The following is a 52,015-nucleotide window of genomic DNA, read 5'->3' as shown; positions in this document are numbered from 1 at the left end:
CAAGTTTCGTACGCCCACAGCAGATAGGGACCGACCTGTCTCACGACGGTCTGAACCCAGCTCACGTACCACTTTCATTGGCGAACAGCCAAACCCTTGGGAGCTTCTTCACCCCCAGGATGTGATGAGCCGACATCGAGGTGCCAAACCGCTTCGCCGCTATGGACGCTCGGAAGCGATAAGCCTGTTATCCCCAGAGTACCTTTTGTCTGATGAGCGATAACCCTTCCACACGGGATTACCGGATCACTAAGCCCTACTTTCGTATCTGCTCGACTTATAAGTCTCGCAGTTAAGCACCCTTCTACCTTTGCGCTCGAAGCCTGATTGCCAACCAGGCTGAGGGTACCTTTGGACTCCTCCGTTACTCTTTCGGAGGAGACCGCCCCAGTCAAACTGCCCAACTGAAACTGTTCCCCGCCCGGTTTCACGGGAATCGGGGTTAGAACTAAAACACCTCCAGGGTGGTATTTCAAGGATGGCTCCACGAGCACTGGCGTGCCCGCTTCAAAGCCTCCCACCTATCCTACACAAGAAATATCTCAGCCCAATATCAGCCTACAGTAAAGGTTCACGGGGTCTTTCCGTCTTACTGCGGGAACGTGGCATCTTCACCACGGCTACAATTTCACCGGGTCACTGGTTGAGACAGTGCTTCAGTCGTTACGCCATTCATGCAGGTCGGAACTTACCCGACAAGGAACTTCGCTACCTTAGGACCGTCATAGTTACGGCCGCCGTTTACCGGGGCTTCGGTTGAGAGCTTCGCCTTGCGGCTAACCCGCTTCCTTAACCTACCGGCACCGGGCAGGCGTCAGACTCTATACATCCTCTTGCGAGTTCGCAGAGTCCTGTGTTTTTGATAAACAGTCGCTGAAGCCGATTTACTGTGACCCCCAATGGCTCTAAACCTTCGGGGGCACCCCTTATCGCGAACTTACGGGGCCAATTTGCAGAGTTCCTTAACCAGTGTTCTCCCGAGCGCCTTAGACTTCTCGTCTCGCCTACCTGTGTCAGTTTTAGTACGGTCACTTGAGTTTCAACCCTTAGGAGCTTTTCTTGGACGTCCCGCTGATGACTTCCCGAACATAAATGCGGTCGAGACAATCCGCCGGCTTGTGGGGGCGGATTTACCTTTCCCCCACCGGCTGATAGGCTACGGACGTTTCTAATCGTACCGCTCACCTTTGAGACGCCGTCCCTCCATCGGTCCACTCAAGTGGCGCAGGAATGTTGACCTGCTATCCATCGTCTACGCCTTTCGGCCTCGACTAAGGTACCGGCTAACCCTGGGCGGATTTACCTTCCCCAGGAAACCTTAGGCTTTCGGCGAGCAGGATTCTCACCTGCTTTATCGTTACTCATTCCGGCATAATCACCTGTAGGCCCCGACACCGCTCCTTACGGTACGGCTCGTATCTGGCCTACAGCGCTCTCCTACCAATGCATAAACCCGAAGGTTTATGTATTCCACTGCTTCGGTGTAGAACTTACTCCCGATCATTATCGGCGCAGAATTGCTCGACTAGTAAGCTGTTACGCACTTTTTAAATGGTGGCTGCTTCTAAGCCAACATCCTAGCTGTCATTGCAACTCAACTTCCTTAGTGACTGAGTTCTACTTCGGGACCTTAGCAGATGGTCTGGGTTGTTTCCCTCTCGACCGCGAAGCTTATCCCTCGCGGACTGACTCCTGAGATAGTCGCAACGGTATTCGGAGTTTGGTTCAGCAGAGTAGTCTGGAAGGACCCTCAAGCCGATTCAGTATCTCTACCCCCGTTGCGTAGTGGCTCAAGGCTAGCCCTAAAGCTATTTCGGAGAGAACGAGCTATCTCTGCGCTTGATTAGACTTTCACTCCTCCCCACAAGTCATCCCCTCGGTTTTCAACCCAAGTGGGTTCGGTCCTCCACGCGGTATAACCCGCGGTTCAACCTGCTCATGGGTAGTTCGTGCAGTTTCGCGTCTACCACCAGCGACCAATTGTCGCCCTATTCAGACTCGGTTTCCCTCTGGCTTCGGTCCTTAAGACCTTAACCGAGCCGCTGACGGTAACTCGCCGGATCATTATGCAAAAGGCACGCCGTCACACATCCCCTTGCGGGTATAGTGCTCCGACCGCTTGTAGGCACATGGTTTCAGGTTCAGTATCCTCCCCTAACAGGGGTTCTTCCCATCTTTCAGTCGCCCTACTGAGTTCGCTATCGGTCGTCAGGTAGTATTTAGCCTTACGGGATGGTCCCCGTAGATTCAGTCGGGGTTCCACGTGACCCGACCTACTCAGGTACTCCTCGGGAGGCTGCTCGTTTTCGCGTACGGGACTGTCACCCGCTATGGTCCAACTTTCCAGATGGTTCCGCTAACAAGCCGCTTTGTAACTCCCATGTGAGAAGCCCTACAACCCCGCGAAGGAAAACCTTCGCGGTTTGGGCTATTTCCCGTTCGCTCGCCGCTACTGAGGAAATCGATTTTTCTTTCTTTTCCTGCGGTTACTGAGATGTTTCAGTTCGCCGCGTTGGCTGCGTACACCTATGAATTCAGTGCACGCCAGTTCGGGAATCCCGGGATCAACACTCGTTTGACAGTTTCCCCGGGCTTTTCGCAGTCTTCCACGCCCTTCAAAGCCTCCTGACGCCAAGACATCCCCCATGTGCCCTTAGTAGCTTGACCACATAGATCCAAAACTCTCCCCAACGCTCCAACGACCTGCCGAAGCAAGCCACCGATTCGAGAGGAAAAGCGTCAGATCGGTCAACTACATTGATCCACCAAACCGCTCCAAGCGCTGGAACGATTTGACGATCAGTAACGATTCGATCTTTTACGGCCAACTTCGTAATTCGACTGCGGGCAAGCCCGTCGCCGCATCACTCTGCAGGCCGTCTACTAAGTGCCGTGAGAACCAGCCGACGCGTCGTTAGACACGTTGGCTGACTCTTATTAAGAATGCCACTTTTCCACAACCAAATTGTCAAAGATCGCCGAAGCACAAAACCCGTCGTGCGATTAACGCACTTCAGGCCCCACACTTCGCTGTCGGTTGGACAGAGGCTCGCCCCGCTGGAAGCAAACAGAAATCTCTGCTGCGAATCCCCGGAACTGGCCTCTAGCCAGCCGCCCTTTGAGCCCCGTCGTCGCGTCGCGACAACTCTTGGCTCTCACCTCTCACCTCTCACTGTCTCCCCTTCACCCTCATGGGGAAAGGGCGAGTATACTGATTCATCTCCAGGGCATCAAGGCACCCTGGGAATAAGTTTTCGGAATTTCTTTCGGGCCGCGGAATCCTCGATCGCCATTCGACAGATGCTGCTCCGCACGCTCGAAAAACAGGTCTGATCGGACCATCCTTCCAAGCTACGACCGGCCCCGCTCGTTGGGACGCTTGGCGAACTCTCTTCTACGAGAAGGCGGACCTACGGTTCGCGCAGGCTCGCAAAAAACTCTTATCGGCATTCGCCAGCGCTCTCGATCAGTTTGCGTCGAAGCTGGTGCGGTGCGAGCGAGTTACCGTCAGGCGATCTGCCACAACGGATACGCCACCTGGCCTGGATGGTCGACACGCGCTTTCACCACGGTTTTTCCAGCCGTGATGTAAATCGTGCGACCGTCGGTACCGCCGAAGGCGAGATTCGTGATGACGTCTTCGTAGATCGGGATGCGTCCCAAGAGCTTTCCTTCAGGAGAAATGATGTAAACGCCAGGTAGCACATCTGAAGTTTCGTGCGGACCACGCGCCGCCATTACTCCGGCCGCGACATAGAGATTGCCCGCCATATCCAGGCGCATTCCGTCGCCGCCACGCCCGGGCGCGAAATCGTAGATCAGCCGTTGGTTGTGCGGGTTGCCCGCGCTATCGAGGTCGAAGCCCCAGACTTTGCGATTGCCCTGTTCGGTCGGGCAACTGTCGATGACGTACAGCCTTTTGCTGTCCTGTGTCACGGCAATCCCGTTCGGACGATCGATGGCCGGTTGCACAAGGATGCGCGTCACGCGACCGTCGTGGTCGATGCGGTACACCCCCTCTTCGCGCATCTCCATCAGCGAACGATCGGCGTAGCAGGGGTCCGTGAAATAAATTCGGCCCTGACCGTCAACGCAGACGTCATTCGGGGAGTTGTATCGCACACCGTCGTACTGATCGGTCAACACTTCGTATTGGCCGGATACCAGGTTCGTGCGCGTGACGCGGCGGCCGCCCCCCGGTCCGAATTCTGCCCCCTCGCAATGATAGAGCCTTCCTTGCTGGTCGAATGTCTGGCCATTGGTGCGATAGCTGGGCTCGCGAAAAACCGACAGCGTGCCATCGGCGGCCAGCTTCATGATGCGATTGTTGATAATGTCCGAGAAATAGACATTTTCGTCGGCGTCCACGGCTGGTCCCTCGGTGAAAGCCAGGCAAACGACCGTTTTCAGGTGCGATTCCGCAGCAGCCGCAGGGAGCGGGACTTCTTCGTACTTCATGGTGTGGTTTTTGAACTTTGTTCTCGGCGGGTTTCCCTAACTCAGTGCCCGCGTATTCTGCGCGACGTTCGTGCAATGAGCTAGCTCAGCGCTCATTTTCCTGGGGGGCATCCCGTCGGCCGGTCGGCACGCGGGAATCGTCTACAGAGAGCCACGCCACAACCGCATTGACGCTAGCAAACCGTTTCCCCTAGACTCCTCGCCGCGCGATTCACGATATAGCGCGCCGTGCGGCGCGAATCTCTCTATTGATTCAGGAGTCTGGGCGGTGATACGTCGACTCCCCATAGTCCTATGGGTGGCATTTTTCGCGATTTCGACGGCAGCCGTCTGCGCTGACGAACCGTCGAAGGACGACGACGCCACGATCGCGGCGCCGCCGGCCACGGCAAAGCCGCGCCCGGCTCCTGTCCGCGCCCCCCGTCCAACGGATAATGCAAAGAAAGCTGCGCCTCGAACGCCAGACGTCGAGGTGAAACGAGCTTCAGCCTCGCTGCCGACCGGTCGCCGCCCGGATCCGAAGCAGAATCTGATACCCACGCCGGCCGATCAGAAACATGCCGAGGCCGCGGTCCGCGCATTGGGGGCCGAAATCGATTTGGTGCAAACGCCGACCGGCAAACAACTGCGCGCCGTGCGCTGGCACGGCGGCGACGAAGGGCTCGAGCAATTGCAGAACCTGCCAGGGCTGTTATGGCTCGACCTGGAAGGAACCAAAGTCACGGACGCCGCGATGGCGAAGGTGGGATTGCTGACGCAACTCGAAGGGTTAAAGCTTGGCCACACGCGCATCACCGACCGTGGGGTCGCGTATCTACGCACGCTGCGTGTGCTCGAAGGTCTTTCCATTCCCGGCACGAAGATCACGGCCGCGGGGCTCGATCATTTGGCGACGCTCTCCCAATTGCGAATGCTAAACCTCGCGTCGACCAAGGTCGGCGACCGGGGGCTCGAGAAGCTGAAACGGCACCGGCACCTCGACGAATTGAATCTCAACGACGCAGGCATCACCAACGCCGGACTGGCGCATCTAAAAACGCTGGTTCGGCTGCGCACGCTGCAACTGGCGTCGAACGAGATCACCGACGAGGGATTGGCTCACCTCCGCAACACACCGCAAATCGAAAACCTGTGGCTCGGCGAAACGAAGATCGGGGACGCCGGGCTCAAGTATTTGCAACTGGTGCCTCGGCTCAAGCATTTGCACATCAATGGCACCGCGATCACGGACGCGGGCGTCAGTCAGTTGGTGGGAATCCGGGGTCTTGTATGGCTTGACGTTTCACACACGGCGATCAGCGATGAGGGGTTGGCGCAGATCGCCACCATGTCACGACTCGAGATGCTGGTCGTCAGCGGTACGAAAATCACCAACGTAGGCGCCAATCAGTTGGTGTCGCTCGAACATCTGGGCTTTCTTGCGCTGGCTGGCACGGAGATCGACGATACCGCGCTTCCGGCCGTGGCGCGTCTGAAGGGGCTGGAAGTCCTCGACCTGGACGGTACCGCGGTGAGCGATGCCGGGCTGCCTACTCTGGCCCAGATTCCCATGTTGCACTCGCTGAGCCTGCAAGAAACTGCCGTAACTCCGCAGGCCATCACGGCCACGTTTCGTTCTCGCCCCAAGCTGACAGTGATTCGCTAACGCTGGTTTCCGGCGAAGTTCGCGCATCGGCTGGCCAAGGCTCTCTTGGCGTCTCACGATGACTTCGCCTTGCATCGATGAGGGCGATCGGGCAGCATGAATGTGCCCGAACACCTTGCCCCCCTCCCCGCAACGAGCCCCGCCGTGCCTGATTCGTTACCCGTAAGCATCGCTCGTTCGCTGCTGGCAACTCCGCTGCGGCCTATTTGGTCGGTTGTCATCTCGTTGGGCATCGTTGCGACGGCTACTGGCGAGGACTGGCCGCAATTCCGCGGGCCCGACGGGCAGGGGCATTCCAACGAGCGCGGCTTGCCGATCGAGTGGAGCGAGACGCAAAACGTGGCCTGGAAGCAGCCGATCGAAGGACTTGGCTGGTCGTCGCCGACAATCGTGGCGGGACAAATCTGGCTGACGACGGCGAACACCGAACAGGGCACGCTGCAGGCCGTGCGTCTCGACGCGAAGAGCGGGCAAGAGATTTCCTATTTCGAAGTCTTTCGCAAAGACGACCTCGGCCCCATTCACAACAAGAACAGCCACGCGTCGCCGACGCCGATCATTGAAGGGGACCGGGTCTATGTGCATTTCGGCGCGCACGGCACCGCTTGTTTGTCGACCGCCGGCGAGGTCCTGTGGCGCAACGAAGACCTGAAATACGATCACCGGCACGGACCAGCCGGTTCGCCGGTGATCTTTGGCGAACTGTTGATAATCAGTTGCGACGGGACCGATAAGCAGTTCGTCGTGGCCCTGGACAAAAAAACTGGTCAGACGCGCTGGCAGACCGATCGCACCGGACGAATGGCTTACTCGACGCCGCTGGTGATCGATGTCGAAGGGCAGAAGCAACTCGTCAGCCCAGGCGGCGACCAGGTGGTGAGTTACGCTCCGGATACGGGCAAGGAAATCTGGCGCTTTCGCTACGACGGCTACTCGGTTGTGCCACGGCCGGTATTTGGACATGGCCTCGTGTTCGTCAGCTCGGCTTACGACTCGCCGGTGTTGTACGCGATTCGATTGCCGGGCACAGGGGACATCACCGAGACGGCAGCTGCCTGGTCGATGCGGCGTGGCGCGCCGAATAACCCGTCGCCCGTGCTCGTGGGAGACGAACTTTATATCGTCAGCGATCTCGGCATTGCCACGTGCGTCGACGCCGAGACCGGCGAACAGCATTGGCAGACTCGTTTGGGAGGCGGGTTCTCGGCGTCTCTACTCGAGGCCGAGGGGAACATCTACTTCACCAACGAAGAAGGCCTGACGACGGTCATGGCGGCGGACAAGTCGTCGAAGAAGCTGGCAACGAATCAGGTCGAAGGGCGCACGCTCGCTTCACTGGCCACGACCGACGGCGCTATCTTCTTGCGAACGGACAAGGCGCTCTATCGGATTCAGTCGCCGTAGTGCCGCGATCGGCCGCGGTTACTCGTGCGTTTCGTCATCTTCTAATCGCTCCTGCCGCGTGAGCGACTGCAAGGCCAGCAATACGGTCAGGGCCACGATCGCTAGCGCCCAAACGATGCCCAAGACCAGCCCCAGCCGCTCGAAGGCCACGGCTCCGGCGGCGTCTTCTAGAGCAGCCAACAGGCGCGCGACCGTTAAAATCAGCACGATCGCGATGGGCAGAAACAACGTGCCCGCCAGCAGCCAGAGTATGATGCGTCGCAAATCGGGTAGCAAACGAACTCTCCCGTGGGATGTGACGCAGTTTCTGCGATCTGACCGGCCGAGGGTTTACGCGGTTCGGCGAGCGCCAGGGGCGCTTTGAGGGTCATTCTGCGAGCCTGCCCCCCAGCCTGTCAATGCACCGGGGGGCCGAAAGGGGCATGGCCAATTGCATTGACTCATGCGTTGGGCAGGGGACAATTGGGGAAGTTCTGTGCTTGGCCGCTTGACGAGCAAAGGTCGACGGCAAGTTCGCGGCCGGAGTGCATTTGCGAGCCGTTCGCTCAAGGCATCGCGGTAACTCGCGGCAAGCGACGCTCCCTTCGCGAGCAGCACAATAAAACTTTCGGCGCAGTTAGGACCAGGAACAGAAGAGCCTGCGCATGACACGATCTACCCTTCTACGTAGTGGCGCTATCACTTTCTTTTGCTGCTCGATCGTAATGGCTTGCGCCAGCGCTGCGCATGCTGCGCGAATCGTCATGAAAGACGGGCGCATCATCGAAGGCAACCTGATCGAGCTGGCCAGCATCTCGAATAAACCCTTGAAGCCGAAGGCCGAGGGTGCCCCTTCCCCCAAGTTAATCGTGCTTTCCGACGATGGCCTGCGCCGCACGTATGTCTACCAGCACCAGATCGAGAGCGTGCTGGAGGGAAGCACCGGCGACCCGCCTGAGCGCTTTCTGTTGAAGGATCAGCGCGTTGTCCGCGAAGGGGGGCGGCGCATTCAGGCGCTGGGCCAAATGAAGCGCATTTCGCCGTTCGACGAATGGGGAAGGCGCACGATCGAAATGCTCACCGATAAGGGGAACGTAACGATCTTCCAGGGAATCAGCGAGATTACGCCCAACTGGACGCGTGTCGAAGGATTGAGTCTGCGGGATGCCACGCCCTATCAGTGGGATCAGCGCATCGCGACCACTTCACTGACGCCTGATTTGCTGGCCAAGATCCTGGCCCGGCAGATCAATCCGAAAGTCATCGACCAGCGTCTGAAGATCGTGCGATTGTACCTGCAGATGGATCGCTACCAGGAGGCGCAGGCCGAACTCGCGCAGATCATCAAGGATTTTCCGGAGCACGCCGAGCAATTCAAACGGACCGAGCGCGAGCTGACGCAACGCGCCGCGCAACGCATGCTGACCGAAATCCAGGTCCGTCGCGACGCCGGGCAGCATCAATTCGCCATCACCTGGTTGGGCAACTTCCCGCACGACGGCGTGGCCGGCGAGATTCTGCAAAAGGTCAAGCAGACCACCGAAGGCTATCAAAACGAGATTGCGCGCGGCAAACGCGTAGTGGCGAAGATCGAAGAGCTGCTGGCGCTGATCGCGGATACGAAGATGCGAGAGAAGATTCGTCCGATCTATGAAGAGATCGCGGCCGAGTTGAATCTGAACACGCTGGATCGCATGAGCGCTTTCGAGCAATCGATGGACGACGAGTCGATGGATGCCGAAGAAAAGCTGGCCCTGGCCTGCAGCGGATGGCTGATGGGGAGCAACGATTCGATACGCAAGTTGCCGGTCGCGGCGTCGCTGTTCTCCGTCCGCAAAAAAGTCCGCGAGTACCTGGAAGAGCCGCAAAAGCCGACACGGACCGAGATCCTAGACAGTCTGGCATCCGAGGAAGGGGCCACGGTCGAATATGTCACGCACCTGGTGGCCATCATGCTGCCGACGCGGAAAACGCCCGACCCCAACCCAAAAACGCCGGGCTTTCACGAGATCATGATCGACAGCATCGACGACGAGCCGCCGATTACGTATTACGTGCAACTTCCCCCCGAATACGATCCTCATCGGATCTATCCCACGATTCTGACGCTCAACGGCAGCGGCTCGACCCCCCAGGAGCAGATCGACTGGTGGGCCGGCGCGATGGATGCGGACGGCGGTCGCCTGGGACAAGCCGGAAGGTACGGATACATCGTCATTGCGCCGGCCTGGGCCAAAGAGCAACAAGGGAGCTACGGCTACACGCTGCACGAGCATTTGAGTGTGCTGCACACCCTTCGCGACGCCTGTCGACGGTTTGCCATCGACACGGATCGCGTCTTCCTGTCAGGGCATTCGATTGGCGGTGATGCGGCGTGGGACATCGGATTGGCTCATCCCGATCTGTGGGCCGGCGTGATTCCGATCGTGGCCGTGGCCGACAAGTATGTGAAACATTACTGGGACGAGTGCAAGTTCGTTCCGCTGTACGTGATCGAAGGCGAGATGGACGGCGATAAAATCGCCCGCATGGCCTCGATGTTTGATAAGTGGCTGACCACGGCGGGCATGAACTTCACCCTCGTCGAATTTCAGGGGCGCGGGCATGAGCACTTCTCGGACGAGGTGTTACGGCTGTTCGATTGGATGGGGCGATTGAAACGCGACTTCGCCCGCAAGAGCTTCACCGGTTACACGATGCGCCCGTGGGATAACTTCTTCTGGTGGGTCGAGGTGGGGGACTTGCCGCAAAAGACGTTGGTCGATCCCTCGGACTGGCCGCCGGCTTCCGGCACGCGCGCGGCGGAAACGACAGCCAAGGTCAACGCGAACAACGGAGTGCATGTCAAAACGGGCGCCGATCGAGTGACGGTTTGGCTCTCGCCCGAGGTGGTGGACTTCAAGCGCAAGATCACGGTTTCGATCGGTGGCCGGGCTGTGAAGTTGACGGGCGACTTGGAACCAAGCCTGAGCGTGTTGCTGGAGGACGTGCGCACGCGCGTCGCCCGGTTGCATCCCTTCTGGGCGAAGGTGGAAACGCCGGGCGGACGCGTGAACGTGGCGGGGCGCAAGTAGCGTTCAGTAACGGCCGCCACAGTATGCGGATTCGCTTAGCCGCGAATCCACTCCGCAATCTGGCAATTTCCCGCGGTACGAGCGGCCGTCATTCTTTTCGCGCCCGTTCCGCGCCGGGCAAGCACGCGGCTTGAGGAAATGTGAAAAGATTCCCCCTGTGCAGGTTCTCCGGCGAACCCCAATTACGGGCTGACGGGTATTTGGCGAAACGCCACCCGTGGGGGTAAATAATCCGTTATTTTCTCGCCGGAGAGCTATTTTGCGCGTACAAATTAGGAGATAGGAGCGGCGCGCGCAAACATCGGGAGGGTTGTTCGATGCGATCTCGACACATGATATGGTCTACGGCGCTGGCGAGCGTCGCGTTACTGAGCGTGGGGCAAATCGTGTACGCACATGGCGGTGGTGGCGGCGGCGGTGGACATGGCGGGGGGGGCGGCGGCCATGGTGGTGGATTCGGTGGCGGGCATGGCGGAGGCTTCGGCGGGGGCCACAGCGGCTTTAGCGGCGGGCATGGTGGATTTGGCGGCGGCTATGGCGGATACGGAGGTTTCGGCGGCGGACACAGCGGGTTTTACGGTGGAGGTGGAATCAATTCGCCGGGTATGCACAGCGGCTCTTCCGCGGGGCATATCGGGGGAAGCAATCTCGGCGGCATGCATCACGGCAATCTGGGGGGCGCCAGTGGGCTGAACGGCTCGCGCGGCATAACGCATAGCGCACCCTCGCACATCAACCAGTCGGTTCTCAGCAATAGTGGCGGCCATCACGGCACGAATGGAAACCTGAATTCCGCAATGGGCGGCAGTCGGGGCGTCGGTTCGGCCACGCACGCCGGCAACCATCTGACCTCACTGAGCCATTCCGCGGGCGCCGCCGGTCAAGGCGCTCACCAGTCGCAGTTCCTCTCCAATCACGGTGCGCACAACTCGGGCTTTCGTGGGACAAACAATCTCCACAACGGCAACGTCCATAACGGCAACCTTGCGAACCATTTGCACAACGGAAACCACAACGGCAATTGGAACCATAACAATTGGAACCACAATAACTGGAACCGGAATAATGGCTTTTTCTCGCCGTTCTTCTTCGGCGGGTTTTGGCCGTGGTGGGGGGGCTTTGGATACAACAATTGGTGGTACGGTCGCAATTGGGGTTGGCCGTACTGGTACGGCTATGGCTACCCGTTCTTTGGCTATCCGTTCCTAGGGATGTACGGCCTCTATGGTGGGTACGGCTACGGGGGCGGAGGGTACGGCTACGGGTATGGCTCCGGCTATCCCTACTACGCCTACAACGCCTACGGTACGGACGAATTAGCTGATGCCGGCCAGCAAGCAGCCCCCGATCAGGCCGCACAAGGACAGATCGGCGAGTTCGCCGCGGCGGGCGAAACCGATTTCAAGGCCGGTAGCTATGACAACGCGGTGCGCGATTGGCGCCACGCGCTGCTCGACGATCCATCGAATGGCACGCTGGTGCTAATGTTCGCTCAGGCTCTGTTTGCCACTGGCAAATTCGACGAAGCGGCAGGCGCCGTGCAACAGGGACTGGCCATGTTGCCCCAGGATCAGTGGGGTGTGGTCGTGAAGAACTACACCGAGCTGTATCCCAAGGTGGGTGAATACACCAAGCAGCTACGAGTGCTTGAGAAGGCCGTCAAAGATCAGCCTGACTCGCCGGCGCTCCGCTTCTTGGTTGGTTACCACTATGGTTACCTCGGCTATCCGCAGGATGCCATGAAGCAGTTGGAAAAGGCCAAGGCCCTGGCACCGCAGGATGTGCTGACCAGCAAGCTGCTCGGTCAGTTCTCAGGCAATGGCAACGATGCCGACAAGCCTGACGGCAACGCCGAGGCGGAGTTGCCACCGCAGGCGAAGGCCGATTTGCCGAAGTTCTAAGGCTGCGGGTGAAGCTTTTGAAGATGAAAAGCCGTGCGACTGGGATCAAACCTGGTCGCGCGGCTTTTTTTGCGCGCGGGTGTCTTTCGCAGTTCGCGCGGCGGGCTGTTAGCAGCCAGCCATAGGGCAAAAATTACTGAGAATGCTTGCAAGTATCTGAAGTGCGCGGGACCTCAGAATCGAGCGGCGCAAGAAGCCCCGCGGCGCAAAAAGAAAGCCGCCAAGGCGGTTAGGGACGCCTGGCGGCTATGGCTGCAACTCGTGGGGGAGGGCCGCTACGGGGATAGAGGCCAATGCAGCCACTTCGGATGCTACCGAGTGACGATCCCCCATCACAATATGCCGATAGGCATAGCGACAAAGTGCCACCTAAAACCTGGATGAACCCTTGGCCCTCGTAACTCCTTACAAGCAAGCCAGTGGTGGCATTTCGCACTGTCTTCAGCGCGAGCGAAAGATAACTGTCAGGATTTGGCAAGCACAGAATTCGCAAGCAATTTCGTGGCTACAAATCCTGCCGGACGTCGAGCTACGGATTGTCCTTGCGGAACAGGAATCCGACGACGATCCAACCATCTTCCTCGGTCGAGGCGTACGTTCCGCCGGTGCCCAGGTAACGTCGGGCCACCTGATAGTCGGGGAGCTTGCTGCCATCGAGCTCGGCCTTGCGCACGGCCCCGTCGGCCTGCTCTTCCTGAGCCGAACGGATGATCTGCGCCAGAATCGTCTCAGACTCGGGCAGCTTGCCGGCTTTGAACAAGTCGTAAGTGATGCGGAACTGCTCATCAGCGCGGGTGAAGTTGCGCACGCACACTTCCGTGGCGCCGAGCTTCTTCAACTCGTCGTTGACGCGCTTGTATTCGCCGTCGTTTTCCAGCCGATCGCTCGCGTCCGTACCGCCGAGCACTTTCTCCAGGAAATCGACGTGTGACGCGACAAACAAGTGCCCACGCGCCACGGCGACAGCCGCATTGGGAAGCTGAACCGACTCTTCCCCCTCTTCGCCGAGCTTGGCGCGCAACCGCTCGCCGGTGGGTTTCTCGTCTTTGACCTTGCCTTTCTCGTCAGTCGCATCCGAAACTACGACTCCGAGCGCCGCGGGGGCGTTGGCCGAGATCTCGTCAGGTCGTTCGACCACGACGGCCGCGACGGCATCGTCCTCGGCCTTCATCTCCCAGATTACGTAGTTCTTGAAGACTCGCTTGATGACATTCTGATCCGTCTCGAGCGACTTTTGCACGGCCGCGGCCAGCGCTGCTTCATTCGTCGTTTCGACAGCAAAGACAAAACGCTCGCTGCTGGGGGTAATCGGCAGTTTGTAATCGGTGACGACGACCGCCCGATTCCCCAAATGGCCGACCAAGTCCTTGCGGATGTCGATGCCTGGGCCGTTCGGATCGTCGCGAACGCTGTCGATCGTGTCGTCGAAGGTTCCTTCGGATCCCTCGCCGAATAGCTCGTCAAAGAGCGTGCTGAACTTCTCGAATGCGGTTTTGATTTCCCAATTCAGGGTGGTGAAGGTCACGACATCGCGCGAAATCCAGTCCGGCGGATTCGTCGGCGCGGTGTTCGGGAAAGCAAGCATGCCCATCGCCTTTTCGTAGGGCTTGGGGGCATAGACCGCGGTGCGATGCAGAACTTCGTACTCGCCGTGCGACACATTCACGAAGCCGCCGACGCCTTGAATGGCGCCGAAGCCTTCGTTGCGCAACATGTTGACGTTCTTCTGTCGCTTCTCGTTATCGCCGGCCCGAACCGCGGCCACCGCCAGCGGGTCGATGTACCAGCGAGCGTCAGGGTGAAGCTCGCCGGCAGCCGTTGCCAACCGCTTCATGACGTGTTGATAAGGGGTCAGCGTCGACAGACTGCTGTCGTCTTTGCCCCCCAAGCGAGCGATCAGGTCCGTGAGGGCATCCACGCCATCCGCGCCAGCCAACAAGCCATCTTTGAGGAAATACGCCACGCGACGGGCCTCTTGACGATCTTCCTTGGCAGGCAGGTCGTAGATCGTGACCGCGACGCCACCGATCGTTTTCTGGCTCTTCTTGGCCTTTTCCTTGAGCAGATTTTTGTCAGCCTTTTCCAGGGCCTCTTTCGCCTTCACTTCGTTATTCGTGACATCGACCAGGACGATCATTGCCGAGCGTCCCCCGGCTGTACCGACAAGGGCGCCGCTCAATTCTCCGCTGGCGATGCCGCGCAGGTCATCGATCGAGAGGCCGATCTTCTGATGATTTGTCAGCCACTTGCTCTCCAACTGCTTGCGCAGATCCTCGGTGAACGGCTTCATCACCGGGTCTTCGAACAGTTGGTGGAGTTGCGTCTTTTCCCAGTTGGCCGTCAATTGCGGCGCGTTGGGGACAGAGAAATACGCCTTAGTGGAATTGGGATACAGCGTATCGGCGGCTGGCACCGCGGCCACGGCGGCTCCCCAGGGAGCCAGTATCAAACTCGCCACGGCCAATAGCCACGTTGCAGAACGAATGAGCACAGTCACCTCCTCGCTGAATTTCCGCCTCAATTGGCCCGACGCCGACTCCGCGAATCATCGCCATCGGAATCGAGTCAAAGGTTCCGGATTTTACCGTTTAGGCAATTTTCATGCCAGCACATGGGCTGCGCAGTTTAGAAAAACTGAGAAAGGCCGAGAGGTGCCTCGAAAAAGTGCTCACTCCGTTAGCTGACGGCCGAACGGCCGCGCTTTGACCCCGCCTGAAGCCCGGAGACACCTTACGTCACTTCCTCGGAATAAAAGTCTCCTTCGCTTGACTATTCTCTAATCGATTTCGCTGCGCCACGAAAAAGCCTCGCTATATGGCGTGTGTTCGCTGAATGCACATCACGGGCCGATAGACGGCGGAAACATGCTGCTACATAATCCGCGCTATGCGCGATTATAAAAACGAAGGACTGACCCACGATCCCTTACATGGCTACATACCATTTACGCAAGGGGCGATAGCCGGCGAGGTGGCAGAGCGGCAGTTCATCGACCATCCCTGGCTGCAGAGACTGCGTCAAATACATCAACTGCAAACGGCGTGGTGGGTTTTTCCCGCCGCGGAACACACTCGTTTCCAGCATGTCGTAGGCGTGATGCATGTAGCTAGCCGTGCCGTGGCTGCCCTATTTGAAAGCCTGGCCGAAGTCTGCCCCGAAGTGCCGAGCCGTGGATACGTCGAGTCGCTGATGCGATTGGCCGGGTTACTTCACGACGTCGGGCACGGGCCGTTCGGCCATTTTTTCGATGCCCACTTTCTGGCCCGTTTCGGGCACACGCACGAGACGATCGGCGGACGGATCATTTGCAACGAATTGGGGGACCTGATTCGCGGGGTACGCCGCAATCCCCACAGCCGCTTGCGCGACGACGAACAGCTCGACCCGGCGCAGGTGGCCTACCTGATCACCCGCCCGCGATCTGGTCCCGGCAATGAAAACGACGAGGCACCGCGCTGGCTGCGGTTTCTGCGCAGTCTGTTTTGCGGACTGTACACCGTCGACAACATGGATTTCGTGCTCCGCGATGCCTACATGTCCGGTTTTTCGACCAAGTCCTTCGACCTCGATCGGCTGCTGCATTACAGTTTTTTCAGCGAATCGGGGCTGACGATCTACGCCCGGGGCGTTCCGGCACTCGTGCGCTTCGTGGCAGCGCGGGCAGAGCTGTTTCGCTCGATTTATTTCCATCGCACGGTGCGGGCGATCGATCTGACACTGGCCGATCTGTTCGCCGAAAGCGGGTCGTACATCTTTCCGGGCGATCCTTTGACTCACCTGGACAAATACCAAAGGTTCACCGAGTGGTCGCTGCTGGTGGACGTGGCTCGTTGGTCGGAAAGCAACGATCCGCGGCAAAGGGCGCTGGGGGATCGCTGGCGCGACCTGGTCGCGCGCCGGTTGCATTGGCGGATGGCCTGCGAGCGGACTGTATTCTTCGACCCACAGACCGGCGAACAGGGGAGCATCTTCAGCCGGCCGGAATTTTTCGAGCAAGCGTTGCGCGAGGCACTACCGCAAGAGTTGCGCGACATGCCGCTGCGTGTCGACCTGGCACGACATGTCAATCGACCCGGCACGCGCGGCCCCGCGGCGGGGCAGAATTACTTGTACGACGACGCCCGGGGCAAACCACGACCGCTGGCCGATAGCGAACTGTTCCGACAGGTGCCATTCAGCTACCGCATCTGCCGAGTATATAGCGAAACGCACGAGCACGACGCTGTGCTGGCCAAAGCGCTTGATACGCTCGTCGGGCCGAGCGCGGTGGATGACACGACGAATATGTAGTTGCAGAAGTGCCGGCCTACGCTGCTTGCCATCCTATGGAGAAACCGAGACGGCCCTCCGCGCCGGTGGAGATTCGGCGTCCGATTCCGCAGTTTCTCTTTTAACAATTGGACTCGAGGTTTCTAGGAAGCATGCTCTTTACGGAACGCGCCATAGCAACTGTGGCATACGCGTGCGCATGCGGCATCCAAGCACCGAATCTGGACATGGCGACTCTTAAGGCGGCGTTGAAAAGGGACTATGTTCGCTGCGGCATTGCCAGCGGACCACATCACGCCGAGGAACTGTTCCGCGACATTGAGCGACAAGGGGCGGCGCTTGCGGTACAGAAGCGTCCGTAGCCGTCTCTCCAGGACGGAATCATTCTTCTGCACGAAGTCTGGTAGTCCTCACCGCTCGTGGTGATCTGTAAAGGCACCACCATTTCATGAAACGCGCGATTCGCCGCTTCGCGTATTCATTTAGGCTCATAGTCGTTGTCGCTTGCGGCTCCAGAGACGCGAATGAGCTACGTCGCTCAATCGACAAACAACTAATCCCATAACCCAAGAGAGAAGGATGATCGAGTTTTGGATCCATTTCGTTGTGTGGCTCTTGATCGATTTGGTTCGGGAGATGTCTAGCGTCGGTTGCTAGAAGACATCGAAAAGTGCGATGGTCGCGTGAACTGGTTGTCGTTGAATGGATGAGTTGTCCGCAAGGCAAAAGGAGAGTTTGAAATGTCGATGTTGTTGGCCGAATTCGTGATCGAGATTTTGCTCCAAATTATTTTCTTCGGTCTCGGGTCCATTACTGCAGTTTAGGGCCGAGTGGGCGCCCAGCGGGAGCGTGCCCGCTGGGGAATGTCGAAGTGTTTTTGTGCGATCAGGTTTTTTCGAATCGATGCGCGTCGCTTGCGGATGTCGGCGCAGCATTAACCGGTAATCCGCAATTTCAAAAAAGGAGCTTTCAATGTCCCCGCTCCAACTTCTGTTGCATGCAGCCGTTGAGCTGATCCTGGACTACCTCAACGACGCTCCCAAGGGGCAGTAGTAACTCCGGTGCTCGCGCGGTGGAACCAGGCTACCGCGCGAGCCATTTTAAACCCGAGGAATTCGAACATAGGAAGGGAAATGCCCATGCGAGGCACGCGACCAATGCAACTCCTGTGCGCACTTCTGGGCACAGCCATCGGCGCACCATCCATCTATTATCTGTCGCTTCCGCCGTCGGAGCGAAGTGCGATGGGTAGTCGGGCCAGCCATCTGGCCCAGGGTCTCTATGGCAGGTCGGTGGACGCTCTGAATTATTTCGAGGTCCGCGAAGTCCAGAGATTGATTCGGGATCAATTCAACTAGTTGTTGAGTGGTCCGGCGGCGTGTGTCGCCGGTCGGTGTCGGTCACAGGTGACGATCGGAAAAAAAGGAGAGCCGCATGGCTATGAAACTGCAAGAAGTCAATCCGGCGACGTTGAAACGAACACATCAACTTCGCAAAAGCATTCCGAAGGAAGAGGGAACTGCGGCAATTGAGAGTGTGAAGGCCAATGGGCTATTGCATCTCCCTTACATCGATTCGCAAGGCGAATTGATTGCCGGCGATGTGCTCGCTTGGGCGGCGCAGAAGGCCGGCGAAGAGGTGATACCGGTGCTGGTCGACGAGACTGCGATCACAGAAGAAGAAGCCTTAAGGGCGCAACTCGGTGAAGACGCACAGTACATTCCGCTCAAAGTGACGGACCGGGCTCGGGGATTCGAGCGTCTGATGGAGCTGAGGAGCTGTACGGCGACGGAAGTTGCTGTCTACGTCCAAACGAGCGATGCGGACGTTACGCGGCACCGTTCGATTTTGACGCTCGAACAACCGTTTCAGGATTTGGCTGACTCAGGAAAGCTTGGGATCAGCAAACTCTACGAGCTTAGCTTGATGTCGTCAGAGGAACGCACGGCGCTACTTCCACAATTGCGCAACGGCGAGTTGACGCGCGCCGACATCGTAGCTGCTCGGAAGCCGGCGAGTGGACCAAAGGACATCGACAGCTCCGCTTCACCCAAGCGTCTTACGGCGGTGCTCGCCGGCTCGCGTTCGGTCACCGTCCAGGCGGATGAGTTGGATCTGGACGCGTTCATCGAAACCGTACGCGAGGTACTCAAACGAGCGCAACGCGCTCAAGCACGCGGGGTTGATCTGCAAGGTTTTGTGCGTGCCCTGCGCGCCGAGACGAAGGCTGCCAAGGTCTAGAGGAGCACTGCGATGTGGCCATTCGGAAAATCGTATTGCTCGAACCTGAGCGCCTCGCTGCTCAATTTTTCAAAGAGCGATCACTTTTGCCTCTCGGATGCGACGGAGGGGTGCCTGGTGCTCGGCGCCACCGGCAGCGGCAAGTCCACAGGTCCGGGGAAATCGCTTGCACGCGCATACCTCTCTGCAGGGATGGGAGGGCTCGTACTCACCGCGAAGGCCGAGGAATGCAAGGTGTGGGAAGACTACTGCCGTGCCACGGGGCGATTGAAGGATTTCTACGTCTTTTCAACACGCGGTCCGTTGCGATTCAATTTTCTTGACTATGAGCTTAAGCGGCGAGGACCGGGCGCCGGGCTTACGGAGAACATTGTCCATCTGTTCTGCGAGATGCTGGAGGTGGCCGAGCGACAGTCGGGGCAGGCCGGAAGAGCCGATGAAGGCTATTTTCGGCGGGCCAACCGTCAATTGCTACGCAACGTCGTCGATTTGCTGGTCATGGCGAAAGGACGAGTGTCCGTTCCGGAGCTGTACCAGGCCGTAATATCGGCACCGACTTCCCTGGCGCAACGGGATTCAAACGAATGGAAGAAAACGTCCTTTTGCTTCCAGTGTCTGCGTGAAGGCGACGCGCAGCCAAAGTCTGCTTCTCGCGCGCACGATTTTGCAATCGTCGCCGACTATTTCTTTGTCGAGTATCCAGCACTTTCGTCGCGGACTAGAAGCGTAGTCGTTAGCACCTTCACCAGCATGGTCGATGTGATCCAGCGAGGAGTGCTGGCGCAGCTCTTCTGCGGCGAGACGAACATTACCCCGGAAGCGATTGAGGCAGGAGCAGTTTTGGTAATTGGGCTTCCAACCAAGGAATTTGGCGAGGTTGGCCAGTACGCACAAGTGTTGTGGAAGACTGCGTTTCAGAGGTCGATCGAACGGAGGGACATGGCGCGCAATAAGCGGCCCGTTTTTCTTTGGGCTGATGAAGCGCAGTTTGTCACCACAGCCTATGACATGCAGTTCCAGACCACTTGCCGAAGCTCGCGCGTGGCGACCGTCTACCTGACGCAGAACATCAGCAACATGTACGCGGCGCTTGGCGGCAGCGATCAGGGCGAATACCAGGCGAACTCTCTCTTCGCCAATCTCAATACGAAAATCTTCACGGCCAATGGTGATCCTGTCACGAATGAATGGGCGGCAGCGTTGATTGGCAAAAAGCGGCAGTTTCTCACCAATGGGACAAGTTCGACGCTACCGGACGAGGGCGGCAGCGACTTCTGGAGCATGGGCAGGCGCACGCAAACGACGGCTGGAGTCAGTGAGTACGTTGATTTCGAGGTGCAGCCTCGCGAGTTCACGACGCTGCGCCGCGGAGGGCGTGCCAATCGCGGCCAGATCGATTCAATCGTCTTTCAGGGTGGCCGGTTATTCCGTGCAACCGGGCGTACTTGGCTGCCGGTTACCTTCCGTCAATAGGAGCGATGAGACATGAGCGTCGTTGAACGTGGCACAAGTGATCACCGCCGCGGTGGAATGGTTGGCACGCGATGGTTTAACGGACTGTCGCTTCTGATCAACAGTATCGCTGTGTCGATCGAGGTATTCATTCGCCGCGATTTCGGGGGACGGTACATCGGCGCGCAAGCCGTCCTGGCGGCAGTACTGATTCCTGGCTATTGCCAGGCGTGGAGCCCTAACGATGCGTTTCCGATGGTCTGCTTTTATTTCCTGTTCTTGGGCGCCGCTATCGCCAAGGCCATTCGTGGCTATCTGCGAATGCGGCGCGGGCAGAGCGACCACACTCGCTATTCCGGAAGACCGAACGTGCTTACGACGTTTCCGCGGCAGTCGGACGACAAAGCCAAGAAATATGTCGAACCGATGCTTGTGTTCATAGCCGGGATGGTGCTCCTACATCTGACTCCGGCCCTCGCCCTCTATCTATGCGTGGCATCGGCTTGTTTGCACTTGAGTGCATGGGAAACGGAGAAATGGATGCGCAAGCGGGCTTGGGACATGAATGATGCCGTTTGCGAACAGCAAGATATCGCGGAGCGTTTCCGCGGTCTGCGTGGTGAATAGGTCTTAAGTACAGGGAGTTAGCAATGGGTTCAGACGGCAGTGAAAAGTTCGGCGAAGGACATTTGAAGGCAATGGGGCGGCAGGGACTGAATGAGCTTCGGGCCGCGGTTTACACCGGGTCCAACATCGCGCAGCAACCTGAGTATGGCCTGTACGGTACGCCAACCCCCGGTGAGATTGCCGATGCTCGCCGGATCAATGATCGAGATTTTGAGCAAGACGACATTTCGATGGGTGGAGAACAGGACTACGACATCGACTTGGACGGGCCGGACGATCCTGGAATCGATATGGAGTGATGATCATGCATGACAATGATCCTGCCTTGGTGGTAGGAGCTGTGTTGGCAGTAATAGCGATCAGCACCGTTCTTGATTTGCCGCCGTACACCTGGATTGCCCGGTCATATGACCTTGGCGCGTCGATGCTTGGCGCTGGTTGGGAATGGCTGGTGCGGGGCCTGGTCGCGGGTCGCGCCGCGAGCGGGCGCGCGATGCGTCGTGCATGGGAATTTGTCGGCTATGGCATTTCGAAGCACGAATCGCCGTCGGATCAAGGGGAGTGACGCGATGTCCCTGTCAAACTTGTTTTTCCTAGGGCTATGTTTCGGCATGTACAAGCTCGGGGGCTTCGTGGAACGGAACCCTGGACAGCTTTGGGCATGGTCGAAGTGGTTGTGGAAGTGGATCAATCCGTGAGCGGGTGGCATCATGTACACGGTAAAGAATGTCGCTGAACGGCTTCGCGTATCGCAGGGGACGGTATATGCGGCGATCGCCGATGGGCGGCTGCGATCCTACCGCCTTGGCCGCGGCCGGGGTGCGATTCGCATTTTGGAGGAAGGTGTGCGGAAGTTTCTTGAACAGGCGGCCGTTGAGCCGCCTCCTCCTGCGATTAAGCCGCAGTCGGGCTTCCGGCATCTCAAGCTGCGGTAAGACGGCCTCCGTTATCCGGTATGGCCCTTCATAGCCGTCGCCCGTTGCAGCTCCTCACGTAAGAATCCTGGGTCTTGCTCCAGGTGGCCGTAGACCCGGCTTACCATCCTGGTGTCGGTATGGCCGAGCAGAACGCTCAAGGTCATGCCGGCAACGCGGTTCTTCAGCGCACGCGTGGCAAAGGAGTGCCGGAAGCTGGTCGGGCATGCATCCTCCAGGCCACGGATCGGCAAGGGGATGTCACCTAGCATTTTCCTGGTGAGCTTCCTGGCTGTGATGCAATCCTGGCAGGCGTATCGTCGCTTGCGGCCAAGCTTCTCGTTTTGGGGCACGTGCGGGCCGCGGACAAAGGCAATGGCGGTGCCGTCACAGAACGTGCAGGCCTTGGCAAGCGGCTTGGCCGCCCTCTGAAAGCGAAGGACGATGGCATTGGTCTTCCACGGCTTGCCGTCTCTATTCCGAAAGATCGGGCGGGTGGGATACTTCGCGGCAAGCCTGGCGGTAATGTCCAAGGACGTCGGGGTTAGGTAAATCGTGCGGGGGGTTCGCTTACCCTTGGATTTTTCACGGGGAAAATTCCAGCAGTGATCGGCCTCGTTGAAGTTCGCTGCCTCGACGTGGCGGATTTCCTGAACGCGGCAGCCGGTTTCCCACAGGGTGGTAAAGAGGTCGCGGGCTTCCTCGTCCGCACAGCGAGCGAGGATCTCGCGGAACTGGTCAGGCGTGATGACCGTCTCGCGTGGGCGTTGCTGTGGCTTTTCGATGTCCTTGAGCGGGCTCTTGGGAATGTAGCCTCGTTTCACCGCCCAGTTCATGGCCCGTTGGACGGCACGGATGGCGCCGTAGATGGTATCGGGGGCGAGCCCCTTGTATTGCTCGTCGATCCAGGCGGTGACGTGCCGCTCGCGGAGTTCAAGGAGCTTAAGCCTGGTGCCGATGTGGCGGGCAAACTTGCTCAGGTTCTCGGAATACCAACGGTACGTTCCTGCGGAGCGCCAGTCCTTGACCCAATCGAGGAAGGCCTCAAGCACGGCGCAGACGGTAGCGTCGGCGGTGGCCTCGATGTCTTTGCGCTCGGTCATCAGCCGGTGGTACTCGTCCCACGCGGCGTCCTTGTCAGGTCCCAAGGGAACCTGACGGCGGCCAAGCTGGACGTACCACGATTTCGTGGCTTTGCGAAAGAAGGGCTGCGGCTCGCGCCGTTTACGTGTCTTTTGCATACGACCCTCTCCTAACTCTGCAGTTATCTCTGCAATGCTAGGAGAGAGTCGACGTAAGTCTAGAGCGGGCGAACGGACTCGAACCGTCGACATCCAGCTTGGGAAGCTAGCGCTCTACCAACTGAGCTACGCCCGCATGTTGCAGCCGAATTGCATCGACTACAGGATTCGATTCTAAATCCTGGGCGGGGTGCCGTCTACGCGCCCGCTGGCCTGCTGCAAGACACGGCGAATCGGTAGGACGCGGGAGGAATGCGACATGGCATTCACGCCCAGGCGGTTGCGGACGTTTATTCGTAAATAGAATGCCTTCGATCAGACCTGAATTGCTAACGTGCGCGGCGCTTCACCGCCTTTGATGTCTTGGGCTTTTGCGAGGCGGTCTTCTTTTTAGCCGGCGTTGTTGCGGCCACTTTCACCGTCGCCGCGCCCTTCGTGGTGCGGCGCGTGAAAATTCCTTCCCAACCAGCGGCAAACTTCTTCGTCGAACCCGAGTGCAGCACCGTCATTGCAAACCGACTCCTCAAAAAAATCGAAAGTGAGCCGCGAGGTGAAACAGCTTTTGGAAGACGCTGACCGGCGGCGACGAACGTTCGCCTTGCCTGGGCAAGTTCCGCGCGGTGCGGCTAAAGAACTTCTTTATTATGCACTACAAATGCGGGTGTCTGGCAAGCCACCGACGTGCATTTTTCTTGCGAAAGAGAGTCTGGAATGGGGGCTTCCTAGTGCTGCAGCTTCTTGTATCGGAACCGTTTCGGCTGGTCGGCGTCCAGGCCCAGACGTGTGTGCCGCTGTTCCTCATAGGTCTGGAAATTCCCTTCGCACCAGTGGACGTAACCATCCCCTTCGAACGCCAGAATATGAGTGGCAATCCGGTCCAGGAACCAGCGGTCGTGGCTGATCACGACGACGCAGCCCGCAAAGTTGAGAATCGCTTCTTCAAGCGCCCTCAGGGTGTCGACGTCCAGGTCGTTGGTCGGTTCATCTAGCAGCAAAACATTAGCCCCGCGGCGGAGCAGCTTCGCCAGGTGAACGCGGTTTCGCTCACCGCCGGATAGCTTGCCGACTAGCTTTTGCTGGTCCGTGCCCAAGAAGTTGAACCGCGCGACGTAAGCCCGGGCAGGAACCTTGCGACTGCCGATGTCGAAGTTATCGTAACCGCCGGAAATCTCCTCGAAGACCGTCTTTTCAGGATCGAGGGCGTCCCGATTTTGGTCGACGTAGCCCATTTCGACCGTCGGTCCAACTCGCACGGTTCCAACGTCAGGCTTTTCCGCTTCGACCAGCATACGGAACAACGTCGTCTTGCCGGCGCCATTCGGCCCAATAATGCCGACGATGCCGCCGGCCGGCAGACGCAGGCTCAGGTCATCGATAAGTAACCGGTCGTTGTATCCCTTGCTGACCTTCTCCATGTCGATCACTAATTCGCCGAGATGCTTGCCCGGCGGGATCTGCATTTCGAATTCTTCCTGTCGGTCCTCGTAAGCCTCGGCCGACATCTGCTCGTAGGCCTTGATGCGGGCTTTGCTCTTGGCCTGGCGGGCCCGAGGAGCCATGCGAATCCATTCCAGCTCGCGTGTCAGGGTCTTTTGTCGGGCTGAAGCGGCCTTTTCTTCCAGGACCAATCGCTTTTGCTTTTGCTCGAGCCAGGAGGAGTAATTCCCTTCCCAGGGAATGCCCCGCCCGCGGTCGAGTTCCAGAATCCAGCCCGCCACGTTGTCGAGGAAATAGCGATCGTGCGTGACGGCCACGACTGTGCCAGGGTATTCAGCCAAGTGCCGCTCGAGCCATGCGACACTTTCGGCGTCGAGATGGTTGGTCGGTTCATCCAAGAGCAGCAGGTCGGGCTTTTCGAGCAGCATCTTGCACAACGCCACGCGGCGCCGCTCACCACCTGAAAGCGTGCTGACGTCGGCGTCCCCTGGTGGCAACTGCATCGCGTCCATTGCGATCTCGATCTGCCGGTCGAGTTCCCACGCGTTGACGGCGTCGATCTTGTCCTGCACGCGGGCCTGCTCGGCTAGCAACTTTTCCATGCCAGCGTCGTCCAATGGCTCGGCAAAGCGGGCGTTGATCTCCTCGAACTTTTGCAGCAGTTGCCGCGTTTCGATGACAGCCTGCTCGATATTGCCGCGCACGTCGGTCGAGGGGTCGAGCATTGGCTCCTGTGGCACGTAGCCTACGGTAAAGCCGTCGGTCAGGCGGGACTCGCCGTCGAACTCTTTATCCACGCCGGCCATGATGCGCAGCAGCGTACTTTTGCCCGAGCCGTTGCGCCCGAGCACGCCGATCTTGGCGCCGGGATAGAATGCCAGCCAGACGTCTTTCAGAATTTCGCGCTGGCCGAACTTCTTCGTCAGGCCGGCCATTTGATAGATGTATTGCTTGCTCATAATCTCGTTCGGTTATTGCCAGCGATCGTGATTCAGTTTTGGCGCAATGGACAGTTCATGCGAGGCCCGGGATCGCCATCGCCACGGATTCCGGTCCCCATAGATGCAGTAACTCGTGACTAGCTAGTCTGACGAGCCTATTCCCACTCGATCGTGGCCGGGGGCTTCGAACTGATGTCATAGACCACGCGGTTCACTCCCTTGACCTCGTTAATGATGCGCGTCGAAATTCGCGCCAGCAGGTCATAGGGCAACCGACTCCAATCGGCGGTCATGAAATCTTCGCTATCGATCGAGCGAACGGCGATTGTTTCTTCGTAAGTTCGCGCGTCTCCCATCACGCCTACGCTCTGCACCGGCAGCAACACGGCAAAGGATTGCGACGTTTGCCGGTACAGGCCGGCCTTGCGGATTTCGTCCACCACGATCCAGTCTGCCTCGCGCAATCGGTCCAGCCGCTCGCGAGTGACGGGCCCCAGGCAACGCACCGCCAGGCCGGGGCCAGGAAAGGGATGCCGCCAAACAATTTCATCGGGCAGGCCGAGTTGCGAGCCCAGCCGGCGGACTTCGTCCTTGAACAGGTCGCGCAGCGGCTCGATCAATTCGAAGCTTAAGTCCTCGGGCAACCCACCCACGTTGTGATGCAGCTTGATCGTAGCTGCTGGACCATCGACTGCCGCGCCACTTTCAATGACGTCGGGGTACAGGGTTCCCTGGGCCAAAAACTCGGCCCCTTCGATCTTGGCGGCCTCGTCCGTAAAGCACTCGATGAAGACCCGGCCGATGATCTTACGTTTCTCTTGCGGGTCGCTGACACCAGCCAGGGCGGCGAGGAATCGCTCCTCGCCCTGCACAACATGCAGATCGGTGCGAAAATGTCCCGAGAATTCGCGAATCACGGCGGCCGCTTCGTCCTTGCGCAACAGGCCGTTGTCGACCAGGATGCAGGAGAGTTGGCTGCCGATGGCCTGATATAAAAGCGCGGCGACGACCGACGAATCAACGCCGCCGGATAAACCACAGATCACGCGTCGATTACCGACACGGCGACGGATCGCTTCGATCGACTGCTCGGCGAAATCTCCTAATTGCCAGGCGCCCGTCGTATGGCACACGCGACGCACGAAATTGGCGAGTATTTCGCGCCCTTGCGGCGTGTGCGTCACTTCGGGATGAAACTGCACGCCGTAAACTGGCAGCGTTTTATGCCGCACGGCCGCGATCGCGCAGGTCGACGTGGTCGCCAAGGCTTCGAAATCATCGCTGACCTGAGTGACCTGATCGCCATGACTCATCCAGACTTGCGTATGCCGCGGCAGGCCAGAGAGCAGGTCGGTGTCGTTCGTGATTTCGCAGTTCGCGCGGCCGAACTCGCGGGCCTGGACGCTGTTGACCTTGCCTCCCAGGGCATCGCACGCCAGTTGCATGCCGTAGCAGATGCCCAGCACGGGAATTCCCATCCGAAAAATCTCGGGGTCGCAATGGGGCGCGCCGGGCTCGTAGACACTCGACGGGCCGCCGGAAAGGATGATTCCTTTCGGCGCCAGTTCGCGTAACCGCGCGGGCGTAATGTCGTGCCGGACGATCTCGCAATAGACGTTCTGCTCGCGGACGCGCCGGGCGATCAACTGCGCGTATTGAGCGCCGAAATCGAGGACCAGCACCTTTTCGTCCGTGGTGCTCGCCGGAGCGGCGTTTGCGGGTGCGGTGTCCAAAGCCATGGGCAGCAAAATGACGAGTGTCGGTGGACCCTGGGCGGGAATGGCCGGGGCCCTAAAACGAAAAAAGCCCGACGTTCGCCGGGTGAAACAGAAGATTATAAGATTCCCGCTGGCCATTGAATAGGGTTCGTTGCCGCTTGGCCCGGCACGGCGTTATAGTGCGACTGCGACAAATTACTCGTTTTCAAGAACCGCCTGCCATCGAGAAACCGCGTGCAAATACTTTTGACGAACGACGATGGAATCTACGCGCCTGGATTGGCGGCCCTGGAGCAAGAACTGCGGAAAATGGGGGACGTTACGGTCGTTTCGCCCGCCACCGAACAAAGTGGGGTCGGCCATTCGATCACGTTCCTCAGCCCACTTGTGGTGAAGGAAGTCTTCGAGGGGAATCGCCGGCGGGGCTGGGCGGTCGAGGGGAGCCCGGCCGATTGTGTTAAGTTGGGTATTTTCGAGTTCTGCCCGACGCGGCCGACACTGGTTGTCAGCGGCATCAATGGTGGATTGAATGCCGGCATCAACGTGCTGTATTCGGGCACCGTAGCGGCGGCCATCGAGGGAGCGTTTTTCGGCATTAACAGCATCGCCGTGTCGTTGGAGTTCAACGAGCACGCCGATTTTGACAAGGCGGCGACGCTTGCGGCGAAGGTCATTCAGCAGATCCTCGACCGTAAGGGAGATCGTCCGCAACTCTACAACGTGAATATCCCAACGCCCGCCTTGCAGCAGCCGAAGGGGGTTAAGGTCGTGCCGATGGGTGTCGAGCGGTACGGCGAGCATTTCGAGAAACGCATCGATCCGCGCGGACGCAACTATTACTGGGCCACGAGTGATCCTCCGCCGCGACCCGGTGATCACGAAACGGATTTAACGGCTCTCCTGGCCGGCTATGTGACGGTAACGCCCTTGGATTTCGATCTAACACGACACGATATGTTGGACTCGATGCGCAAGTGGGATTTGAAACTGTAGGGATTCCGCTGTAGGACTTTCCTAGGAAAGACAAGCGGCCGCCTTTCGCCCCCGATCCATCAGAGGAGCTTTCGATGAAGAGCAGTTGGTTGCCGCTGTTGGGCGTTATTTGTTTGGCAATCGGCTGTGGCGAAACGGCACAGCCTAGTGGACCAGCTCCCGCGGCGAGTGCCACGGCTGGTAGCGCTCCGCCGGCGCCAATGCCTCCTGCAATTGTCCCTCCGCCGGCCGCACGTGTTCAAGAAAAAGCGTCCGAGGATCTGACCAAGAAGGGGATCGCGGCCAAGGAAATCGGCAAGGGCGTCCTGGCCACGCCGACGAGCACGTTCCTGCGCATCCAGGACAAGGCGGTGTTTCTGTCCTTGGAGTCAGCGATGAATCTCTACAAGGGAGAGCATGGCGAGTTGCCGAAGACGCATGACGCCTTCATGCGCGACATCATCCAGGCCAACAATATCAAGCTGCCCGAGTTGCCTGACGACAGTCAGTACATCTACATGCCTGACAAGGGAGAATTGATGATCGAGCGTCGGACGATGCAGTAGGCCGGCTCAACGCCTGGCGCCCGTTCGGTCATGCAATTCGTAGTCGGTCATTACCCAAGTTTCCCCCTCGCGGCGGAGGCGAACGATGAACCGGCCGGCGAAATTCTCGTACGGCAGTTCGCCGCGCCGATCACGGCCGTTGATATAGCCCATAAAGTCGGCCTCAGCCGTGGGAGGGCTGACGAGTCGATTGAACTTCACGTCCAGGCGGCTGAACGACGCCTTGCTGATCGTGACTTGCGACATCTCTTGCTTGACACGACTGCGCATCGGCGAGGCCGAATCAATGAAGCGAATCACCGCTTCCGGATCGTTCGCCTCGAGCGCGTGCGCGGCCGCGGTGAGGGTCTCTTCGACAGATTCTTTGTCGGTGACGACCATCCATTCCAGCGCCAGTAATCCTGTCCCTAGTAGCGCCACTCCGACCATCACGGCCAGCAAAATGCCCCGCCCGGTTTTCACCAGCGCGAGCACGAGCAAGGCCTCGACGAGCACGATGGCCACGAGCGTGGGTGTGGGATCTTCGACAAGCCAGCTCATGGGTTTTCTTTCGCGCGACGCCGCGCGCCTCGCCGGGCATCTGCCCTAAGAAATGCAAGCACACCGAGCGCCGCAGCGCCAACGGCCAACAGCAAGGCCAGCACCGCGGCCAGCGGCCCCAGCGTGAATTGGCGAGCTGCCCGAGCATCGAGCTCGCGCGCCGGCGCATCATCCTCGGGAAGTTCGCCCGCTTCATTCCGCGCGATCTGCTCGCGAGAATCATTCATCCGTTCGAGCCGGGCCTGGCGATAGGCGTGCTTCGGCCCGATAACGACGATCGCCATGAGTGCTCCGGCGACGAATAGCACCAACCAGAACCAAGGTGAATCGGTGATAGGCGCGGCTGGGCTCGGCCGAGGAATATTTTCATCCGGGGACATGCCGCATGCCTCCACAGCCAGACGGCGCATGACGAGCCGCGTCACGCTATTCCTTCGCGTTCTGCAGCCAGTGCGTATAAGTCCGGTCCGGTCTCACAGAGGCTGGTTACCGAGACCTACCGCTATGCAAAACGGCTACTAACGCTTGGGGAAGAGCGGGCCGCCGTACACGGCCGCGTCGCCGAGTGCTTCTTCGATCCGCAGCAATTCATTGTACTTAGCCGTGCGATCGGTGCGCGACAGGGAGCCCGTTTTGATCTGCCCTGTGCCCAGGGCCACGGCCAGGTCGGCGATCGTGGCATCCTCGGTCTCACCGCTACGATGGCTGGAAATGCTCGTGTAACCATTGCGATGCGCCATTTGAATCGCCTCGATCGTCTCGGTCAGGGTGCCGATCTGGTTCACCTTGATGAGAATGCTGTTGGCGATGTGCTCGCGAATACCGCGCTCGAGACGCTTCGTGTTGGTTACGAACAAATCGTCTCCCACCAATTGCGTGGTGGCGCCGATCTTTTCGGTCAACAGCTTCCAACCTTCCCAATCGTCCTCGGAGCAGCCGTCCTCGATTGAACAGATGGGATACTTCTTCCGCCAGCCGGCCAGAAATTCGACCATGCCGGCGGCGTCCAATTGCCGGCCATCCATCGTGTACGTTTTTGTTTTGCTATCGAACAGTTCGGTCGCGGCGACGTCCAGGGCGATGAACACCTGCTTCCCGATTTCGTAGCCGGCCTTGCCCACCGCCTCGACGATAACGTCCAAGGCTTCGGTATTGCTCCCCAGGTCGGGTGCGAAGCCCCCTTCATCGCCGACCGCAGTCTTGAAGCCTTTCGCTTGCAAGACTTTCTTCAGCGAGTGAAATATCTCGACGCCACTTCGCAGCGCGTCGCTGAAACGCTCGAAGCCCAGCGGCATGACCATGAATTCCTGCACGTCGACTTTGTTGTCGGCGTGCGCGCCGCCGTTGATGATATTCATCATGGGGGCGGGCAAGACGCGAGCGCCGACGCCGCCCAGGTACCGGTACAGCGGCAGGCCACAATGTTCGGCCGCGGCATGTGCGACTGCCAGGGAAACGCCCAGGATGGCGTTAGCTCCCAGGTTCTTCTTGTTCTCGCTGCCGTCGAGCTCGATCATGCGGTGGTCAATGGCCGTTTGATCGAGCGCGTCTGAGCCGACCAATTCGGCGGCCAGCTTCTCGTTGACGTTCTCGACCGCCTTGGCCACGCCTTTGCCACCGAATTGCTTGTCGCCCGTGTCGCGCAGCTCCCACGCTTCGTGAACGCCGGTGCTGGCGCCGCTAGGGACCGCGGCCCGGCCAAAGGCACCGCCGGCCAATCGCACGTCCACTTCTACGGTCGGATTGCCGCGGCTATCGAGAATCTGGCGGGCATGAATATCAACAATCGTAGAAGGCATGGCTCTGCTCTCCTGGGAATCTTGAGGTTCGGGACAACATCCGACGCGGCGCCGCAGTGACAGGCTCGCAGTCGCGGCAGCAATCGGACGGGCGGCGGTTCGACCGAGGGTCCGCGGGCGTGGACCGTAAACCGCTGGGCGGGCGATTCGTGCGAACGCCATTGTGCGATATGCCCCCCTCTGCGTTCAAGGAGGGGGCGCAGAGCTTTCGGCCGAGCATGCCGGAACGGTCGCTCTGGTACGGGGAACTGGGGCGCAATGCTGACGAACGCGGAAAAAGCAGTCTCCTGGCGAGTGAGACGTGCCTCCGGTACGATTGGTCGGTGCAGCGGCTCTCTCTGGGGGGCCGACTTGCGGACCACCCCTTGATGACCCCCTCAGGCCACGGCCCCACCAGGCCACGACAGTTCGCGATGCCCCACGCTGATCTTGAATCCCACCAGGCAGGAGTGGAACCGCTGCCAGCGAACATCACCAGCGTACAGCCAGGGGGTGGCGTTTGTTACAGCTTGGAACTGGCTTGGGGGCATGTGCGACGATGGTATCTGCGCACCTTCCGCCGCGGTTATGTGGCTCGCATGGCTGCTTTGCGTCAGGGCGACACGACGGGTGCGCCGCACGAGATTCTCGATCCGCGCGATTTGAAATACTGCCGCAATTTATGTACAGCCGCGTGGAGCCCGGCGGACGATCCTTTCGCCTGGCGCGAACGGATCCCGTTTGCCCGATGGGGGTTGGCCGAACTGCAACTGATGGGCTACCCGCTTCTGGCGGGGACCGTGGCGCTGGCTTTGTCACGATTCTGGCCACTCGCGATACCACTTGCCGTGGTTCTATTTCTGATCGTCTATTTCTTCCGCGATCCGCCGCGTCGGATATCGCAAGAACCTGGGCTTATGGTGTCGCCGGCGGATGGCAAGGTTGTCGAAATCGCGCAGCTAGAAAACGATCCGTTCGTGGGAGGGCCGGCGGTAAGAATCGGCCTGTTTCTGTCGATCTTTAACGTCCATTTGAACCGTAGTCCCTGCGATGCGCGGGTGCTATGCTTGAAGTATTCGCCAGGCAAATTCCTGAGTGCGTTGCGCCCCGACAGTGCGTGGGAAAACGAGGCCATGTGGATCGGACTGGAAGATGCCAGCCCCGCGCGACGCAGGTTGGTTGTGCGGCAGATTGCCGGTCAGTTTGCCCGCCGCATCGTGTGCAGCCTGCGACCGGGCGAGTCGGTATCGCGTGGGCATCGTTTCGGCATGATCAAGCTGGGCTCGCGCACCGAGTTGATCCTGCCGGCGACCGAAGGGTTGGAGATCGTGACGCGCATCGGCGAGCGAGTCGTGGCCGGAAGCAGCATCCTGGCCCGCTACAAAGACGCCGAATAAGAACATAAAGTTCCGAGAGTCATTTTGTGGACGGTGCCGGAGGCGCCACCGAATCGAGACACCGAGCATGATGGCACGCATTCGTACCGTGGCGGTTTTGCCAACGATGTTTACGTTGGCCAACCTGGTCTGCGGGTTTTTCGCGATCGTCGTGGCGGCGCGCGTCGACGCGCCGACGTCGAGCGATATTCCGATCGCGTCGCCGCTCGGGACGCGCAGCCCCATGAAGGCGATGCAAGCGCTCGACAAGAACGATCCGACGCACAACGTGATGCTGAGCGGCTGGTTGATCTTCCTGGCCATGCTGTTCGACGCGTTGGACGGGCATGTGGCTCGCTTGTCGAATTGGACGAGCGATTTTGGCGCCCAACTCGACAGCCTGTCCGACCTGGTGACGTTTGGCGTCGCGCCCGCGTTCTTGCTAGTGAAAATGTGTCCCAGCTTTACCTATTTGCACCATGATTGGGCATGGGTGATCGCGGCGTCGTATGTTTCGTGCGCTGCGCTGCGCCTGGCGCGGTTCACGATCGACACGGGCGAAGACGATGACCATTTGCATTTCACTGGGCTCCCCAGCCCGGCCGCCGCGGCCTCGATTGCTGGTTTTGCGATTATGTTTTACACACTCCGCAAGGCGGATAACCCGTTGGTGTTTGCCGAAAGCATCGACTCGGCGCTGCAGACCGTTTTGCCGTTTTTCGCAGCCTTGGTGGCACTGCTGATGGTGTCGCGCATTCCCTATCCTCATCTTGTCAATCAAATGTTCTCCGGTCAGCGCAGCCTGGGACATATCGTTGGGCTGATGTTCGCCACGGTCGCGATCATGGTCATTCGCGGCTATGCGGTGCCGATGGTGTGCTGCGGGTTCGTGGCGATGGGGCCAATACAATACGCCTGGCAGGAATATGTCGATCGCCAGCCGCATAAAGATCCGCTCTTCTGAGCGTTCGCGCGCTAGCGCAAGCATGATTGCGATCGCTCGAATTATTTGCGCCGCATGAAATGAGTTCCGACTCTGTCAACTGCCCTCTGCCTGCTGCCGACTTATTATGTTCACCGGTCTCGTACAATCGCTCGCCGAAGTTGCCAAAGTCGAAGCTCGCGCGCCGGGCCAATTGCTGGTTTTGCGCGCGCCGGAGCAAGCGCCGACGACGCAGTTGGGCGATAGTGTGGCGATCAATGGCTGCTGCCTGACCTGTGTGGCAATCGACGGCGCGTTATTGTCGTTCGAGGCCGGGGCCGAAACGCTGAGTCGTACGAATCTGGGAGAGCTTGCGCCCGGAGATCGGGTTAACGTTGAGCTTTCACTGGCGCTGGGGGACAAACTCGGTGGCCACCTGGTGACGGGGCACGTCGACGCGGTCGGCAAGCTTGAGCGGCGCGACGATGATGCCGACTGGTCGACCTGTTGGTTCGAGTTTCCGCCCGAATTGCGCCGGCAAATGGCCAGCAAGGGTTCGATTGCCGTCGATGGCGTCAGTCTGACTTTGGTGGGTGTCGAGCCGACCCGCTTCAGCGTCGCGTTGATTCCGCATACGCTGGCCCACACCACCCTGGGTAGGCTGGCCCCTGGCAGCCGGGTGAATCTGGAAACCGACCTGGTAGCCAAGTACGTTCAGCAGCAAACCGTTGCGTGGCAGATGCCACAATAGAAAGGCGATGACCATCTCGACCAATACGCAAACGCAGTCGTTTTTGATGCGCCGCTTCCGGGAAGTGGGGCTCGAGCCCAATGCCAAGCGCGGGCAGAATTTCCTCGTCGATCTGAATCTGCTGCGCTTGCTGTTAGACGCGGCGCAACTCGACGAGCGGGACGTCGTGCTGGAGGTCGGTACGGGCATGGGCTCGCTGACTGCGCTCGTGGCGCCCTTGGTGGCGGCCGTGGTGACGGTCGAGATTGATAAGCAATTGCATCAATTGGCCAGCGAGGAATTGATCGATTGCGAGAACGTACGGCTCCTGTCGCTCGATGCGCTGCGCAACAAGAACAACCTGGCCGACGAAGTGCTGGAGGCGGTCGGACAGGAGCTGAATGCTGCGCCAGGACGCCGATTCAAGCTGGTTGCCAATCTGCCGTATGCCGTGGCTACGCCCGTCATTTCGAACTTGCTTGCCGGGGATCTAACACCAACGAGCATGACGGTGACGATTCAAAAGGAATTGGCCGATCGCATCATGGCTCGTCCCAGCACCAAGGATTACAGCGCCCTGACCGTTTGGATGCAGGCGCAGTGTCGCATCGAACTCGTGCGGGTGATGCCGCCGACGGTTTTTTGGCCGCGGCCGAAAGTCAACTCGGCGATCATCCACGTCGTGGTCGACGAGGAGCTGCGCAGTCGGATTCCAGACCGTGCGTTCTTCCACGAATTCGTACGGTCGATGTTCTTCCATCGCCGCAAATTCCTGCGCAGCGAACTGGCCAGCGCCTTCAAGGGGCGTTTCACGAAGACCGACGCCGACGAAATCATGGCGTCTCTGGAACTCGGCCCCACAACTCGGGCCGAGGAGCTGGACGTCGATGCGATGCTGCGACTATGCGCGGCCGTGCGGGCGCGACTGCCCGCGGTAGAGTAGCTGTCTCGCCGCGTCCGATCGGTCTTGCTACGCGCGGGAGAGAAAATCCCCGGTGCGGCTATCGACCTTAATGATTTCGCCGGTCGACAGGTACTCGGGCACCTGCACGACCAGGCCGGTTTCGAGCGTCGCGGCCTTCGTGCGGCCGGTGGCCGAATTGCCGCGGACGGCCGGATCGGTTTGACTGATCGTCAGCTCAACGGTTTGCGGAATTTGCAGGCCGACGGCCAGATCGTTGTAGATCAGAATCTGCACACCCTCGAGCCGATCGGTGAGGTATTTCGCCTCTTCTTCGATGTCGGCCAAGGGGAGGGTGTACTGATTGAAATCTTCCTCGTCCAAGAAGTGCATGTCCGACGCGTCGGAGTACATCAATTTGACCGGGCGACGTTGAAAATCTGCCTCGGGAAGCGATTCGCCCCCTTTCAGCACAATGTCGACCTTCTGTTTCGTGACCAGGTTCCTGGCCCGATACTTATACAACGTGGCGGCGCCCCGAGCCGAGGGGCTCTGCACCGAAATCCCCTCGATCATGCAAGGGGCATCCTGGTAGTTGAGAATCGCGCCGCGTTTGATGTCTTTGGCAATCATGGCTGTTAGTTTGCCGAAACGGCGCCGATTATCAAGTCCCCAGAATCCGGCCAGGAATCCGCAGGGGCTGCCGGAAGATTACCACGCCGGGCACCGAAGGGACGCGATCGCGGGCGCCGATTCGCGTCGATTAATTCCCTCGGAACTTAAGCGGCAGCGGCCGAGAAGTCACCCACCAGGCGGAAGAAGACTTCGCGCGTCAGGTGCATGGGGACCGTTTCGCGGACATTGCCGGGGGTCTTCACGTACCGGCACAGACTGAGTGATCCGCCGCGCTTCGCGACCAGCTCGTAGTAGCTGGTGCGGTCTTCGTCTCGATCGGGCGGGTTCGAACGCAATTGCACGACGCATTGCTCGGCGTCGAATTCGATCGGGTTGATCGGTTCCAGCAAATAGGTGAGCCGCGCCGAAAGCTTCTCGCCCAACCGCTTCAAATCGTCCGGCGTCTTCGTCGCCAGCGCCGCGGTCGAAAGCTCGAAGTGGCTCAGCGCACAAGCCAGCGAATCGAGCACCGTGAAGTCGCAGGTCAGTCGCTGGCCGTCGTCTTCGACATCGAACCGAAACGGCGCTTGAGCCGTTTGCAGGGTAACACGTGCCTGTGCGAGCAGGGTCATAAACGCACCTCTTTCGTTCCCTCCCTGGTTGCTTCCTTGCGGAGATCAACCGACGAGGCCCCTGTTCCAGGCACTCGGGAGCGAAGTCCCTAACTTTTCCGACCTGACGCCGGACCACGCTATAGTCTTTTATCCCTTAACCGCCTGCGCGGTCACTTGATTCTGGGTATGTTCCGTGCCGTCGAAGCTGAGCACCGTGGACACGCCTTCCAACTGGGTCTCGATATGGACCGGGCGGGTCCACAGGCGGGCCAAAGCGCTGAGCGTGTCTTTGGCGTAGCCGGTGTGCAGTTCGACCCCATTAAACTCGTGCGACAGGAACAGCTCACCGCGATTCTTGTGGTTGCCGTCGCGAACCGTAATCAGGGGCTGGCCGCGGTTGGTCAGGCTGTACAGCAATCGCTGCTTGATCTTGGGGAATTCTCGGCTCTCGATTTCATAGTAATCGGCTTCCTGGTTGTAGCCGAACGAGAACAATTTATGTTCCCGACAAAAATCGAGCGTCAAAAAGGTATCGATGAATGTCAAATCGTTGTGGATCGCGCGGACCTCGAAGATCTTCTTGCGGCCGAGCCTCGTCTCTTGATGCCAGTCTCGCCTGGCGGCCAGGTCATCGCATTCCTCGAATTCGCGGCCGAAGCGACCGCGGTTCCAGCGATCCTCGATATCACGGAATAGCTCGATCCCCAGCTTGTAGGGGTTCAACCGGCCGGGCGAGGTGGCCATCGTGCCCGAGTGATGATCGCAGTAGTGGATCACATCCGCGGCGCACAAGCCCTGACGGGTCATGATCGTGGAATGCCAGTAGCTGGCCCAGCCCTCGTTCATGATCTTGGTCTGCGCCTGTGGTGCGAAGTAGTACGCCTCGTCGCGCAGCATCGACAGGACGTCAAGCTGCCAGGTTTTTAGCGGAGCATGCTCGAGGATGAACAGCATCACGTCGCGCAGCGGCACGGCCGGAAAATTCTCTTCCTTTTCGCGATGCCGCCGCTGGGCTGCCATTTCGGCTTCGAGCGCGGCGGGCGGATTGACGAACGCGTCCATGTAGTTTTTGGCCTGAAAGCGACCTGGCACCGACTCGTCGTCTTCGTCATCGCGCGGGCCGATGTCAAATCGCGGCCGGTCGTCGCGCCGCTTGATGAACGGCGAATGGACGTCGATCAGGTCTTCGATGCTCAGGCAGCAATCGATGAACTCTTCCACCGCTTCCACGCCGAAGCGATCCATATAGCGGCGAATCCGATTGCCATGATTCGCCATGTGATCCATCATCTTGCGATCGGTATTGGCGAACCAGGCATTGTTCTTGAAGAAGTCGCAATGCCCATAGACGTGGGCCATCACCAACTTTTGGTCCGTCGTCGCATTCGACTTCATCAAGTACGCGTAGCAAGGATCATTATTGATCACCAACTCGTAGATCTTCTGCAGTCCGTAGGTGTAGCCCTTCGAAAGCTGCTCGTACTCCATTCCAAAGCGCCAATGCGGATAGCGCGTGGGAAAGCCCCCGTAAGCCGCGATGGCATTAAGCTGGTCGCAATCGACAACCTCGAAGATGGTCGGAAAGAAGTCCAGGCCGTGGCCGCGCGCGTATTCCTCGATCTGGACCTGCAATTCGGCCAGATCCGGAGGCAGCGACGTGTCGGTATGCATGGCCATGACGGAGACCCTGAAAGATGTTTCAAGCGAATGCAACTGGCGTGCCGGATGGCACGTCGGCCACGATTGCGCCGTTACTTTCCCTTGCCTAGAAATGCTTTGATCGAGTCGTAAATAGCTTCCTTGTCGCGAATCTCAGAGAGCACCAGCTTGTCGACATTGTCCGAGACGCCCATCCGCAGCGACCGCATGTATTCGCCGCTTCCGTAGGGGCTTTCCACTTGTCCGTAACAGAATAGATTCGATACCGGCAGCAGATGTTCGCGCAACAGTCGCAGGCTGGCTTCGTTGTCCTCGCCCCAATTGTCTCCGTCCGAAAATTGGAAGCAGTAAATATTCCAATCCGCGGGCGAGAACTCGCGAGCGATCAGATCGACGCACACTTTATAGGCACTACTGATGCGCGTGCCGCCACTTTCGCGGGTGCGATAGAACGTGTCCTCGTCGACTTCTTTGGCCGCAGCGTCGTGAATGATGTAGCGCGTCTCGAGCCCGTTGTATTGGCTTTTCAGCCAGGTATCGATCCAGAAGGCCTCGGTCCGCACGATCTGTTTTTGCTCGTCGGTCATCGAGCCTGACACGTCCATCATGTAGATGGCGACGGCGCTGGCGTCTGGCTGCGGAATCTTTACCCAAGAGCGGTAGCGCTTGTCTTCACGGATGGGGACCACGCGCGGCGTGTCGGCGTCGTAGGTGCTGGACGAAACCTGGCGGCGTAGCGCCTGAATGTAGGTGCGTTTGAAATGCCGCAACGATTCCGGCCCTAGCCGGCGAATGCTGGTGAAGCGAGTTTTTTCCTGAATGACGTTGCTACGCCCCTTGGGTTCGATGCGTGGCAGTTCGAGTTCGTCACCAAGGATCTGCGCGAGTTCTTCCAGCGAGATATCGACCTCGAGGATGTGTGCGCCGGGATCGCTGCCGGCTTGCCCAGTGCCATCGCCGGGCTCGCCCTGGCCGGCGCCGATCGGCGAACCCACCTCGCCTTCGCCCTGGCCGACTCCGCCCGAGCCATTTTTGCCGAAGCGAAAATGCGGCACGTCGAGCTGGGGAATCGGGATGCTGACAAGGTCGCGCCCCTGCCGGCCGATCATCTCGCCGTGGGTTACATACTTCCGCAGATTCTGGCGAATCTTGCCGCGGACAATCTGCCGAAAGCGTGATTGATCCCGTTCCACCTTCATGGCTTCACTCGTTCAAAATGATGAATGCGGAATGATCGCGAGAGTGGAAAAAACGAACAATTGTCGTTCATCGTTCCGTCGCGTTCATTATTCTGCATTCGTCGATGGTCATTTCCCTATGGCTTGGCATCTCCGCGGGCGAAAATACTGGCCACATAATTTAGTACGTCCGTGGCGCTCTCATCGTCGTAGCCGTAATCGCGAATTAGTCGACCCTTCACCACGTCGATCTTGGCTTGCGTGTCGGCGTCCACGACCTTCGAGACCAGGCTCGTTAGCTTGATCGAATCCTTCTGGTCCTCGAACAGTTTGAGTTCGAGCGCCTTGTTCAATCGCTCGTTGGTCTTGTAGTCAAACTTGCGGCCGTCGATCGATAGCGCGCCGATGTAGTTCATGATCTCGCGGCGGAAGTCGTCTTTGCGGCTTTCTGGGATGTCGATCTTTTCCTCGATCGATCGCATCAGCCGCTCGTCAGGCTCCTGGTATTGGCCAGTGAATTTGTTCTTCACCTTTTCGCGCTGTGTGTACGCCTTCACATTGTCGATGTAATTGCCGCACAGCCGGGACAGGGCGTCCTCGTCAGCCGCGATGGCGCGCTGCACCTCGTTCTTGACAATGTTCTCGTATTCTTCTTTGACCACTCCCAGCAACTCGCGGTAGTGATTTCGCATCTCTTCGCTGGTGATCAGCGTGTGATGTTTGAGCCCCGCTTCGATCTCGTTCAAAACCATGAACGGATTGATGCTGGTCGCGTCGGGATGTGCCACCAGGGCGTTCGAGATCTTGTCCTGCACGTAGCGCGGCGAGATGCCGTGCATTCCCTCGGTGATGGCCTGGTCACGCAGTTCTTTGACGTTGTCCTCGGTAAAGCCGGGCAGGCTTTTGCCGTTGTACAGCTTCAATTTCTGCAGCAGTGACAAGCTGGCATTTTTCGGCGGCTCGAGCCTGGTAAGGATGGCCCACATGGCGGCCATTTCGATCGTGTGCGGCGCGATATGCTTGCCCTGCACTTTTTCTTTGTTGTAGTCCTTTTCGTAGATGCGAACTTCGTTAGTCAGCGTGGTCACATATGGCACGTCGATCTTCACCGTGCGGTCGCGCAACGCTTCCATGAACTCGTTGTTCTGCAGGCGGCGATATTCCGGTTCGTTCGTGTGACCGAGAATTACTTCGTCGATGTCCGTTTGCGCGAATTTCTTCGGCTTGACCTTATGCTCCTGGCTGGCGCCCAGCAGGTCGTAAAGAAATGCCACGTCCAGCTTCAGCACTTCGACGAATTCGACAATGCCACGATTGGCGATGTTGAATTCGCCGTCGAAATTGAATGCGCGCGGGTCGCTATCGCTGCCGTACTCGGCGATCTTGCGATAGTTGATATCGCCCGTCAGTTCGGTCGAGTCCTGATTTTTCTCGTCCTTCGGCTGGAAGGTGCCGATGCCGACACGATCTTTTTCGCTGAGAATCAAACGCTTGACGCGCACGTCCTGCACGACGCGCGTCCAGTCGCCGGCATAATGCTTTAGCCGCTCGTTGTACACGTAACGGCAGAAGGGGCAAAGTTCTCCCTTGATCTTGGCGCGGTAGTCGCCTGCGCCTCGTTCAGCGTTCAGATTCGCCTCGACATCAGCGCGGAACCGGCTGGGAATGATGTGCAGCGGCTCCTCGTTCATCGGGCACCAATGCACGGTCTGCGAGTCCTCCAGATCGACCCAGCCCAACGTGTAGAGTGCGCCCTCATCGCGGGCGGAGTACCGCTCCAGCCCTTTCTTCAATTGGCGGGCGATCGTGCTTTTGCTGCTGCCGACGGGGCCGTGAAGTAATAGAACTCGCTTCTCGATGCCGTAGCCCTGGGCGGCGCTTTTGAAGGCGTTGACTAGCAAGGAGAGCTGGTGTTCCAGACCAAAGACGGCGTCGGCGCCTTCGCTGTCCGGATCTTCGAAGAAGCGATAGCGAACGTGCTTTTCGCGCCCTTCTTCGTAGGCATCAGTCCCGTAGGACATGATCATGTCGTAGACGCGCTCGAAGGCGTTGCGAGTCACCTTCGGATTGGCGCGGACCAGGTCGAGGTATTCCTCGAACGAGCCTTCCCAATTCTTCTTGCGAAACTGCTCTAGGTCTTGTCGCTCGGCGATAATCTCGATAATCGAACGTCCATTGGCCATTGCTGGTACTCCACGACGTTGCTCGTCGTTCCCAGGCGCCGCGCGGCGTCCGTCCGCACGTTACACGCACACCCCTGGTTTTTTTGACCATCAACGATCCACGACAGCTCCGACGCTCGGGCTGCCTGCTCCGGGCTTTCCGCGCCTTCCCTGCGATCTCACCCTGGCGACGTGCGCTAGCCGAGCGCGGGGATGGAAACTTCCCGAGCGCGCAGCAGCAAACGCGTTCGCCTAAGCGACCAGAAGGGAAGGTTGGAAAAGAACGCCCGGTGCGGAAGTGAACCGAAGGTAGGCCGTGCCTCTAACTCTGGGCCGAGATGGTGGACTTCCAAATCCGCACACCTCGCCTATCTCTACCCAACTTCAAGTATTGCCTCGATCCCCAATAACGGCAATACATACTTTTATGCCATAAGCCCGGAATGGCACGACTCGCTCGGGAATTCTCGACGTTTGCGGCCGTTTATTCTGTCGCGATTCGCCGGGCGGCGACCCGTTCTGCTGGGTGCTATGGCGCGCGACCGTTGCTAGCAAGTGTTTCGCGGATCGAACGGCAAATGCTCCGATGGGACACCACGGTCGGTGTTACCGCCACGATCGATTTCGTCGCCCTGAAGCGTCGTCGATGCACCCGACAATGCGTTCGATCATAGCCGGGCGGACGCCTTACAACAGCTCGTCCAACTCATCCACGAGCTTGCGGAAGTACGCCAGCGCCGTGTCGACGGGCTCGGGCTTTTCCATATCGACCCCCGCGTCGCGCAGCAAATCCAGTGGGTCTTTCGAGCAGCCCCCTTTGAGGAAATTCTGGTAGTCCTCGACGGCTCCCTTCACGCCCGCGGTGACGCGCTCGGAAAGCGCGATCGCCGCCGAAAGCCCTGTGGCGTACTTGTAGACATAGAACGCGCTGTAGAAGTGCGGAATACGGAAGCACTCGAGCGATAGTTCCGGATCGAGCGTGAACTCAGGGCCGAAGTAGGCTTCCAGCAACTCGCGATAGACGCTTTTGAAGCGATCGACCGTCAGCGGTTCGTTCTGCTCGGCCAGCTCGTGTGTGATCTTCTCGAATTCGGCGAACATCGTCTGTCGCAAGATCGTGCCGCGGATGGCGTCGATCTCGCGATTGATGAGAAACGCCCGTTCGCGATCGTCGCGAGCGTTGCGCATCAGATGCTTGCTCAGCAACTGTTCGTTGAAGGTGCTGGCGACCTCGGCCACGAAGATCGTGTAGTTGTAGTACTGGAAGGGCTGCGCCTTGGCCGAGTAGTACGAGTGCATCGAATGCCCGGCCTCGTGCGCTAGCGTAAAGACGTGATCCAGCACCTCGGGCTGAAAGTTCATCAGGATAAAAGGCTCGCCATCGTACGAACCCGAGCTGAAGGCGCCGCTCTGCTTTCCCTGGTTCTCGTAGCGATCGCACCACCGGCCGGAGAGTCCGTTCTCCAGCACGCTGCCGTATTCGCTGCCCAAGGGCACAAGCGATTCGATGACGACGTTCACCGCCTCGTCCCACGTGTGGTGCGATTTCAGCTCGCTGAGAATCGGCACGTACGTGTCGTAATGGTGGATGTCCTTTAGCTTCATCTTCCGCCGCCGCAGGTCGTAATAGTGATGCAAGGCCGGCAGATTATGCCTTACGGCCGTGATCAGGTTGTCATAGACCTTTTGCGGCACCTTGTCGGGGAACAGTGCCGCCGCGAGCGAACCTTCGTAACCGCGGGCTCGGGCGTAGTAGATGTCGCGCTGCACCGAGCCAGCCAGTGTCGCGGCCAGCGTGTTCTCATGCGCGGCAAACTGGTGGTAGTACTGGCGAAAGGCCGCTTCGCGCAACGTGCGTTTGGGAGATTGCAGCAGAGACGAGAACGAAGCGTGGCTCAGCTCGACGGTTTCGCCCTGGTCGTTCTTGATCGTGCCGAATTTCAAGTCGGCGTTGTTCAGTTGGCGGAAAACCTGATTGGCCGTGACCGACATCTCGCTCTGCATGGCCAGCAACTTTTCCTCGCCGTCAGACAGCGTGTGCGGCTTGTACCGCAACAATCGCTCGAGCGACAGCCGGTACGGAGCCAATTCTTTGGCGACCAGGAACTTCTTCATCTTGGCCGCGGGAATGGCCATAATCTCGGGCCGAATGTAGCTGGCCACCTGGCCGGCGCGGCTGGCGGCATTGTGAAAGCGCCCCTGCATCCGCTGATAGGTGCTATTGGCCGTGTCCTCGGCCGTTTTCAGGAATGCGTACGTTCCCAGCCGTTCGGCGGCGCGATCCATTTCGGCGTCGAACTTGAAGCAGGCGGCGATTTCCTTGGCCCCGGCGGCCAAGGTGCCACGGAACTTGTCGTAGCCGCTGATCCGCTTTTCCCAACGCTTGAAAGCCGTCTCCCACGCCTCATCCGTTTCGAAAAGGCTCGTCAAATCCCATTGGTCGGTCGCTTTGACTTGGCTGCGCTTCGGCAAATGCTTGATTTTTGTCATGGCCACTCGGCTGAGAAATCGTTGAAAACCTGCTGGGCGAAATCCACCAACTACAGAAGCCCATTGGTATCGCGTCGGAGCGGCGGACGCCAGTGGCTGGTATCAGGCCGCTCTTTGTCATTTCCATTGCCGTGCATGTCATCATCCGCATTGACGGCGCGCATACCGCTCAGGTCGCGGGGGACTTACGCGCCGCAGGTATGCACGTCGAGGGCACCGTAGGTGCGATCGGGTCGATCTGTGGTCGTGGCAGCGGCGATCGGTTGCTCATCGGGGCCAGCGCGCAGGGGGAAGCGGACGTCGAGCCAGGACATTCCTTCCGGCTCTTGCGCCGCGGTTTGCACGGGTGCAAAACGGTGTCGCAGACGTTCTCCCGCCGGTTCGGCTAGTTACGGCGGTGCTCGAACAAAGCCACGAAATTCCCCGCTTTTGGTCGGTGCCGGCAATGGCCAAGGTCTGGCCGCCTCTTGACCCCCTGTCCGGCTGGCTTAGACTGATGCGTTTGGACAGATGTCTCGGACCGGGACTGGGGCCCTGCGCGCTGGCCAGGCCCGAACGCTTTCGATCGGTTTTCGCTCTGAGATCAGGCGCGAAGTTCGAATGCGGACGGTGGCTGAGCCCGGCGGGTCGTATCGGCACACTGCTCCCGAACCGGCTTCGCCGTGAGACGTGACCTCGGGCGAAGCGGATCAGCGAGTCGTTCGTGAATTCTGCCTGCACTTAAACCCTCGTTTTTTCAAAGGTCGTGATCCGTGCCTGGACTTTGCGTCATTGGATTGCAGTGGGGCGACGAAGCGAAGGGCAAGATCGTCGATCTATTGACCCGTTCGAACGACATCGTCGTCCGTTACCAAGGGGGTGCAAACGCCGGCCATACCGTGGTAACCGGGGGGCAAACGTATAAGTTGTCGCTCATTCCCAGCGGCATTCTGCGCCCAGATGTGCAATGCGTCATTACGGGTGGAGTCGTGTTGAACCCTCCCAGCATCCTGGGTGAGATCGACGGACTGGTCGCCCGCGGTGTCGCGGTGGACAAGAATCTCGTGATTAGCGATCGGGCGCATGTGATCTTCCCGTGGCACCTGGAAGAGGATCGCCTGAGCGAAGGGCGCGCCAGTGCGGCCGAAGCGATCGGTACCACGCAGCGCGGCATCGGCCCATGCTATCGCGACAAGGTCGGACGCTCGCACGCGATCCGCCTGGGAGATATGTACCGCGACGGCTTCCGGGAAAAAATTGAGCGCGTGTGTGCTTATAAGGACAAGGTCATCGAACTGCTGTCAGGCGAGAGTCGTCCCACGCCGCTCGATCCGGCCAAGATCCATGCCGAATATTGTGCGTATGCCGAACGGCTGCGGCCGCACGTCGCGGACACGACCTCGCTGCTGCTTGACGCTCTCGAAGCCCGGAAGCGTGTCCTCTTCGAAGGAGCCCAAGGGGCCTTGCTGGACGTCGATCACGGCACCTTTCCCTACGTTACCAGCAGTAACAGCTCGGGCGTGGGAATCTCAGGCGGGGCTGGCGTTCCCGGCCGGTATCTCGAGAAAATCATCGGTGTGGTAAAGGCCTACAGCACGCGTGTCGGCGGTGGGCCGTTCCCCACAGAACAAGACAACGAGCTTGGGCAACATTTGCGCGATCGCGGCAATGAATACGGCACCGTCACGCGGCGGCCACGCCGGTGCGGCTGGTTCGACGCCGTTGCCGCGCGCTACACGGCCCGCCTGAGCGGCGTCGATTGCCTGTCGGTCATGCTGCTGGACGTGCTCAGCGAGTTGCCCGAGTTGAAAATCTGCACGGCTTATGAAATCGACGGACGGCGAGTCAGTATGTTTCCGAGTCATGTCGACGACTTGCGCAAGGCGCGGCCGGTTTACGAAACGCTTCCCGGCTGGCGCGAAGAGATATCGGGCATCCGTCACATGGCCGACCTTCCGGTAAACGCTCGTCAATACTTGCAGCGGCTCGGCGAAATCGTCGGGCGTCCGGTGGAGATCGTTTCCGTGGGACCCGATCGCGATCAGACGATGTTCGCCGACACAGTAGCACAACCGGCCGCTGCGGTTTAAGGGGGCAGTCGGCGATCGTCGCGATGTCCCGTCAGTCAGCGAGAGTAGCGCAGACGCCAGGAGTTTTCGGACCGTGACCGAGTCCTCTGTCCAACCCAACGCCGACACGCTCGACGTCCCACGGGATCGCCGCCCTCGGCACGTGGCCGTGATCATGGACGGAAATGGGCGTTGGGCGCAGCGCCGCGGGTTACCTCGCATCGAAGGGCACCGGCACGGCGTCGCCTCGGTGCGACGCACGACCGAAGAGGCCGCTCGGCTGGGGATCGACCAGCTCACGCTCTACTGCCTGTCGAGCGAGAATTGGAAACGCCCGCAGGCCGAGCTTGATTTCCTCATGCACCTGCTGGAGCAGTACCTGATCGAAGAGCGGACCACGCTCATGGACGAGAACATTCGTCTAGCCGTGATCGGCAGCCGAGAGGGCATTCCCGATTTCGTCTTGCGCGAGATGAACAAGACAATCGAGATGACCAGCTCGAACACCGGGATGTTGCTCTGTTTGGCGGTCAATTACGGCAGCCGTGCCGAAATCGCGGCCTCGGTCCGTCAGATTGCCGAAGAGGTGCGGGCCGGCCGGCTGGCTCCCGAAGAGATCAACGAAGAAGCGATCGCTAATCGCCTCTACACGGCCGGCATGCCCGAGCCTGACTTGTTGATTCGTACGGCCGGTGAGATGCGGGTCAGCAATTTCTTGCTCTGGCAGATCAGCTATTCCGAGTTGTGGATCACGGATCAGTGCTGGCCCGAGTTCTCCGAAGGGGACCTGCATGATGCCATTCGCGACTATGCGCAGCGCGACCGCCGCTACGGCGGATTGAATCTCTAAACGCTGCCAGCATTGCTGCCATTGGTGAATCGAGCGAGAACGCTCGCTTTCTGGCGCATTTCGTGGCCCCCAGCCCGCCTCTTTTCTCTGGCCTCACTTGACCGCTAGCGAGCGACGCCCTTTTTCGTCGTTTCGCGCCGGCCAAAGCGCCGATTTAACCTGGTGACGGGGCATGTACCGCTCGGCCGCACTGTCTTGCGCGCACGCAATTTCGATGTGCGACTGTTCGTCGCATTGGAAACTAGCGTGCGTGATGATTCCATGCGAAACGAACGGTACACGTACCAACACAGCGCATCATAGATCCGCATCATTCGGCGCTGACTTGCAGAAACCTATGGATCGCCCTTCTCAAAGCCCGGTCTGGCCGTTCCTGATCGTCGTCGGCATCTTGTTCTTGTTGTGCATCGTTGCACCGCGAGAATGGGAGCGGATCGCGCGTGAGCATCCTTCGCGCGCGTCGAGCGTATTGGCTGAGTATGACCCCGGCCCTCGTTCCGTACCTTGGCCTGCTATCCCGATCGAAGAAGAGACGGTCGGAGACTATCAATCGCAGCGCGGCGTGATCGAGACTGCCGCTGCCCCGCTCGACGCTACAGTGGCGACGACCGTGGCCGAGTTGTTTCCGACTGTTGTCGAGTCGCCCGCCCCTGCGCCGGAACCGCCAACGGCCGATGAACAGCCCCAGGTCGCGGTCGAGGTTCGCGAATTTGCCGCGGAACCTACGCTTGTCGTCGAAGAGCCGAGTGCAGAACAACCGCAGCCGGCGACGCCGATCGAGACACGCCTGACGAACGTCTTGCGTCCTGAAATCGAAAACGCGTCGAGCCACAAACAAGCTCCGGAACTAGAACGTCCCGCAGCACCCCAAGCGACTCTGGTCGCGCAGTCTGCCGACCAGGCGGCACCGGCCGGAAAGCGCCACGATTCGCAGTGGGCCGTACCCGAAGACTTGCTGGAACGTTTGGAAACGCTGGCCTGCGAGTGCGATTGCACGGACTGGTCGATGCGCGTCGAACAGCTCATTCTCGAGCTTTGCGATCATACGAACGCCACCGACGCCCGAGCCCAGGACATTCTCGCACAATTGCGGGCCGCGGCCGGCGAGGTAGACGGACGGATTCCGCAAATCGGTGAACGCAGCGTGGCCATCGAACTTTTACGTGTCCGGCACGGCCTGGTGCGCCGCCTGGATGTTTGGGAGCTGATGCCAGCCGCGTTCGAGCAGAAAATTACAGCCGCCGGACCAAGCGATGCTGACGTCAAGCGATTGAGCGCGGCGCTCGACCGCTTGGACGAGATTACGCGCGCCGCTGGCGCCGAAGGGGAACAATGGCGCCGCTACCTGGCGCTCGATGCGTTACGGACACTTGCAAATACGCAAATCGCACTTTCGGAATCGGATTCGCGCCGAATGGCGCGAGAAATCCAGTCGCGGCTTGAACGTTCGGATTTAACCTATGGCCAACGGACATTCATCAGTAGCCGGCCGGTGGCCGAATTAAGCGCCGCACTGCGTAGCTGGTCACTCGATCCGTTCGATCCGATCCGTTTGCTGGCCGATCTGGAACGCTTCGAAACGTCGAACCAGCCCAGCGACGCCCGGCGCGTCGCGGACGATTACATCGAGTCAGTTTCCCTGGTCGTCAATGGCAGCGAATTGGCTCAGCGGCTGGAGACGAACTACCGCAACGCAAATTTGCGATTTGCCCTGTCCGAGAAACTGCTCAAGCGGTTGCTACCGGGCGCCACGATGACGACCGATCCGGTGCGCGACGAGGTGCTGGGACATCCCACCCGCGGCGTGAGCACGACGTCGACGACGGTCGACGTGAAGCTGGTGCCGGATGCCCGGCGGCTGCGGGTGGCGTTGGAGGCGTCGGGGAAAATTTTCGCAAACACACGCTCGACCAGCGGACCGGCCACGCTGCATACGCAAAGCAATTCGAGCTATCATGCGCGCAAAGTGGTGGACTTGGACCTGCGCGGCATTCGCACCTGGCCGGCCGAGAGCGAGTGCATCGACACCCGCACGCAGCTGCGCTCGGTCAGCACCGATTTCGACGGCGTGCCACTGGTGGGGGCGCTTGTCGAGAATTTTGCCCGTTCGAAGCATGCCGATCAAGAAAGCGAAGTCCGTTCCGTCGTGCGACGCAAGGTCGAAACGCAAGCCCGCCGCAAAATGGATTCGATCACCGAGGAGCGATTGGAGCGCGTCAATCAAATTCTGCAAAACCGCGTACTGAAGCCCCTCGATGCTCTGTCACTTGATCCGCAGGTGATCAGCGCCGAAACATCTGAACAACGCCTGACGATGCGCATGCGGGTCGCGGGCGAGGAGCAATTGGCGGGGCACACACCGCGGCCGCGCGCGCCGGGCGACAGCCTTATGAGTCTGCAACTCCACCAGTCGCTGTTCAACAATATCTGCGAGAAGCTATACCTCAGCGGCCGTACGTTCACCTTGCCCGAGCTGCGCGATCAGTTGAATGAGTCGCTGAACCTGGAAAACAGCCGCTTCATGGATGCTACGGACCAGGACGTGTCGATCACTTTCGCCGATCAAGACGCGGTGCGCGTCTTCTGCGAGCATGGTCGCATCGAATTGGAACTAGCGGTTGCGCGATTGTCGAACGCGGAACGCACCTGGAAAAACTTTCGCGTACGCGTCTTCTACCGGCCCGAGGTCGAAGGACTGCAAGCTCGATTGGTGCGCGACGGCACGGTGCAGGTGATCGGCAGCCGGCTGGCAGGTCAGATTCCTCTGCGCGGGATCTTCAGCAAGGCATTCGCCAAGGATCGTGAACTGGTGCTCGTGGATCCAAAATGGTCGAGCGACGAGCGCACCCGCGATCTGGCCTTCTCGCAATTCGTGATTCAGGACGGCTGGATCGCGGTGTCGGTCGCCGAACCACGGCAAAACGTTGCTCGGCAGTCGCAGCCGGCGTCGGCTCAATAGCCGCGCTGGCGAAATCGCTGTTCGTGCCGGTCCGCTGTGCGAGGCTATTTTCCTTCTTGCTGCCGGCTCAGTTCTATGGCGCGCTCGAGATTGGCACGGGCTTGCGGATAGTCAGGCTGCAAGCGCAGCACCTCTTGAAAAGTGGCGATCGCCTGTTTTACGTTTCCCTGAGCGAGCGACACGGCGCCTAGGTTTTGCCACGCTTCGAGATAGTCGGGTTGCACGCGAATTGCGGCACGATACTCTTCGGCCGCGGCTGGCAGATTATTGGCAGCGACGAGCAGATTGGCCAGTTCGAAATGCGCATCCGCCCGCCGCGGATCGGCGCGGTACGCCGCTTGAAATTGTTCAGCCGCTTCGCGACCTTTTCCCAGCTTGGCCAGCGCAATTCCAAGGCCGAAGCTGGCGTCCGCGTTGTCGGGGCTATGGCGCAGTGCCTGTTGAAACGCACTGGCCGCCGACTCGGTTTCTCCCAAGCCTAATCGCGTCGCTCCGAGATTGATCCAGGCCGCGACGTAGTCGGGCCGCAGCTTAGCCGCTACGGCATAGTTCTGTGCGGCGCCGCGCGCATCTCCTTGCGCGGCCCGCGCGCCAGCCAACGCATAATGCGCGTTGGCGAAATCGGCGTTGATACCTAACGCGGTCAGGAAGAACTTCTCGGCCTCGGCCGGTTTGTTCTGATCGAGCTGCCGTAGCCCAAGATCATAGTAGGCTTCGGCCAGGTTGGGGCGAGCCTCGGGCGCTGCGGGGTCGATACGCAATGCCTCTTCATAATGCTCGATGGCTTCTTGTGGGCGGCCATCTGCCGCCAGCGCGACACCCCAGTTTGTTTGCACCGTCGCATCGTGCGGCTCGCACGATGCGGCATCCTGCCAGATGCTGATCGCACTTTCGTAAGCAGCCAGGCGCCGTACGCTGACGGTGCCGTAAGCGGCTGCGAGCGCGAGAGCGCAAGCGGCGATCACCGGCAATGAGCGTCGTCCACGGCCCGCGTCGGCCAAAGTGCCCTCCGATTTGCCGATCCATTCGAGCAGCGCAAAACCACCGACGATCACCAGCGCCAAGAGTGACGCCGACGGCAAATACATCCGCCGCTCGGCGGCAACTTCCGTGACGATCGGCACGACCAGAGTCGGCGAAAGAATCAGGAAAGTCCAGGCAATCGCGAATCCCGCCGCCGTGCGCCGGGCGACGAGCGCTAGCGTCGCGATGGCCAGCAACGTCGCGGTCAATAACCACGGCCAGGCCTCTCCAATGGTTGTTAGAAAGGGGATCTGATGATGAATCGTCAGCGGCCAAGGCCAGCAGACGAGTCGCAAATAGAGAATCAACACCTCGGTCTGTGTCAGCCACCAGCTATAGGCGGGCAAGCTCGTGCGAAAGCCCGCGGACGATGAACGCGGCCCGCCGATGTTGAGCACCAGAAGAACGAGCCAACTCGCCGCCAAACCAGCGTACAACCACCGAGAACGCGCAAGCGCCGCGCGAAACGAACCTGCCACGAATGTTCGGTCAAAGAGTAAGACTGCGACCGGAGCCGTGACCATTACTTCCTTGCACGTCATGCCCAAGGCGCAAGCCAACATGGCCAGCAGATTCCAAATCCGGCGAGAGCGGTCTGTCGTTGCGTTCCAGTAACGCAAGCTGGCGTACAGCGTCGCCAAGTAAAACAGGCCGACCATCAACTCGGTACGTTGCGTGATGTAGACCACGGTCTCGGTGTGCAGCGGATGCAACGTCCAGGCCAGGGCGACGAGAAATGCCAGTGGATCGGCAGCGGTGCGAATCGAGGGAGAAAAGAAATCGAGCCGTAGCGTGCGCCGCATAATCCCCAACAGCAATAGAGTCGCCAGCAGGTGCAATACCATGTTGACGACGTGGTAGCCCGCGGTCTCGATTTCGCCAAAGTGATAATTTATGGCCAGCGAGAGATTCACCAGTGGTCGACCGGAGGTGCTAAGGTCGCGCGGCGGATTGAGTGGGCCGCGCAATTCGGAATCACCAAACAGCGGCCACAATTGTTTGAGCGACGGGTTTTTTGCGATGACAGTTTCGTCATCGAAGATTAGCGGGGCATTGAGGGCCCGCTGGTAAACGAGCGCGATGCCGGCGGCTAGAATGACCGCGGCGCCGGCCAGCAACAGCCTTTCCCGCGATATTCCGGTCGGCGGAATCGCGGTCGAACGAGAATCGCCCGAATCGCGACTGCCAGTCGTACGATTCTTATTGCTTTTGTTCGCCATCTTGCTGCCGCTTGACTTGCTGCGCTCGTTCTAGATTGCCTTGCGCTTCTTTGTAATCCGGCTGACGACGGACGGCCTCGGCAAAGCTCCGGATAGCGTTGTCCATTTCGC

At 59.4% G+C, this 52,015-nt stretch carries 39 protein-coding genes, 1 tRNA gene and 1 rRNA gene (1 of these 41 only partly in view); 21 read left to right on the top strand and 20 right to left on the bottom strand.

What is annotated here, in order from left to right:
• Both VGN12_12085 and VGN12_12080 read right to left on the bottom strand, forming a co-directional pair.
• Window positions 1–2,667 (bottom strand): 23S ribosomal RNA (locus VGN12_12085); the annotation flags it as partial.
• Between the two features lie 840 nt (window positions 2,668–3,507).
• Complete coding sequence (locus VGN12_12080) at window positions 3,508–4,458, bottom strand: SMP-30/gluconolactonase/LRE family protein (GenBank protein ID HEY4310181.1); 951 nt, start codon at window positions 4,456–4,458, stop codon at window positions 3,508–3,510.
• Between the two features lie 268 nt (window positions 4,459–4,726).
• Between VGN12_12080 and VGN12_12075 the strand changes: the two genes are divergently transcribed.
• Window positions 4,727–6,103: a hypothetical protein gene (locus VGN12_12075; protein ID HEY4310180.1), complete on the top strand. Its 1,377-nt coding sequence runs from the start codon at window positions 4,727–4,729 to the stop codon at window positions 6,101–6,103.
• Window positions 6,104–6,247: 144 nt separating this feature from the next.
• Entirely contained in the window at window positions 6,248–7,507 is a 1,260-nt protein-coding gene (locus VGN12_12070; protein HEY4310179.1) for a PQQ-binding-like beta-propeller repeat protein, read from the top strand.
• Between the two features lie 18 nt (window positions 7,508–7,525).
• On the opposite strand, the gene VGN12_12065 is transcribed toward VGN12_12070, so the two are convergent.
• The gene (locus VGN12_12065) at window positions 7,526–7,783 is read right to left on the bottom strand and encodes a hypothetical protein (protein HEY4310178.1); all 258 of its coding nucleotides are present in this window, start codon (window positions 7,781–7,783) and stop codon (window positions 7,526–7,528) included.
• 368 nt (window positions 7,784–8,151) lie between these two features.
• On the opposite strand from VGN12_12065, the gene VGN12_12060 reads away from it, so the two are divergent.
• Complete coding sequence (locus VGN12_12060; protein ID HEY4310177.1) at window positions 8,152–10,560, top strand: peptidase; 2,409 nt, start codon at window positions 8,152–8,154, stop codon at window positions 10,558–10,560.
• A gap of 317 nt (window positions 10,561–10,877) precedes the next feature.
• The gene (locus VGN12_12055) at window positions 10,878–12,461 is read left to right on the top strand and encodes a tetratricopeptide repeat protein (protein HEY4310176.1); all 1,584 of its coding nucleotides are present in this window, start codon (window positions 10,878–10,880) and stop codon (window positions 12,459–12,461) included.
• A gap of 529 nt (window positions 12,462–12,990) precedes the next feature.
• Here VGN12_12055 and VGN12_12050 read toward each other — a convergent pair.
• Window positions 12,991–14,952, bottom strand: a complete 1,962-nt coding sequence (locus VGN12_12050) for a hypothetical protein (protein ID HEY4310175.1) — start codon at window positions 14,950–14,952, stop codon at window positions 12,991–12,993.
• Between the two features lie 395 nt (window positions 14,953–15,347).
• On the opposite strand from VGN12_12050, the gene VGN12_12045 reads away from it, so the two are divergent.
• The 7 genes from VGN12_12045 to VGN12_12015 all read left to right on the top strand — a co-directional run bounded on the left by VGN12_12045 (window position 15,348) and on the right by VGN12_12015 (window position 21,615).
• Complete coding sequence (locus tag VGN12_12045) at window positions 15,348–16,751, top strand: HD domain-containing protein (protein ID HEY4310174.1); 1,404 nt, start codon at window positions 15,348–15,350, stop codon at window positions 16,749–16,751.
• A gap of 206 nt (window positions 16,752–16,957) precedes the next feature.
• Window positions 16,958–17,092 (top strand): hypothetical protein, encoded by a 135-nt coding sequence (locus VGN12_12040; protein HEY4310173.1) that lies wholly within the window; start codon window positions 16,958–16,960, stop codon window positions 17,090–17,092.
• Window positions 17,093–18,164: 1,072 nt separating this feature from the next.
• The gene (locus VGN12_12035; protein HEY4310172.1) at window positions 18,165–18,971 is read left to right on the top strand and encodes a hypothetical protein; all 807 of its coding nucleotides are present in this window, start codon (window positions 18,165–18,167) and stop codon (window positions 18,969–18,971) included.
• A 12-nt stretch (window positions 18,972–18,983) separates the two neighbouring features.
• Window positions 18,984–20,444 carry a TraM recognition domain-containing protein gene (locus VGN12_12030; protein HEY4310171.1) on the top strand — a complete coding sequence of 487 codons (1,461 nt, stop codon included), beginning with the start codon at window positions 18,984–18,986 and terminating at the stop codon, window positions 20,442–20,444.
• A 12-nt stretch (window positions 20,445–20,456) separates the two neighbouring features.
• A complete protein-coding gene (locus VGN12_12025; GenBank protein HEY4310170.1) occupies window positions 20,457–21,050 on the top strand; it encodes a hypothetical protein in 594 nt (197 codons plus the stop codon).
• 23 nt (window positions 21,051–21,073) lie between these two features.
• A complete protein-coding gene (locus tag VGN12_12020; protein ID HEY4310169.1) occupies window positions 21,074–21,349 on the top strand; it encodes a hypothetical protein in 276 nt (91 codons plus the stop codon).
• A gap of 5 nt (window positions 21,350–21,354) precedes the next feature.
• Window positions 21,355–21,615, top strand: coding sequence for a hypothetical protein (locus VGN12_12015; protein HEY4310168.1), 261 nt, complete (start codon window positions 21,355–21,357; stop codon window positions 21,613–21,615).
• A 381-nt stretch (window positions 21,616–21,996) separates the two neighbouring features.
• Here the strand turns inward: VGN12_12015 and VGN12_12010 are convergent, their stop codons facing one another.
• The 5 genes from VGN12_12010 to guaA form a co-directional block, all read right to left on the bottom strand.
• Entirely contained in the window at window positions 21,997–23,205 is a 1,209-nt protein-coding gene (locus tag VGN12_12010; GenBank protein ID HEY4310167.1) for a site-specific integrase, read from the bottom strand.
• 63 nt (window positions 23,206–23,268) lie between these two features.
• A tRNA-Gly gene (locus VGN12_12005) sits at window positions 23,269–23,341 on the bottom strand.
• 193 nt (window positions 23,342–23,534) lie between these two features.
• The gene (locus VGN12_12000; protein ID HEY4310166.1) at window positions 23,535–23,714 is read right to left on the bottom strand and encodes a hypothetical protein; all 180 of its coding nucleotides are present in this window, start codon (window positions 23,712–23,714) and stop codon (window positions 23,535–23,537) included.
• 213 nt (window positions 23,715–23,927) lie between these two features.
• Window positions 23,928–25,601: an energy-dependent translational throttle protein EttA gene (gene ettA / locus VGN12_11995; protein HEY4310165.1), complete on the bottom strand. Its 1,674-nt coding sequence runs from the start codon at window positions 25,599–25,601 to the stop codon at window positions 23,928–23,930.
• Between the two features lie 137 nt (window positions 25,602–25,738).
• The gene (guaA, locus tag VGN12_11990; protein ID HEY4310164.1) at window positions 25,739–27,322 is read right to left on the bottom strand and encodes a glutamine-hydrolyzing GMP synthase; all 1,584 of its coding nucleotides are present in this window, start codon (window positions 27,320–27,322) and stop codon (window positions 25,739–25,741) included.
• 213 nt (window positions 27,323–27,535) lie between these two features.
• Between guaA and surE the strand changes: the two genes are divergently transcribed.
• Both surE and VGN12_11980 read left to right on the top strand, forming a co-directional pair.
• Window positions 27,536–28,294 carry a 5'/3'-nucleotidase SurE gene (gene surE / locus VGN12_11985; protein ID HEY4310163.1) on the top strand — a complete coding sequence of 253 codons (759 nt, stop codon included), beginning with the start codon at window positions 27,536–27,538 and terminating at the stop codon, window positions 28,292–28,294.
• 74 nt (window positions 28,295–28,368) lie between these two features.
• Window positions 28,369–28,839 (top strand): hypothetical protein, encoded by a 471-nt coding sequence (locus tag VGN12_11980; GenBank protein ID HEY4310162.1) that lies wholly within the window; start codon window positions 28,369–28,371, stop codon window positions 28,837–28,839.
• A gap of 6 nt (window positions 28,840–28,845) precedes the next feature.
• Here the strand turns inward: VGN12_11980 and VGN12_11975 are convergent, their stop codons facing one another.
• The 3 genes from VGN12_11975 to eno form a co-directional block, all read right to left on the bottom strand.
• Entirely contained in the window at window positions 28,846–29,379 is a 534-nt protein-coding gene (locus VGN12_11975) for a hypothetical protein (GenBank protein ID HEY4310161.1), read from the bottom strand.
• Window positions 29,376–29,759 carry a hypothetical protein gene (locus VGN12_11970; GenBank protein HEY4310160.1) on the bottom strand — a complete coding sequence of 128 codons (384 nt, stop codon included), beginning with the start codon at window positions 29,757–29,759 and terminating at the stop codon, window positions 29,376–29,378. Before VGN12_11970 ends, VGN12_11975 begins: the two co-directional genes overlap by 4 nt.
• Before the next feature lie 138 nt (window positions 29,760–29,897).
• Window positions 29,898–31,178, bottom strand: coding sequence for a phosphopyruvate hydratase (gene eno / locus VGN12_11965; protein ID HEY4310159.1), 1,281 nt, complete (start codon window positions 31,176–31,178; stop codon window positions 29,898–29,900).
• A 413-nt stretch (window positions 31,179–31,591) separates the two neighbouring features.
• On the opposite strand from eno, the gene VGN12_11960 reads away from it, so the two are divergent.
• The 4 genes from VGN12_11960 (at window position 31,592) to rsmA (ending at window position 35,128) form a co-directional block, all read left to right on the top strand.
• Window positions 31,592–32,554 carry a phosphatidylserine decarboxylase gene (locus tag VGN12_11960; GenBank protein HEY4310158.1) on the top strand — a complete coding sequence of 321 codons (963 nt, stop codon included), beginning with the start codon at window positions 31,592–31,594 and terminating at the stop codon, window positions 32,552–32,554.
• A gap of 67 nt (window positions 32,555–32,621) precedes the next feature.
• On the top strand, window positions 32,622–33,497 hold the full coding sequence (gene pssA / locus VGN12_11955) for a CDP-diacylglycerol--serine O-phosphatidyltransferase (protein ID HEY4310157.1): 876 nt from the start codon (window positions 32,622–32,624) through the stop codon (window positions 33,495–33,497).
• A 106-nt stretch (window positions 33,498–33,603) separates the two neighbouring features.
• A complete protein-coding gene (locus VGN12_11950; protein ID HEY4310156.1) occupies window positions 33,604–34,206 on the top strand; it encodes a riboflavin synthase in 603 nt (200 codons plus the stop codon).
• Between the two features lie 7 nt (window positions 34,207–34,213).
• Complete coding sequence (gene rsmA, locus VGN12_11945; GenBank protein HEY4310155.1) at window positions 34,214–35,128, top strand: 16S rRNA (adenine(1518)-N(6)/adenine(1519)-N(6))-dimethyltransferase RsmA; 915 nt, start codon at window positions 34,214–34,216, stop codon at window positions 35,126–35,128.
• A 27-nt stretch (window positions 35,129–35,155) separates the two neighbouring features.
• Here the strand turns inward: rsmA and VGN12_11940 are convergent, their stop codons facing one another.
• The 6 genes from VGN12_11940 to pepF all read right to left on the bottom strand — a co-directional run bounded on the left by VGN12_11940 (window position 35,156) and on the right by pepF (window position 43,804).
• On the bottom strand, window positions 35,156–35,719 hold the full coding sequence (locus tag VGN12_11940; GenBank protein HEY4310154.1) for an elongation factor P: 564 nt from the start codon (window positions 35,717–35,719) through the stop codon (window positions 35,156–35,158).
• Window positions 35,720–35,865: 146 nt separating this feature from the next.
• The gene (locus VGN12_11935) at window positions 35,866–36,333 is read right to left on the bottom strand and encodes a hypothetical protein (GenBank protein HEY4310153.1); all 468 of its coding nucleotides are present in this window, start codon (window positions 36,331–36,333) and stop codon (window positions 35,866–35,868) included.
• Window positions 36,334–36,462: 129 nt separating this feature from the next.
• On the bottom strand, window positions 36,463–37,992 hold the full coding sequence (locus VGN12_11930) for a SpoVR family protein (GenBank protein HEY4310152.1): 1,530 nt from the start codon (window positions 37,990–37,992) through the stop codon (window positions 36,463–36,465).
• A 74-nt stretch (window positions 37,993–38,066) separates the two neighbouring features.
• A complete protein-coding gene (locus VGN12_11925; GenBank protein ID HEY4310151.1) occupies window positions 38,067–39,173 on the bottom strand; it encodes a DUF444 family protein in 1,107 nt (368 codons plus the stop codon).
• Between the two features lie 116 nt (window positions 39,174–39,289).
• Entirely contained in the window at window positions 39,290–41,335 is a 2,046-nt protein-coding gene (locus VGN12_11920; protein ID HEY4310150.1) for a serine protein kinase, read from the bottom strand.
• Window positions 41,336–42,001: 666 nt separating this feature from the next.
• On the bottom strand, window positions 42,002–43,804 hold the full coding sequence (pepF, locus tag VGN12_11915) for an oligoendopeptidase F (GenBank protein HEY4310149.1): 1,803 nt from the start codon (window positions 43,802–43,804) through the stop codon (window positions 42,002–42,004).
• A 92-nt stretch (window positions 43,805–43,896) separates the two neighbouring features.
• Here pepF and VGN12_11910 point away from each other — a divergent pair, with 92 nt between their 5' ends.
• The 4 genes from VGN12_11910 to VGN12_11895 all read left to right on the top strand — a co-directional run bounded on the left by VGN12_11910 (window position 43,897) and on the right by VGN12_11895 (window position 49,661).
• Window positions 43,897–44,193 carry a hypothetical protein gene (locus VGN12_11910; GenBank protein HEY4310148.1) on the top strand — a complete coding sequence of 99 codons (297 nt, stop codon included), beginning with the start codon at window positions 43,897–43,899 and terminating at the stop codon, window positions 44,191–44,193.
• Between the two features lie 363 nt (window positions 44,194–44,556).
• On the top strand, window positions 44,557–45,873 hold the full coding sequence (locus VGN12_11905) for an adenylosuccinate synthase (protein ID HEY4310147.1): 1,317 nt from the start codon (window positions 44,557–44,559) through the stop codon (window positions 45,871–45,873).
• 73 nt (window positions 45,874–45,946) lie between these two features.
• Window positions 45,947–46,702, top strand: coding sequence for an isoprenyl transferase (locus VGN12_11900; GenBank protein HEY4310146.1), 756 nt, complete (start codon window positions 45,947–45,949; stop codon window positions 46,700–46,702).
• Window positions 46,703–47,039: 337 nt separating this feature from the next.
• A complete protein-coding gene (locus VGN12_11895) occupies window positions 47,040–49,661 on the top strand; it encodes a hypothetical protein (protein ID HEY4310145.1) in 2,622 nt (873 codons plus the stop codon).
• Window positions 49,662–49,705: 44 nt separating this feature from the next.
• Here VGN12_11895 and VGN12_11890 read toward each other — a convergent pair whose 3' ends face one another.
• Complete coding sequence (locus VGN12_11890) at window positions 49,706–51,904, bottom strand: tetratricopeptide repeat protein (GenBank protein HEY4310144.1); 2,199 nt, start codon at window positions 51,902–51,904, stop codon at window positions 49,706–49,708.
• Window positions 51,885–52,015, bottom strand: the final stretch of a protein-coding gene (locus VGN12_11885; GenBank protein ID HEY4310143.1) for a tetratricopeptide repeat protein. It continues 2,062 nt past the right edge of the window; 131 of the gene's 2,193 nt are visible here — the last part of the coding sequence; its start codon lies off the right edge, out of view; it ends in the stop codon at window positions 51,885–51,887. Before VGN12_11885 ends, VGN12_11890 begins: the two co-directional genes overlap by 20 nt.

The organism is Pirellulales bacterium (genome assembly GCA_036499395.1).
Classification (GTDB): Bacteria; Planctomycetota; Planctomycetia; order Pirellulales; family JACPPG01; genus JACPPG01.
This window is presented reverse-complemented; position numbering and strand designations above follow the sequence as displayed.

Excerpts from the sequence above, each read along its gene's own strand:
- VGN12_12080 (HEY4310181.1), bottom strand. The coding sequence starts at position 4,458 with ATGAAGTACGAAGAAGTCCCGCTCCCTGCGGCTGCTGCGGAATCGCAC.
- VGN12_12060 (HEY4310177.1), top strand. The coding sequence starts at position 8,152 with ATGACACGATCTACCCTTCTACGTAGTGGCGCTATCACTTTCTTTTGC.
- VGN12_12055 (HEY4310176.1), top strand. The coding sequence starts at position 10,878 with ATGCGATCTCGACACATGATATGGTCTACGGCGCTGGCGAGCGTCGCG.
- VGN12_12045 (HEY4310174.1), top strand. The coding sequence starts at position 15,348 with ATGCGCGATTATAAAAACGAAGGACTGACCCACGATCCCTTACATGGC.
- VGN12_12040 (HEY4310173.1), top strand. The coding sequence starts at position 16,958 with ATGGCGACTCTTAAGGCGGCGTTGAAAAGGGACTATGTTCGCTGCGGC.
- VGN12_12035 (HEY4310172.1), top strand. The coding sequence starts at position 18,165 with ATGGCTATGAAACTGCAAGAAGTCAATCCGGCGACGTTGAAACGAACA.
- VGN12_12030 (HEY4310171.1), top strand. The coding sequence starts at position 18,984 with ATGTGGCCATTCGGAAAATCGTATTGCTCGAACCTGAGCGCCTCGCTG.
- VGN12_12025 (HEY4310170.1), top strand. The coding sequence starts at position 20,457 with ATGAGCGTCGTTGAACGTGGCACAAGTGATCACCGCCGCGGTGGAATG.
- VGN12_12020 (HEY4310169.1), top strand. The coding sequence starts at position 21,074 with ATGGGTTCAGACGGCAGTGAAAAGTTCGGCGAAGGACATTTGAAGGCA.
- VGN12_12015 (HEY4310168.1), top strand. The coding sequence starts at position 21,355 with ATGCATGACAATGATCCTGCCTTGGTGGTAGGAGCTGTGTTGGCAGTA.
- VGN12_12010 (HEY4310167.1), bottom strand. The coding sequence starts at position 23,205 with ATGCAAAAGACACGTAAACGGCGCGAGCCGCAGCCCTTCTTTCGCAAA.
- VGN12_12000 (HEY4310166.1), bottom strand. The coding sequence starts at position 23,714 with ATGACGGTGCTGCACTCGGGTTCGACGAAGAAGTTTGCCGCTGGTTGG.
- ettA (HEY4310165.1), bottom strand. The coding sequence starts at position 25,601 with ATGAGCAAGCAATACATCTATCAAATGGCCGGCCTGACGAAGAAGTTC.
- guaA (HEY4310164.1), bottom strand. The coding sequence starts at position 27,322 with ATGGCTTTGGACACCGCACCCGCAAACGCCGCTCCGGCGAGCACCACG.
- VGN12_11980 (HEY4310162.1), top strand. The coding sequence starts at position 28,369 with ATGAAGAGCAGTTGGTTGCCGCTGTTGGGCGTTATTTGTTTGGCAATC.
- VGN12_11975 (HEY4310161.1), bottom strand. The coding sequence starts at position 29,379 with ATGAGCTGGCTTGTCGAAGATCCCACACCCACGCTCGTGGCCATCGTG.
- VGN12_11970 (HEY4310160.1), bottom strand. The coding sequence starts at position 29,759 with ATGTCCCCGGATGAAAATATTCCTCGGCCGAGCCCAGCCGCGCCTATC.
- eno (HEY4310159.1), bottom strand. The coding sequence starts at position 31,178 with ATGCCTTCTACGATTGTTGATATTCATGCCCGCCAGATTCTCGATAGC.
- VGN12_11960 (HEY4310158.1), top strand. The coding sequence starts at position 31,592 with ATGCCCCACGCTGATCTTGAATCCCACCAGGCAGGAGTGGAACCGCTG.
- pssA (HEY4310157.1), top strand. The coding sequence starts at position 32,622 with ATGATGGCACGCATTCGTACCGTGGCGGTTTTGCCAACGATGTTTACG.
- VGN12_11950 (HEY4310156.1), top strand. The coding sequence starts at position 33,604 with ATGTTCACCGGTCTCGTACAATCGCTCGCCGAAGTTGCCAAAGTCGAA.
- rsmA (HEY4310155.1), top strand. The coding sequence starts at position 34,214 with ATGACCATCTCGACCAATACGCAAACGCAGTCGTTTTTGATGCGCCGC.
- VGN12_11940 (HEY4310154.1), bottom strand. The coding sequence starts at position 35,719 with ATGATTGCCAAAGACATCAAACGCGGCGCGATTCTCAACTACCAGGAT.
- VGN12_11935 (HEY4310153.1), bottom strand. The coding sequence starts at position 36,333 with ATGACCCTGCTCGCACAGGCACGTGTTACCCTGCAAACGGCTCAAGCG.
- VGN12_11930 (HEY4310152.1), bottom strand. The coding sequence starts at position 37,992 with ATGGCCATGCATACCGACACGTCGCTGCCTCCGGATCTGGCCGAATTG.
- VGN12_11925 (HEY4310151.1), bottom strand. The coding sequence starts at position 39,173 with ATGAAGGTGGAACGGGATCAATCACGCTTTCGGCAGATTGTCCGCGGC.
- VGN12_11920 (HEY4310150.1), bottom strand. The coding sequence starts at position 41,335 with ATGGCCAATGGACGTTCGATTATCGAGATTATCGCCGAGCGACAAGAC.
- pepF (HEY4310149.1), bottom strand. The coding sequence starts at position 43,804 with ATGACAAAAATCAAGCATTTGCCGAAGCGCAGCCAAGTCAAAGCGACC.
- VGN12_11895 (HEY4310145.1), top strand. The coding sequence starts at position 47,040 with ATGGATCGCCCTTCTCAAAGCCCGGTCTGGCCGTTCCTGATCGTCGTC.
- VGN12_11890 (HEY4310144.1), bottom strand. The coding sequence starts at position 51,904 with ATGGCGAACAAAAGCAATAAGAATCGTACGACTGGCAGTCGCGATTCG.